At 70.2% G+C, this 57,671-nt stretch carries 43 protein-coding genes, 1 tRNA gene and 1 pseudogene (1 of these 45 running past the window's edge); 17 read left to right on the top strand and 28 right to left on the bottom strand.

From position 1 onward, the window contains the following. The 3 genes and pseudogenes from AB0M70_RS05725 to AB0M70_RS05735 form a co-directional block, all read left to right on the top strand. On the top strand, nucleotides 1–368 hold the 3' portion of the coding sequence (locus AB0M70_RS05725; RefSeq protein WP_365816722.1) for a response regulator transcription factor. It extends 322 nt beyond the left edge of the window; only the last 368 of its 690 coding nucleotides appear in the window; the start codon falls outside the window, past its left edge; it ends in the stop codon at nucleotides 366–368. Next, nucleotides 365–1,753 carry a HAMP domain-containing sensor histidine kinase gene (locus AB0M70_RS05730; RefSeq protein ID WP_365816724.1) on the top strand — a complete coding sequence of 463 codons (1,389 nt, stop codon included), beginning with the start codon at nucleotides 365–367 and terminating at the stop codon, nucleotides 1,751–1,753. The genes AB0M70_RS05725 and AB0M70_RS05730 overlap by 4 nt, the downstream gene beginning before the upstream one ends. 481 nt (nucleotides 1,754–2,234) lie before the next feature. Next, nucleotides 2,235–3,131 (top strand): annotated as a pseudogene (locus AB0M70_RS05735) (chitinase); the annotation flags it as partial. Nucleotides 3,132–3,246: 115 nt separating this feature from the next. Here the strand turns inward: AB0M70_RS05735 and AB0M70_RS05740 are convergent. From AB0M70_RS05740 to AB0M70_RS05770, 7 genes are all read right to left on the bottom strand, one after another. Then, nucleotides 3,247–4,896 carry a bifunctional aspartate transaminase/aspartate 4-decarboxylase gene (locus tag AB0M70_RS05740; RefSeq protein WP_365816726.1) on the bottom strand — a complete coding sequence of 550 codons (1,650 nt, stop codon included), beginning with the start codon at nucleotides 4,894–4,896 and terminating at the stop codon, nucleotides 3,247–3,249. A 30-nt stretch (nucleotides 4,897–4,926) separates the two neighbouring features. After that, nucleotides 4,927–6,630 carry an aspartate-alanine antiporter gene (gene aspT, locus AB0M70_RS05745; protein WP_365816728.1) on the bottom strand — a complete coding sequence of 568 codons (1,704 nt, stop codon included), beginning with the start codon at nucleotides 6,628–6,630 and terminating at the stop codon, nucleotides 4,927–4,929. Nucleotides 6,631–6,653: 23 nt separating this feature from the next. Next, nucleotides 6,654–8,333 (bottom strand): aspartate-alanine antiporter, encoded by a 1,680-nt coding sequence (aspT, locus tag AB0M70_RS05750; RefSeq protein ID WP_365816730.1) that lies wholly within the window; start codon nucleotides 8,331–8,333, stop codon nucleotides 6,654–6,656. Between the two features lie 136 nt (nucleotides 8,334–8,469). Next, the gene (locus AB0M70_RS05755; RefSeq protein WP_365816732.1) at nucleotides 8,470–9,891 is read right to left on the bottom strand and encodes a GH1 family beta-glucosidase; all 1,422 of its coding nucleotides are present in this window, start codon (nucleotides 9,889–9,891) and stop codon (nucleotides 8,470–8,472) included. Nucleotides 9,892–10,027: 136 nt separating this feature from the next. Continuing rightward, on the bottom strand, nucleotides 10,028–10,840 hold the full coding sequence (locus AB0M70_RS05760) for a carbohydrate ABC transporter permease (RefSeq protein ID WP_363211562.1): 813 nt from the start codon (nucleotides 10,838–10,840) through the stop codon (nucleotides 10,028–10,030). Between the two features lie 131 nt (nucleotides 10,841–10,971). Then, nucleotides 10,972–11,976, bottom strand: a complete 1,005-nt coding sequence (locus AB0M70_RS05765) for a sugar ABC transporter permease (protein ID WP_365816734.1) — start codon at nucleotides 11,974–11,976, stop codon at nucleotides 10,972–10,974. A 5-nt stretch (nucleotides 11,977–11,981) separates the two neighbouring features. Next, the gene (locus AB0M70_RS05770) at nucleotides 11,982–13,295 is read right to left on the bottom strand and encodes an extracellular solute-binding protein (RefSeq protein WP_365816736.1); all 1,314 of its coding nucleotides are present in this window, start codon (nucleotides 13,293–13,295) and stop codon (nucleotides 11,982–11,984) included. Between the two features lie 314 nt (nucleotides 13,296–13,609). Here AB0M70_RS05770 and AB0M70_RS05775 point away from each other — a divergent pair, with 314 nt between their 5' ends. Continuing rightward, nucleotides 13,610–14,665, top strand: a complete 1,056-nt coding sequence (locus AB0M70_RS05775) for a LacI family DNA-binding transcriptional regulator (protein WP_365816738.1) — start codon at nucleotides 13,610–13,612, stop codon at nucleotides 14,663–14,665. A 71-nt stretch (nucleotides 14,666–14,736) separates the two neighbouring features. On the opposite strand, the gene AB0M70_RS05780 is transcribed toward AB0M70_RS05775, so the two are convergent. The 4 genes from AB0M70_RS05780 to AB0M70_RS05795 all read right to left on the bottom strand — a co-directional run bounded on the left by AB0M70_RS05780 (nucleotide 14,737) and on the right by AB0M70_RS05795 (nucleotide 17,507). After that, nucleotides 14,737–14,809, bottom strand: a tRNA-His gene (locus AB0M70_RS05780). Between the two features lie 111 nt (nucleotides 14,810–14,920). Beyond that, nucleotides 14,921–15,523, bottom strand: a complete 603-nt coding sequence (orn, locus tag AB0M70_RS05785; RefSeq protein ID WP_365816740.1) for an oligoribonuclease — start codon at nucleotides 15,521–15,523, stop codon at nucleotides 14,921–14,923. Nucleotides 15,524–15,533: 10 nt separating this feature from the next. Further along, a complete protein-coding gene (locus AB0M70_RS05790) occupies nucleotides 15,534–16,772 on the bottom strand; it encodes a helix-turn-helix domain-containing protein (RefSeq protein WP_365816743.1) in 1,239 nt (412 codons plus the stop codon). A 438-nt stretch (nucleotides 16,773–17,210) separates the two neighbouring features. Then, nucleotides 17,211–17,507 carry a hypothetical protein gene (locus AB0M70_RS05795; RefSeq protein ID WP_365817562.1) on the bottom strand — a complete coding sequence of 99 codons (297 nt, stop codon included), beginning with the start codon at nucleotides 17,505–17,507 and terminating at the stop codon, nucleotides 17,211–17,213. A gap of 564 nt (nucleotides 17,508–18,071) precedes the next feature. Between AB0M70_RS05795 and AB0M70_RS05800 the strand changes: the two genes are divergently transcribed. Next, entirely contained in the window at nucleotides 18,072–18,596 is a 525-nt protein-coding gene (locus AB0M70_RS05800; protein WP_365817564.1) for a universal stress protein, read from the top strand. 274 nt (nucleotides 18,597–18,870) lie between these two features. On the opposite strand, the gene glmS is transcribed toward AB0M70_RS05800, so the two are convergent. The 3 genes from glmS to AB0M70_RS05815 all read right to left on the bottom strand — a co-directional run bounded on the left by glmS (nucleotide 18,871) and on the right by AB0M70_RS05815 (nucleotide 21,930). Then, entirely contained in the window at nucleotides 18,871–20,688 is a 1,818-nt protein-coding gene (gene glmS / locus AB0M70_RS05805) for a glutamine--fructose-6-phosphate transaminase (isomerizing) (RefSeq protein ID WP_365816746.1), read from the bottom strand. Between the two features lie 10 nt (nucleotides 20,689–20,698). Continuing rightward, nucleotides 20,699–20,956 carry a hypothetical protein gene (locus AB0M70_RS05810; protein WP_363211334.1) on the bottom strand — a complete coding sequence of 86 codons (258 nt, stop codon included), beginning with the start codon at nucleotides 20,954–20,956 and terminating at the stop codon, nucleotides 20,699–20,701. Between the two features lie 86 nt (nucleotides 20,957–21,042). Next, nucleotides 21,043–21,930, bottom strand: coding sequence for a DUF4429 domain-containing protein (locus AB0M70_RS05815; protein ID WP_365816748.1), 888 nt, complete (start codon nucleotides 21,928–21,930; stop codon nucleotides 21,043–21,045). A gap of 129 nt (nucleotides 21,931–22,059) precedes the next feature. Here AB0M70_RS05815 and AB0M70_RS05820 point away from each other — a divergent pair, with 129 nt between their 5' ends. Beyond that, entirely contained in the window at nucleotides 22,060–23,682 is a 1,623-nt protein-coding gene (locus tag AB0M70_RS05820) for a beta-N-acetylhexosaminidase (RefSeq protein WP_365816750.1), read from the top strand. 69 nt (nucleotides 23,683–23,751) lie between these two features. Here the strand turns inward: AB0M70_RS05820 and AB0M70_RS05825 are convergent, their stop codons facing one another. The 9 genes from AB0M70_RS05825 to AB0M70_RS05865 form a co-directional block, all read right to left on the bottom strand. Further along, the gene (locus AB0M70_RS05825; protein ID WP_365816752.1) at nucleotides 23,752–25,518 is read right to left on the bottom strand and encodes an IucA/IucC family siderophore biosynthesis protein; all 1,767 of its coding nucleotides are present in this window, start codon (nucleotides 25,516–25,518) and stop codon (nucleotides 23,752–23,754) included. Beyond that, nucleotides 25,515–26,075 carry a GNAT family N-acetyltransferase gene (locus AB0M70_RS05830; RefSeq protein WP_365816754.1) on the bottom strand — a complete coding sequence of 187 codons (561 nt, stop codon included), beginning with the start codon at nucleotides 26,073–26,075 and terminating at the stop codon, nucleotides 25,515–25,517. The genes AB0M70_RS05825 and AB0M70_RS05830 overlap by 4 nt, the downstream gene beginning before the upstream one ends. After that, nucleotides 26,072–27,307 (bottom strand): SidA/IucD/PvdA family monooxygenase, encoded by a 1,236-nt coding sequence (locus AB0M70_RS05835; RefSeq protein ID WP_365817566.1) that lies wholly within the window; start codon nucleotides 27,305–27,307, stop codon nucleotides 26,072–26,074. The genes AB0M70_RS05830 and AB0M70_RS05835 overlap by 4 nt, the downstream gene beginning before the upstream one ends. Before the next feature lie 40 nt (nucleotides 27,308–27,347). Continuing rightward, the gene (locus AB0M70_RS05840) at nucleotides 27,348–28,796 is read right to left on the bottom strand and encodes an aspartate aminotransferase family protein (protein ID WP_365816756.1); all 1,449 of its coding nucleotides are present in this window, start codon (nucleotides 28,794–28,796) and stop codon (nucleotides 27,348–27,350) included. Between the two features lie 162 nt (nucleotides 28,797–28,958). Next, entirely contained in the window at nucleotides 28,959–29,996 is a 1,038-nt protein-coding gene (locus tag AB0M70_RS05845; RefSeq protein ID WP_365816758.1) for an ABC transporter substrate-binding protein, read from the bottom strand. Between the two features lie 126 nt (nucleotides 29,997–30,122). Further along, complete coding sequence (locus AB0M70_RS05850) at nucleotides 30,123–31,277, bottom strand: acyl-CoA dehydrogenase family protein (RefSeq protein WP_365816760.1); 1,155 nt, start codon at nucleotides 31,275–31,277, stop codon at nucleotides 30,123–30,125. A 6-nt stretch (nucleotides 31,278–31,283) separates the two neighbouring features. Further along, complete coding sequence (locus AB0M70_RS05855; RefSeq protein ID WP_365816761.1) at nucleotides 31,284–32,258, bottom strand: hydroxymethylglutaryl-CoA lyase; 975 nt, start codon at nucleotides 32,256–32,258, stop codon at nucleotides 31,284–31,286. Then, the gene (locus tag AB0M70_RS05860; RefSeq protein WP_365817568.1) at nucleotides 32,255–34,201 is read right to left on the bottom strand and encodes an acetyl/propionyl/methylcrotonyl-CoA carboxylase subunit alpha; all 1,947 of its coding nucleotides are present in this window, start codon (nucleotides 34,199–34,201) and stop codon (nucleotides 32,255–32,257) included. The genes AB0M70_RS05855 and AB0M70_RS05860 overlap by 4 nt, the downstream gene beginning before the upstream one ends. Nucleotides 34,202–34,253: 52 nt before the next feature. After that, nucleotides 34,254–35,870 (bottom strand): carboxyl transferase domain-containing protein, encoded by a 1,617-nt coding sequence (locus tag AB0M70_RS05865; protein ID WP_365816763.1) that lies wholly within the window; start codon nucleotides 35,868–35,870, stop codon nucleotides 34,254–34,256. 87 nt (nucleotides 35,871–35,957) lie between these two features. On the opposite strand from AB0M70_RS05865, the gene AB0M70_RS05870 reads away from it, so the two are divergent. The 4 genes from AB0M70_RS05870 to AB0M70_RS05885 all read left to right on the top strand — a co-directional run bounded on the left by AB0M70_RS05870 (nucleotide 35,958) and on the right by AB0M70_RS05885 (nucleotide 39,724). Then, entirely contained in the window at nucleotides 35,958–36,548 is a 591-nt protein-coding gene (locus AB0M70_RS05870) for a TetR/AcrR family transcriptional regulator (RefSeq protein WP_365816765.1), read from the top strand. A gap of 126 nt (nucleotides 36,549–36,674) precedes the next feature. Next, a complete protein-coding gene (locus tag AB0M70_RS05875; protein ID WP_365816767.1) occupies nucleotides 36,675–37,832 on the top strand; it encodes an acyl-CoA dehydrogenase family protein in 1,158 nt (385 codons plus the stop codon). Between the two features lie 24 nt (nucleotides 37,833–37,856). After that, entirely contained in the window at nucleotides 37,857–38,726 is an 870-nt protein-coding gene (locus AB0M70_RS05880; protein WP_365816770.1) for an acyl-CoA thioesterase II, read from the top strand. Nucleotides 38,727–38,746: 20 nt separating this feature from the next. Beyond that, nucleotides 38,747–39,724, top strand: coding sequence for a cation diffusion facilitator family transporter (locus AB0M70_RS05885; protein ID WP_365816772.1), 978 nt, complete (start codon nucleotides 38,747–38,749; stop codon nucleotides 39,722–39,724). 1 nt (nucleotide 39,725) lies between these two features. On the opposite strand, the gene AB0M70_RS05890 is transcribed toward AB0M70_RS05885, so the two are convergent. Further along, on the bottom strand, nucleotides 39,726–40,523 hold the full coding sequence (locus AB0M70_RS05890; protein WP_365816774.1) for a phosphatase: 798 nt from the start codon (nucleotides 40,521–40,523) through the stop codon (nucleotides 39,726–39,728). 77 nt (nucleotides 40,524–40,600) lie between these two features. After that, nucleotides 40,601–42,130 carry a PucR family transcriptional regulator gene (locus tag AB0M70_RS05895; RefSeq protein ID WP_365817570.1) on the bottom strand — a complete coding sequence of 510 codons (1,530 nt, stop codon included), beginning with the start codon at nucleotides 42,128–42,130 and terminating at the stop codon, nucleotides 40,601–40,603. 177 nt (nucleotides 42,131–42,307) lie between these two features. On the opposite strand from AB0M70_RS05895, the gene AB0M70_RS05900 reads away from it, so the two are divergent. From AB0M70_RS05900 to AB0M70_RS05930, 7 genes are all read left to right on the top strand, one after another. Then, on the top strand, nucleotides 42,308–43,777 hold the full coding sequence (locus tag AB0M70_RS05900; protein ID WP_365816776.1) for a sodium:solute symporter: 1,470 nt from the start codon (nucleotides 42,308–42,310) through the stop codon (nucleotides 43,775–43,777). Nucleotides 43,778–43,875: 98 nt separating this feature from the next. After that, nucleotides 43,876–44,874 carry an agmatinase gene (speB, locus tag AB0M70_RS05905; protein ID WP_365816778.1) on the top strand — a complete coding sequence of 333 codons (999 nt, stop codon included), beginning with the start codon at nucleotides 43,876–43,878 and terminating at the stop codon, nucleotides 44,872–44,874. Beyond that, complete coding sequence (locus AB0M70_RS05910; RefSeq protein ID WP_365816780.1) at nucleotides 44,871–46,556, top strand: thiamine pyrophosphate-binding protein; 1,686 nt, start codon at nucleotides 44,871–44,873, stop codon at nucleotides 46,554–46,556. The genes speB and AB0M70_RS05910 overlap by 4 nt, the downstream gene beginning before the upstream one ends. A 177-nt stretch (nucleotides 46,557–46,733) precedes the next feature. Further along, complete coding sequence (locus tag AB0M70_RS05915) at nucleotides 46,734–47,672, top strand: serine hydrolase (RefSeq protein ID WP_365816782.1); 939 nt, start codon at nucleotides 46,734–46,736, stop codon at nucleotides 47,670–47,672. Between the two features lie 101 nt (nucleotides 47,673–47,773). After that, nucleotides 47,774–51,535: an ABC transporter ATP-binding protein gene (locus tag AB0M70_RS05920; RefSeq protein ID WP_365816784.1), complete on the top strand. Its 3,762-nt coding sequence runs from the start codon at nucleotides 47,774–47,776 to the stop codon at nucleotides 51,533–51,535. A gap of 96 nt (nucleotides 51,536–51,631) precedes the next feature. Then, nucleotides 51,632–52,027 carry a hypothetical protein gene (locus AB0M70_RS05925; RefSeq protein ID WP_365816786.1) on the top strand — a complete coding sequence of 132 codons (396 nt, stop codon included), beginning with the start codon at nucleotides 51,632–51,634 and terminating at the stop codon, nucleotides 52,025–52,027. A 139-nt stretch (nucleotides 52,028–52,166) separates the two neighbouring features. Continuing rightward, on the top strand, nucleotides 52,167–53,585 hold the full coding sequence (locus AB0M70_RS05930) for a S28 family serine protease (protein ID WP_365816788.1): 1,419 nt from the start codon (nucleotides 52,167–52,169) through the stop codon (nucleotides 53,583–53,585). 180 nt (nucleotides 53,586–53,765) lie between these two features. On the opposite strand, the gene AB0M70_RS05935 is transcribed toward AB0M70_RS05930, so the two are convergent. The 3 genes from AB0M70_RS05935 to AB0M70_RS05945 all read right to left on the bottom strand — a co-directional run bounded on the left by AB0M70_RS05935 (nucleotide 53,766) and on the right by AB0M70_RS05945 (nucleotide 57,654). Continuing rightward, nucleotides 53,766–54,380 carry a hypothetical protein gene (locus tag AB0M70_RS05935; RefSeq protein ID WP_365817572.1) on the bottom strand — a complete coding sequence of 205 codons (615 nt, stop codon included), beginning with the start codon at nucleotides 54,378–54,380 and terminating at the stop codon, nucleotides 53,766–53,768. A 130-nt stretch (nucleotides 54,381–54,510) separates the two neighbouring features. Next, nucleotides 54,511–56,349: a glycoside hydrolase family 3 protein gene (locus AB0M70_RS05940; protein ID WP_365816790.1), complete on the bottom strand. Its 1,839-nt coding sequence runs from the start codon at nucleotides 56,347–56,349 to the stop codon at nucleotides 54,511–54,513. A 363-nt stretch (nucleotides 56,350–56,712) separates the two neighbouring features. After that, the gene (locus AB0M70_RS05945; protein WP_365816792.1) at nucleotides 56,713–57,654 is read right to left on the bottom strand and encodes a LysR family transcriptional regulator; all 942 of its coding nucleotides are present in this window, start codon (nucleotides 57,652–57,654) and stop codon (nucleotides 56,713–56,715) included. Between the last annotated feature and the right edge of the window lie 17 nt (nucleotides 57,655–57,671).

The following is a 57,671-nucleotide window of genomic DNA, read 5'->3' on the forward strand; positions in this document are numbered from 1 at the left end:
TCTCGGCGCGGATGGCCGCCGTGCTGCGCCGCTCGCGCGTCCCGGCGGGCGAGGTCCCGCCGAGCCGGGAGATACGCGTCGGCGGGCTCGCCATAGACCCGCTGCGGCGCCAGGCCGAGCTGGACGGGGCGCGGCTCGACCTGACTCGCCGCGAGTTCGACCTGCTGGCCTTCCTCGCCGGGCGGCCCGGTGTCGTCGTACCCCGTAAAGAGCTGCTCGCCGAGGTGTGGCAGCAGAGTTACGGGGACGACCAGACCATCGACGTACATCTGTCGTGGCTGCGCAGGAAGCTGGGCGAAACGGCCGCGCGGCCGCGTTATCTGCACACGCTGCGGGGTGTCGGCGTCAAGCTGGAGCCACCGCTGTGAGGTGGGCGCTCGTCAAGGTGTGCCTGGCCGTCACGACGATGGTCGTGGTCGCCTTCGCGGTGCCGCTCGGCCTGGTCATCCAGGAGATGGCGCGGGACAGGGCCTTCTCGAACGCGGAGCGGCACGCGGCCGGCATGGGCCCCACGCTCTCCATCACCACCGACAAGGATCAGCTGACGCGGGCCGTCGCCACGTCCGAGGCGGGCGGTGAGGGGCGGATGGCCGTGTACGTACCGGCCGTCGGCGACGCGCCCGCCCTGGAGATCGGCGACCGGCGGGCGGACGCGCACGCGGTGGAGACCACGCGCAAGGAGGGCCGGGCCCGGACGACGACGGTCGAGGGTGGCTTCGCGCTGCTCCAGCCGACGGCCCTGAGCTCCACCCAGATCGCCGTGGTCGAGATCTTCGTGCCCGAGGGCGACGTCAGCAACGGTGTGACCACGGCCTGGCTGGTGCTCGCGGGCGTCGGCGTCGCGCTGATCATCGGGTCCGTGGCGGTGGCCGACCGGCTCGGCGTACGCATGGTGCAGCCCGCCAAGCGGCTCGTGGGCGCCACGCAGTCCCTCGGTGAGGGAAAGCTGGGGGCGAGGGTCCCTGAGGAGGGGCCGAAGGAACTTCGCCTGGCCGCCGTGGCGTTCAACTCGATGGCCGATCAGGTGGTCCAACTTCTCGCCAACGAACGTGAGTTGGCGGCGGACCTGTCGCACCGCCTGCGTACTCCGCTGACCGTGCTCCGACTCAACGCGGCCTCGCTGGGGGACGGCCCCGCGGCCGAGCAGACCCGTATCGCGGTGGAGAAGCTGGAGCGCGAGGTCGACACGATCATCCGCACCGCACGCGACGCCAAGCCGCAGACCGCCGCGGTCGGGCCCGGCGCGGGCTGTGACGCGTCCGAGGTGATCCGGGAGCGCATGGCCTTCTGGTCGGCGCTCGCGGAGGACGAGGGGCGCGAGGTGCGGGTCGCGGGGGTGGAGCGGCCGGTGTGGATCCCGGTGGCGCGCCCCGAACTGGTCGCCTCCCTGGACGCGTTGCTCGGCAACGTCTTCCGGCACACGCGGGAGGGGGCGGCGTTCGCGGTGGACGTGCACAGTGGCGAGGACGCGGTGATCGTCCTGGTGTCGGACGCGGGGGCGGGGATCGCCGATCCCGAGGCCGCGTTGGCGCGGGGCGCGGGGTCGGGGGCCGATGGGTCCACTGGCCTGGGGCTGGACATCGTGCGGCAGTTGGCGGAGTCCACGGGGGGAGATGTCCGTATCGGGCGGTCCGTGCTTGGTGGGACCGAGGTGCGGATTTGGATTCAGCTGGACGGGCGTCGTCCCGTGGCCGGGGGGCGGGGGCACGGGGGTTCTGTACGTCGGCGTAAGCGTGCCCCCAGCGTGCGCTAGCCCCCTGAACCGCCGCTTCGCGGCGGATTTTCCCCGCCCACCCACCCGTTTACCCCGCATCCGACTGTGAACGGAGCGCAGGTAGTTCCCGTCCAAGGGCTGACTCCGGGTGCCGGGTGGGTGGGCGGGACAAATCCGCGCGAAGCGCGGGAAGGCCTCCACGGCTCGCACCCGGGAGCACCCCGGAGCCCACCATTAACCGCCCCCCATCGCTCCCTTAAGCGCACCCTAAGATCCAGTGCAGAGCCCCAATTGCCCGCTATGTCGCGCCCCCGCGAGGCTAAGTTGCTGCACGCACCCCCACCCCCCGCACAGCTAAGGCAGGCACGCGATGAGCAGTACGCATCGGCGCACGGTGAGCACCAGGTCCAAGGTCATAGGCGGGCTCGTGGCCGCCGGCCTCGTCGGCGGCGGCGCTTTCCTCTTCTCCGGGACGGCCCTCGCGACCAAGGCTCCCGCGGAGAAGACCCCCGCCAAGGCCGCCGCCCAGGCCAAGTTCGCTCCCTTCGTGGACACGTCGCTCGCTCCCGCGTACGACCTCGTCGACACCGCGGAGAAGACCGGCGTCAAGGAGTTCACCCTCGCCTTCATCACCTCCGGCGGCAGCTGCGAGCCCCTCTGGGGCGGCACCACCGGGCTCGACGACGACAAGGTCGCCTCGCAGATCGAAGCCCTGCGGGCCAAGGGCGGCGACGTACGCGTGTCCTTCGGTGGCGCCGCGGGCTCCGAGCTGGGCCTCAAGTGCGACAGCGCCGACGCGCTGGCCAAGGCGTACGGCAAGGTCATCGACACGTACAAGCTGACCAAGGTCGATTTCGACATCGAGGGCGCGGCCCTCCCCGAGACCGCCGCCAACACCCGCCGCGCCCAGGCCATCGCGCAGCTGCAGAAGGACCACGAGGGCCTGGACGTCTCGTTCACGCTGCCCGTCATGCCCGAGGGCCTGACCCAGCCGGGCGTCGACCTCGTCGCCGACGCCAAGAAGAACGGCGTGAAGGTCTCCGCCGTCAACATCATGGCGATGGACTACGGGCCGTCCTACAGCGGCGACATGGGCCAGTACGCCATCGACGCGGCGACCGCCACGCAGAAGCAGATCAAGGGCGCCCTGGACCTGTCCGACGAGGCGGCGTGGAAGACCGTCGCGGTCACCCCGATGATCGGCGTCAACGACGTCACCACCGAGATCTTCAAGGTCGACGACGCCACGCAACTGGTGAAGTTCGCCGAGGAGAAGGGCCTCGGCTGGCTTGCGATGTGGTCCTCGACCCGCGACAAGGCCTGCGAGGGCGGCGCCAACAACGGTGCGCAGCCGACCTGTTCGTCGATCGAGCAGGAGCCGCTCGCCTTCACGAAGGCGTTCGCCGCCTACAAGTAGGCCCGAAGCACCCCAGCCCAATAGCTGCCACCCCCCCCACGGCGCCTCGACCGGCATCCCCCCACCCGGTCGGGGCGCCACTCATGTTCAGGCCTGAGGTCTGAAGCCTCAGAACTCAGCTCTTGCTCGCCTGCCACTCCGCCGCGTAGTCCTGGAAGATCGCCCGCAGGTGGTGGCCGATCTTCAGGTAGTCGAGGTCGTCCAGGTTGGCGAGCGACACCCGTACCGACCACTCGGGGCCCTCGAAACCGCCCCCGTTCAGCAGGACCACGTGGGTCTGCTCGGCGAGGCGGAACAGCGGGTCGACCGGCTCGTAGTTCTTCTCCAGGAAGTCGGCGAAGTCCTTGCCGTGGACGCGTTCCGCCTCGGCGAGCAGATCGAGTTCGATGTAGTAACCGGCCCGGTGCGGATCGTCCGCGATCTTCATCTCGGCGCCCTCAAGCAGGAGTTCGAGCCGCTGCTGCACGATCGCGCGGATGCGCCGCTTGTACGCCTGCCCCTCCTCCAGCATGTCGAAGAGGGAGAACAGGACCATCATCATCTGCTGGGGGAGCGAGAGCCCCGAGGTGTGGTTCAGCGCCACCTGGCGCGAGTCGGCGACGAGCCGGTCGATGAACCTGATCTCCTCCGGGTGCAGCGTCAGCGTCCCGTACCGCTTGGCGAGCCGGTCCTTCTCGGCCTGCGGCAGCGCCGCGACCAGCTCGTCGATGACGTTGTCGTCGTGCAGCCCGATGACGCCGAGCCGCCAGCCGGTGGCGCCGTAGTGCTTGGAGTACGAGTACACGAGCAGCGTGTTGCGCGGCAGGTCGGCGGCGATGGAGCGGAAGCCCTCGACGAACGTCCCGTACACGTCGTCCGTCACGATCAGCAGGTTCGGGTTCGACGTGGCGACGATCTGCTTGATCTGGTCCGCGACCCGCTGACTCAGCGCGAGCGAGGGCGGGTTGGAGGGATTGACCAGGCAGACCATCTTGATGTCGGGGTCGGCGAGCTTCGCCACCTCCTCCTCCGGATAGCGCCACTCCCGCACGCCCTCCTCGGCGAACTTGCCGGCCTCGACGTACGTCACGTCGAACTCGTACGTGTCGAGCTCGGGGATCTCGATGTACGGCGTGAACACCGGCACCATCAGGGCGATCTTGTCGCCCTTGTGCAGGATGCCGTTCTTCATGAGCGAGTCGAAGATGTAGCACATCGCCGCCGTGCCGCCCTCGGTGGCGAAGAGCGACAGGTTGTCCGCGGGCGGCCTCTTGTCGAACATCTCGTCGGCCAGATAGCCGCGCACGATCTGCTCCGCGTGCTTCAGCATCCGGTCCGGCACCGGGTAGTTGTCGCCGACCGAGCTGTCCGTCAGCTCGTGGACGAACTCGTCCTTGTCGAACCCGAACCGCTCGACGGCGTGCTCCACGCACTTCTGGAGCAGGTCGATGCCGGGCAGGTCCGGGTGCTGACGTACGAAGGTGTCGAAGCGGGCGCCGGAGCCCGCCTTCTCCGGCATGCCGCCGAGGTTGTCCGCGGTCCAGACGCGGCGGGACTCGGAGAGGGCGAAATAGCCGAGCGCGTAGAAGGCCTCGCGGGGGCCCGTGGCGATCCAGTTGGGGTTGCCGCGTCCGGCGTTGAGCATCTGGACGCTGGAGGTCTCCTTCTGCCCCGGCTTGTCGGCCTGCACCGCCTGGGCGATCTGGATGAACTTGTCCTTCAGCTCGAACGGGCTGAGCTGGGCGAACGACTGGATTTCCGCGCGGGTGAAGGTGGTCTTGGGCACGGCTCGTTCCTCACGTGGGGGAGCGGGGGGTCAGTGGTGGAGCAGGACGATGACGGCGCCCCAGATGGTCAGGAGCACGTTTCCGACGGCGTACGGGATCGTGTAGCCGAGCGTGGGGATCTGGGACCGCGACGATTCGTTGATCGCGCCGATCGCCGCGGTGGTCGTCTGGCCGCCCGCGAGGACGCCCATCAGGATCGGGAAGCGGATCTTCTGGACGTAGTGGCCGAAGAGGAAGCCGACGATCAGCGGGATCACCGTGGCGACCGCCCCGAACAGGAGCAGCCCCCAGCCCGCCGTCGAAAGGCCGGAGGTGAAGCTGGGCCCGGCGTTGATGCCGACGACGGCGACGAAGAGACAGAGCCCGAGGGTGTCCATGAACCACTGGGCACCGGGCGGGACATTGCCGTACGTCGGGTACTTGCCGCGGATCCACCCGAAGACGAGCCCCATGATCAGCGCGCCGCCGGACGTGGAGAGCGAGATCGGCACCCCGCCCGCGGTGAGCGCCGGGATGCCGATGCAGCCGCCGAGGAAGATGCCGAGCCCCACCCAGATCATGTCGGTGGCGAAGGAGGTCGGCACGGGCTTGCCGAGCTCCTTGCCCGCCGGGTCCACCAGGCGTTTGGGGCCGGTGAGGATCAGGGTGTCGCCACGCTCCAGCTTTGTGGTGAGGCGGTAGGGGAACTCGGCGCCGGAGCGGTACAGCTTGTCGACGTAGACCCCGACCATGAACGGTTCGCGTCGCAACTCGGCGATGGTCTTGCCGAGCTGGCTCTTCTCCGAGGCCACCACGTGCAGCGACTCGGTCTGGTAGCCGAGGAGTTCGACGTCGTCGGTCTCTGCGCCGATGTGCGTACGGGGATCGAACTCGACGAGAGAGCCGCGCAGCGCGCTCAGCGCGACGACGTCACCCTCGCGCAAGGCGGTCCGCTGGTCGTGGTCGAGGATGTTCCCCTCTCTGCGTACGCGGGTGATGTAGACCCGGCGGCCCAGCTCGCGCTGCTGGTTCTCAAAGTCCTCGATGGTGCGTCCCGCGAGGTCGGGGCGCTGGAGGGTGTAGGCGCGCAGGACGACCTCGTAGTAGCCCTCGGCCAGGTCGGGATTGTCGCCGGGCGCGTCCAACTCGCGGGCCAGGGCCGCCGATTCGGCCGCGAGGTCGCGCCGGTAGAGCTTGGGCAGCACGTTGGCGAGCAGCATCGCGCAGAGGATCGTGCCGAGCGGATAGGTCACGGCGTACCCGATGGCGACCAGGTTCGCCTCGCTCTTGGCCTGCGCGGAGCTGAGCCCCGGCAGATTGGAGATCGCGTCGCCCGCGACACCGATGACGGCGGACTGCGTGAGCGCCCCGCCGAGCAGCCCCGCCGAGAGCCCGGGGCCATAGCCGAGCATCGCGGCGAAGGCCCAGCAGACGAGGAGGCCGGTCACACAGACGACGACCGCGTTGAAGACCTGCGGGAGGCCGTCCTTCTTCAGGCCGCGGAAGAACTGCGGGCCGACCTTGTAGCCGAGGGCGAAGAGGAACATCGTGAAGAAGAGGTTCTTCACCGTCCCGTCGATCTCCACCTTGAACTGCGCCCCGAGCAGAAGCCCCGCGATGAGACAGCCGGTGACGGCGCCGAGTCCGATGGCCTTGTAGCGCAGCTTCCCGAAGAGGAAGCCGATGGCCACGGTGATGAAGACGAGCAGCTCGGGGTGGGGCTGGAAGATGTTCCGGTTGAGAAAGTCGATCATTTTCTACCCTCCGGTGCGCCGGGTCAGGCGCCGAGAACGCCGACGAGGATCGGTCCGGTCAGGGGGAGCAGGAAGTTCGAGAGGGCGTAGGTGATCGTGTAGCCGAGCAGCGGGACCGAGCTCTGGGCCACTTGGGTGACGGAGGTGATCGCCGGGGTCGAGCACTGCTGGCCCGCGATGGCGCCGATCAGGAGCGGTTTCTCGATCTTCAGGAGCTTGCGGCCCACGATCAGCGAGATCGTCGCGGGCACCAGGACCATCGCGATCCCGGCGAACGGAAGCAGCGCCCCGTACTGCTTGAGCAGCGGCCAGGCCTGCGGCCCCGAGACGAGCCCCGTACAGGCGATGAAGATGGCCAGGCCCATGTCCTTGAGGGTGTTCGCGGCCTGCGGAGGGAACGCCCCGAAGGTCTGCTTGCGGGAGCGGAACCAGCCGAAGAGCAGCCCGGAGATCAGACAGCCGCCGCCGGTGCCGAGCGACATGGGTACGTCGCCGAAGTGCACGACGACCTGCCCGAGCAGGGAGCCCGCCGCGATGCCGAGACCCAGATAGATGAAGTCGGTGGCGTCGTTCTTGACGACCGCGCCGATCCTGGCGACCAGCTTGTTCAGGCCCGAGCGCGCGCCCACCAGGGTGAGCACGTCACCGCGGCGCACGGTGGTGCCGCCGGCCGCGGGCAGGTGCTGATCGCCGCGCAGTACGTCGGTGACGTAGACCCCGTCCTTGATGAACTCGGGATGCGCGCGCTGCAACTCGTCCACGCTCATGCCGTCCGACGCCTTCTCGGTGACGGCGACCTGCGCGGTGGCCAGCGGGGTGTCGACGCCCGGGATGCCGGGGGTCTCGGGGCCGATGAGGTGCCCGGACTCGATGACGTTGGCGCGGCGGCCGACCACCAGGACCAGGTCGGAGAGGGTGAGCGCCAGGCCGGGCGCGGGCGTGAGCTGCTTGCTGCCGCGCTTGACCGCCTCGACGGTGACCCGTCCGTCGAGCTCCGCCTCCAGGTCGCCGACGGTCCTGCCGTCGCCCGTGGTCACCAGATAGGTGCGGCCGACCATGCCCGGCAGCGCCTGGCGCTCGTCGGACTCCAGGCCGCCGCCCGAGCCGCGCATCTTCTCCCACAGCTCGCGCGAGGCGTCCCGCAGGTTGATCCGCAGCATCATCGGCATGATCTGGCTGGTGTAGAGCACGATGGTGATCAGGCCGAAGAGGTAGCAGACCGTGTACGCGGTGGCCACGTGCCCCTGGTACTGGGTGATCTGGTCCGGGGTGAGGCCGTCCAGCTTGCCGATGGCCTCGGTCGCCGTGCCGACGACGGCCGACTCGGTGGCCGCGCCCGCCAGGATGCCCGCGGCCGTGCCGACGTCCAGGTCGAAGGCCTTGGCCAGGCCGAGCGCGATGCCCAGGACGCAGACGAGCTCGATGCCGCAGAGCGCGAAGAAGCGCAGGCTCTCGCGGTTGAGGTTGGAGAAGAACTGCGGGCCCGCGAGATAGCCGAGGGCGAAGATGAAGAGCGCGAAGAAGATCGTCTTGACGTCGTCGGAGACGACGACCTTGGCCCAGGCACCGAGCAGCAGCGAGACGATCAAGGTGCCGCAGATGCCGCCCAGGGTGATGGGACCGACGCGTACCTTGCCCACGAGGTAGCCCAGGGCGAGGCAGACGAACAGCGCCAGCTCGGGGTGGTCACGGAGTACGCCCATCGGCGCTCACCGTGCCTGTTCTCTTGCGTTATGTGGCATATCGGCAACCTAAGGAGCCGAGTGGCGCGGTGCCACTCGACCCCTCGGGCTGCCGACCCCTCGGGCCGCCGACCCCTTGGGCCGCCCACCCCGCGGGTCAGCCCGCGACGTGCTCCCGCGGCAGCTCACCGCTGGACGCGATGCCCGCGTACCAGTGGGCGCTGGACTTGGGGGTGCGGGCCTGCGTCTCGTAGTCGACGTACACCGCGCCGAAGCGCTTGCTGTAGCCGTAGGACCATTCGAAGTTGTCCAGCAGGGACCACAGGTAGTAGCCGCGGACATCGGCGCCGTCCGTGATGGCCCGGCGCACGGCGGCCAAGTGCCCGTGCAGATAGGCGATGCGCTCGGGGTCGTGGACGCGGCCCTCCGGGTCGGGCTTGTCGTCGTAGGCCGCGCCGTTCTCCGTGACGTACAGCGGCAGGCCAGGAGCCTCCCGGGAGTAGCGCATGATCAGGTCGTGCAGGCCCGTCGGGTCGATGGTCCAGCCCATCTCGGTGCGGTCGCCCGGCGTCTGGTGGAAGGCCACGTCGTCGGATCCCGGCCACGGCGAGTGATCGCTGGCACCGTGTCCGTCGTTGCGCGCGTTCGCCGGGTCGTTCTGAGCGGCCGAGACCAGCGCGGGCGTGTAGTAGTTCAGGCCGAGCGCGTCCAGCGGCTGGTGCGCGGCGGCCAGGTCGCCGTCCTGCACGAAGGACCAGTCGGTGATCCGGGCGGTGTCCGTGAGGAGATCCGCCGGGTAGGCGCCGTGCAGCATCGGGCCGTGGAAGACGCCGTTGGCGAGGTTGTCGATGCGGCGGCGGGCGTCCTGGTCCTCCGGGCTGTCCGAAACCGCCCTGACCACCGAGGAGTTGAGGCTCACCGCGACCTGGGCGCGCGCCGGGAGCGCGGCCCGCAACGCCTGGGTGCCCAGGCCGTGCGCGAGGTTGAGGTGGTGCGCGGCCTGCAGTGCGGCCGCCGGGTCGGTGCGGCCGGGCGCGTGCACGCCGGAGCCGTAGCCGAGGAAGGCGCTGCACCACGGCTCGTTGAGCGTGATCCAGGACTCGACGCGGTCACCGAGCGCCTCGGCCACGAAGCCCGCGTACTCGGCGAACCGGTACGCGGTCTCGCGTGCGGGCCAGCCGCCCGCGTCCTCCAGCTCCTGGGGCAGATCCCAGTGGTAGAGGGTCAGGGCGGGCTTGATGCCCTTGGCGAGCAGCTCGTCGACGAGCCGCCGGTAGAAGTCGAGGCCGCGCTGGACGGCGGGGCCGCGTCCGGTGGGCTGCACCCGCGACCACGAGACGGAGAAGCGGTAGGCGTTCAGGCCGAGGTCCGCCATGAGCGCCACGTCGTCGCGGTAGCGGTGGTAGTGCTCGACGGCCACATCACCGGTGTCGCCGCCGGCCGTCCTGCCGGGCGTGTGGCTGAAGGTGTCCCAGATGGATGGGGTGCGGCCGTCTTCACGTACGGCGCCCTCGATCTGGTACGCGGACGTGGCGGCGCCCCAGAGGAAGTCGGCCGGAAAGGCAAGGGATTCAGGCATGGAAGCGCTCCCATGGAAAGGGGGAAACGGGAAAAGGACAAGGGGGAAGAGGGGTGGGGCGGTTGGGCGGATGACCAGGGCCGAGGTGGCGGCGGCTCGGCCCTGGCGAAGGGAGGATTCGGCGGGCGGCCGGGCCTCAGCCCTTGACGGCGCCCTGCATGATGCCGCTCACGATCTGCTTGCCGAAGAGGATGAACGCCAGGAGCAGCGGCAAGGTGCCGAGCAGGGCACCCGCCATGATCACCGCCCGGTCCGGGATGTAGCCCGTACCAAGGGAGTTGAGCGCCACCTGCACGGTGGGGTTCGACTGGTTCAGCGCGATGATCGGCCACAGGAAGTCGTTCCAGGCCATCACGAACGTCAGCAGGCCGAGCACCGCCATCGCGGGCCGTGCCGCCGGGAACACCACGTGCCAGATGATCCGCAGGCTGCTCGCCCCGTCCATCCGCGCCGCCTCGATGAGCTCGCTCGGCAGCGCCTGCAGCAGGTACTGCCGCATGAAGAACACCCCGAAGGCGCTCACGAACGTCGGCAGGATCACCGCCTGGAGCTGATTGGTCCACTGCAGGTCGGCGACCCACAAATAGAGCGGTACGACACTCAGCTGCGGCGGCACCATCATCGTGCCGATCGTGAGCAGCAGGAGCAAGCCGCTGAACTTGAACTTCAGCTTGGCGAAGGCGAATCCGGCGATCGTTGAGAACAGGACGGTGCCGATGGTGATGCTGCCCGCCACGATCGTGGTGTTCAGCATCGCGTCACCCAGGCTCGCCTCCTCCCAGGCCCGCTCCAGGTTCTTGAAGAGGTTCCCGCCGAACCACAGGGGCGGCGGTGTCTGGGCGAGCCGCCCGCTCGTACGGGACGCCGCGATCGCCGTCCAGATCAGCGGGGCCAGCGACACGGCCGTGAACAGCGCGAGCACGAGGTAGGTCCACGGACCCGCGTGCATCGTGCGCCCGGCCTTGAGCCCCAGCGGGCGGCCCGACTTCGGGCGCGGCGCGGGAGCGGCCTTCGGGCTGGTGATCACGTCGGTCGGCGGGTCCGACGCGACGTCCGTCGTCGGGCCCGAGGTGCGGGACTTCATTGGGCCTTCCTCAGACGTCGGGCGATCAGCAGATTGACCGCGGCGATGAGCAGCAGGATCACGAGCATCAGCCAGGCCACAGCCGAGGCCCGGCCGAGATGGCCGTTGATCCAGCCCTGGTCGTACAGATAGAGGCCAAGGGTCTGGAACTGGTGGTCCGCGCCGCCCTTGGAACCGGCGGTGCCGCCGAACAGCAGCGGCTCACCGAAGAGCTGGGTCGCCCCGATGGTCGACACGACCACCGTGAACAGGATCGTCGGCCGCAGCATCGGGATGGTGACGTGCCGGAACTGCTGCCAGCGCGAGGCACCGTCCAGGGACGCCGACTCGTACAGGTCGTGCGGCACGGCCTGCATCGCCGCCAGATAGATCAGCGCGTTGTAACCGGTCCACCGCCAGATGACGATCGACGACACCGCGAACTGCGAACCCCACGAGGACTCACGCCAGTTGATCGGGTCCACGCCGATCGACCCGATGATCCAGTTGACCATGCCGCCGTCCCACGCGAAGAGCAGCGTGAAGACCAGCGAGGCACTGGCCACCGACGTGGCGTACGGGGCGAGCATCGCCACGCGCCACAGGGTGGAGCCGCGCAACTTGTAGTTGAGCAGGTGCGCGATGCCGAGCGCGACGCAGAGCTGCGGGACGGTGGAGATGACGCCGATGGTGAAGGTGTTGCCGAGCGCGTTCCAGAAGTACTCGCTCTGCAGCAGGTTGGTGTAGTTCTCCAGGCCGATCCACGTGCTGTCGTCGAGATTGGTCAGCGACAGGCGGTGCATCGACGCCCAGCCCGTGTAGAGCAGCGGGAAGAGCCCGAAGGCACCGAAGAAGAGGAAGAACGGGGCGACGAAGACGTACGGCGACGCCTTTATGTCCCAGCGGTACAGGCGGCTGCGCCACGTGGACGTGGGGGAGGACGTGCGCCTCCCGGACGCGGCCGGGGCCGCGCCCCCCTCTTCGGGGGACGCGGTCTCGGCGTACTCAGCGGTCTCGGACATGCGCGTCACTGTCCCAGAACATCCTTGATCTCCTTCTGCGCGGCTTCCCAGCCCTGCGCGGGAGACTTGCCCTGTTGCTCCACCTGGAGCACGCCGATGTCCGTGATGGACTGGCCGATCTGGGCGTCCTTCAGGCCGTAGATGGCCGAGGGGGTGTTCTTCGCGATGTCGGCGAAGATCTCCGTGATGGGCGCGTCATTGAAGTACGCCTTGGTCGCCGGGGACGGCTTCAGCGTGTCGTACGCCGACGGGGTGGAGGGGAAGCTGGCCTGCTTGGCGAAGACCTTGGCGAGCTGCTCGGGCTGCGTCAGCCAGACGGCGAGCTCGGTCGCCTCCTTCTTGTGCTTGCCCGCGCTCGGCACGCCGAGGAAGGTGCCGCCCCAGTTGCCGTCGGTGGGCGCCTTGGCCATGTCCCACTGGCCCTTGCCCTCCGGGCCCGTCTTCTCCTGGATGTAGCCGGCCATCCACGCGGGGCAGGCCACCGTGGCGAACTTGGCGTTGGCGAAGCCCTGGTCCCACGTCGGGTCGAACTGCTTGAGCTTGGACGACATGTCGCCCTGCGCGACCTTCATCGCCGCGTCCCAGGCGTCCTTGCGGCCCTGGCTCTTCTCGTAGATCTCCTTGCCGCTCTTGTCGTAGTACCGCTCGGTGGCACCGGCGAAGACCGCGTTATACACGCTGGACGCGGAGTCGACGAACTTGGTGTCCTTCGGCGCCTTCTTCATGTACTTCTCGCCGAGCGCGACGTACTTGTCCCAGTCGCCGGACCACTCCTTGGCGAGTTCCTCGCGATCGGTGGGCAGACCGGCCTTCTTGAAGAGGTCCTTGCGGTAACAGAGCGCCGTCGGGCCGATGTCGACGCCGAGGCCGATCGTCTTGCCGTCCTCGGTCGTGGCCTGCTTCCACTTCCAGTCGAGGTAGGTGGACTTGTCCACGCCCTCGGCCTTGCTCAGGTCCTCGAACTTGGCACCCTGGGTCTGCACGACCTCGGTGATGTTGCTGACCTCGATGGCGGCGACGTCATTGACACCCGCGCCGGACTGCAGCTGGGTGAGGAGCTTCGGATAGTAGGCGTCGTTCCGCTCGATGACGTTCTCTTTGATCTTGATGTTCGGGTGCGACTTCTCGTACTCGGCGTAGAGACCGGCCTGCTTCAGACCAAGCACACCGAACGTGCCCACATTGAGCGTGACCTTGCCGTCGCCGCCCTCCGAGCTGCTGTCGTCATCGCTGGAACAACCGGCCAGCAGGCTGCCGGCCAGCGCGGTCACGGCCGCGAAGGCCACCAGCCGACCGGGTCGGCGGGAACTCGTGCGCATTACGTCCTCCTGTTGCCTGACGTGCCGACCCCCCGGCCAACTGCACTTCTTGCCCCGTTGCTTGACTCTTCGGCTCGGGCGGGGAACGTGCGGGATGTGTACGTGTCAGGTACTGTGGGAGCGCTCCCACAAGTGATGAGTTGAAGAGTCGTGGCTCGGAGCGGGGGTGTCAAGGGACCGGACATAGAGATATGTCTTCAGTTATCGGGCTGTTACGAGAAGGCCCGCACGAGCAGCCGATCCGATCGGCGAAGATCAGGCTGTTACATTCCTCTACATTCCTCGCCCGGGGGAAGTGCGACGGGAGGCGGACAATGCCAGCTCACGGACCGCGCGGCCGCAGCGGCGGACGACCGACCCTCGAGGAGGTCGCCGCGAGGGCGGGAGTGGGCCGCGGGACGGTCTCCCGGGTGATCAACGGCTCGCCGCGGGTGAGCGAGGCGACCCGGACGGCCGTCGAGGCCGCCGTCGCCGAGCTCGGTTACGTCCCGAACACGGCGGCCCGCGCCCTGGCCGCCAACCGCACCGACGCCATCGCCCTGGTCGTGCCCGAGCCCGAGACCCGCTTCTTCGCCGAGCCGTACTTCTCCGACGTCCTGCGCGGGGTCGGCGCGGAGCTCAGCGAGACGGAGATGCAGCTCCTGCTGATCTTCGCCGGGAACGACCGCAGGCGCCAGCGCCTGGCCCAGTACCTCGCGGCCCACCGCGTCGACGGAGTCCTGCTCGTCTCGGTGCACGCCGACGACCCGCTGCCGGACCTCCTTGCCCAGCTGGAGATCCCCGCGGTGATCAGCGGCCGCCGCTCGGCGGACGAGCAGCTGCCCTCGGTCGACTCCGACAACTTCGCCGGGGCGCACTCCGCGGTCGAACACCTCCTGTCGCGCGGCCGCACGCGGATAGCCACCATCACGGGCCGCCTGGACGTCTACGGCGCCCAGCGCCGCCTCGACGGCTACCGCGCGGCGCTGTCGGACGCGGGCCGGCCCGTGGACGAGCGGCTGATCGCGCCGGGCGATTTCACGGAGGAGGGCGGCCGCAGGGCGATGACGGAGCTGCTCGCGGCCTTCCCGGACGTGGACGCGGTCTTCGCGGGCTCCGACGTGATGGCGGCCGGCGCCCGCCAGGTCCTGCGCGAGGCCGGGCGCCGCATACCCGACGACGTGGCGCTGGTCGGCTTCGACGACTCGGCGATCGCCCGCCACATGGACCCGCCCCTGACGAGCGTGCGCCAGCCGATCGAGGAGATGGGCCGCGCGATGATCGATCTGCTGCTCGCCGAGATCGCCGACGACCGCCCGGCATCGGCCCGCCGCCTGGATCACCGCCAGCTGGTCCTGCCCACGGAACTGGTGCAGCGGGCGTCGTCCTGAGCGCCCGCGGGTGAGACCGAGACACGAAGAAGGCCCGGTCCGCTTGCGCGGACCGGGCCTTGATCATTCAGGGTGAGTGACGGGACTTGAACCCGCGGCCACCTGGACCACAACCAGGTGCTCTACCAACTGAGCTACACCCACCATGTCCGGTCGTCCTGCGTTCTTCTGACCGGCCGAGAAAAAGTGTACAGGGTCCGAAGGGGTGCTCGCGCACGCGTATTCCGGACCCCGTACGAGGGGCGGTCGCGGGGGCTACTCCGCGGGCAGCACGTACTTCGCCGCGATCGTCTTCGCGGTTTCCGAGTCCGGTCCAGGCTGCGGCACGAAGATCGCCTCGCGGTAGTAACGCAGCTCGGCGATGGACTCGCGGATGTCCGCGAGTGCCCGGTGGTTGCCGTTCTTGTCCGGGCTGTTGAAGTAGGCCCGGGGGTACCACCGCCGGGCGAGCTCCTTGATGGAGGACACGTCGACGATGCGGTAGTGGAGGAACTCCTCCAGCGTCCCCATGTCGCGCAGCAGGAAGCCGCGGTCGGTGCCGACCGAGTTGCCGCAGAGCGGCGCCTTCCGCGGCTCCTTGACGTGCTCACGTACGTACGCCAGGACCTGCTCCTCGGCGTCCGCCAGCGTCGTGCCCGCTGCCAGCTCGTCGAGGAGCCCCGAGGTGGTGTGCATTTTGCGCACCACCTCGGGCATGGTCTCCAGCGCCGCGTCCGGCGGGCGGATCACGATGTCCACACCTTCGCCGAGCACGTTCAGTTCCGAGTCGGTGACCAGTGCGGCCACCTCGATAAGTGCGTCATCCGTCAGCGAGAGCCCGGTCATCTCGCAGTCGATCCACACCATGCGATCGTTCATGCGTCTTACCCTACGGCGCACTCCTCTGGCCGGGCAGTGGCGGACGTCCTGGCGCGTACACATCCGAGTTCGGCTTCCCCGGCTCCGCGGTCAGCGAGGCCGACGGGCCGATGGCACTCGCCGCCGCCGTACGCCGGGTCTGCGAGGGCACGGGTCCCGTGCTCTCCGCGTTCACCGTCGCCGTGGCGGGCACGGGCGGCGCCGATTCAAGGAGTGCCCGCTCACCCCCCTGCGGCCTGCGGGCGCGGTAAGCGGCCCGGTAGGCGGCGGGCGACGAGCCCAGCTGGCGCCGGAAGTGGCCGCGCAGGGCCACGGGCGAGCGGAAGCCGCAGCGGCCCGCGACCTCGTCGACGGAGTAGTCGGAGGTCTCGAGCAGCCGCTGTGCCTGCAGCACGCGCTGCGTGATCAGCCACTGCAGGGGAGCGCTCCCGGTGAGCGAGCGGAACCTGCGGTCGAAGGTGCGCCTGCTCATGTACGCGCGCGCGGCCAGGGTCTCCACGTCGAACTGCTCGTGGAGATGCTCCAGGGCCCAGGCGACGACCTCGGCGAGCGGGTCGGCGCCGATCTCCTCAGGTAAAGACCTGTCGAGATAGCGCTCCTGGCCGCCGGCCCGGCGCGGAGGCACGACGAGCCTGCGGGCGAGCGCGCCCGCCGCCTCGTTGCCATGATCCGTGCGCACGATGTGCAGGCACAGATCAATTCCGGCCGCGGTCCCCGCGCTCGTGAGCACGTCCCCGTCGTCGACGAAGAGCTCACGTGGGTCCACGTGGACGGACGGATATCGCTTGGCCAGCGTCGGTGCGTACATCCAGTGCGTGGTCGCCGGACGGCCGTCGAGCAGACCGGCCGCGGCGAGCACGAACGCCCCGGTGCACAGGCCCACGATGCGGGCGCCCTCTTCGTGCGCGCGGCGCAGCGCGTCCAGGGCCTCCGGCGGCGGCGGTGAGGTGATCGACCGCCAGGCCGGCACCACGACGGTGCCCGCACGCCCTATCGCCTCCAGGCCATGTGGCGCGGTGAGTTCGAGCCCCCCGGTCGTACGCAGCGGTCCCTCTTCACCGGCGCAGACAAGCAGCCGGTAGCGGGGGACCCCGGCGTCCTGCCGGTCGATCCCGAACACGGAGAGCGGTATGGAACTCTCGAAGATGGGGCCACCGCTGAACAGCAGCACCGCGACAATCTCCCTGCGGCGGCGTCCGGAGAGTTTCCGCGACGCGGCTTCTTGCACGGCAGTGGAGTCGTGGCTCATGGTGCTAAGCCCCCCTCGGTCGTCGCGGCTCCCTGTTCTTGGCGTGCTCTGTCTCTGCGTGTCCTGCGTTCTCGGCGCTCTTGGCGTTCCTGTCGGACCTGTCGCTCCTGCACGTTTCCCCTCGGTCCTCCACCAGTCCCCCGCCGTAATACAGTCATGATCGAATCTACTGCGTCCCGTGCTGCCGGGGTGACCAGTTAAGGACCCGGCACTATGTCGACATGGCAACTTGGCGTGAAGCAGTCGATCACGAAGCGTTGCACTCACGGGCGTTGCTGGGAAGTGCGCCTCAGCTCCGTGGCCGGTCCCCGTAGGGTTCAGGCGCCCTCCGCATGCCTTTCAGCCCTGGTGGGACCGGGGTTGAGTGCCCCTTCGGCCAAGGAATGCATGGCCATAGGAAGTTGGCTGAAAAGTTACGGGTAGGTGCGCGCGAATCGGTCAGTCCACCGGCGCTGACCCACCAGCATGCCGACCGCCCCTGCGCGCCCCCGGAGCCGTCCGTCCGTGCCGCCCGCGACGCTCGTCCGCCGGCTCGTCGCGCCGCTCGTCGGCCAGCCGCGCCGCGCCCCGCTCGGACTGCCGCAGAAGCAGCCGGCAGACCCCTGTCACGGCGAGCAGGCCGAGGGCCGAGCCCGCGGCTCCCGCCAGCGAGGTCCCGTACCCCACGAGGACGACGGGAACCAGGACACAGCTGAATGCCGCCCAGCGCACGACGTCGCTCGCGGAGTCCTGCAAGGGGGTGGGCGGCGTCTGATCGGCGCGCGGCGCCGGGACGCCCCCGCGCGGGCGCTCACGCGCCCCCTCGGGTGGGCGCCGGTGGCCCTGCGCCGTGACGCGTGGGGGCGTCGTGGCTCGTGAGGTCGTCGTGACGCGTGAGGACACTGGCGGCGGTCCAGGCACGGCGGGCTCCCTGTGGCGGTGGCGTACCGAGGTTCAACGCGTGGTCGCGCGGCCGGTCACTGGCGTGATCCTTGTGGCCGACGACAGCCCCCCGCGTGGGTGCCCAAACCGCCTGTACAAGGCAGCAACCATTGCCATACGGGCGCCGCTCATGCATGCTCCGGTGAACGCCGTGAGGCTCCCGCAGGGCCGGTAGCGAGCTCTGGGCAGGAGAGGAGTGTCGCCGTACCCTTGGGGGTATGGGTTGGGGAAGATGATTCCCGGACACAGCTCCGGTGGTCGCCGCCCCTCCTCGTCCCTGCCCGATCTTGTCCGCACTTGTCCGATCCGCTCCACACCGCGTCGCACGACCCGAACAGAGCCGACCCTCCCACAGAGGACTCCTTCGCCGAGACACCCATGGCCGGTCACGAATTCTCCGAACCAGCGGACCGCAAGCGGCAGGTCGCCGATTCCACGGCGACCCCCCAGGCGGCGGAACAACCACGTCATTCCTGCGATCCGGCCTTCCGGCACGGGGTCGTCGTCGGATTCGACGGCTCGACCTCCAGTGAACGCGCTCTCTCGTACGCGATCGGGATGGCCCATCGCTCGGGCTCGGGCCTGATCATCGTGCATGTCGCCAACCGGCTCCCCACCACGGTGTGGGCGGGCTGCGAGCCCCCGGTCTTCGTCGACGTGCCGGATCACCGCACCGAAGTGCTCGGTCTGGAGCTGGCCTGTGCGGACTACCTGGCCGAGGTGCCGTGGATCCTGGTCGAGCGCGGCGGCGACATCTGCCACGAGCTCGAAGAGGTCGGCCGGGAGTACTCCGCGGACGCCATCGTCGTCGGATCGACGCACGGGATCGTGGGGCGCATCTTCGGCTCGGTCGCGGGCCGGCTCGCGCGCCGTGCGCAACGCCCCGTCGTGGTCATCCCGTAACGGCTCTGCGTCCCAGGTGGGATGAGGGTGGCGAGGCGTCAACTCCCTTGCTATGTAGATAAATCTACTCGCGCGTAGAGGTGCTTTGCGTCCCTGTGAAGGGTACGTACAGGGGCACGACCCCCTGCCGACCGGGGAGTGACGGCTACCGGCTTGGGCAGGCGTGGGTCGGGGGAATGGGCGCCCCTGGCCCCTGAAGAACGACCCCTCGCACGCTTGGTGGCACGCGCGAGGGGTCGTTCATGTGCGGGTGTGCGATGGCCCCGCGGCGGGACTACTCGACGGTGACCGACTTGGCCAGGTTGCGCGGCTTGTCGATGTCGCGGCCCAGGGCCAACGCCGTGTGATAGGCGAGGAGTTGGAGCGGGATGCCCATCAGGATCGGGTCAAGCTCGTCCTCGTTCTTCGGGACGAGGATCGTCTGGTCGGCCTTCTCCTGCTCCTGGTGCGCGACCGCGAGGATCTTGCCGCTGCGGGCCTTGATCTCCTCCAGGGCGGCGCGGTTCTTCTCCAGGAGGTCGTCGTTCGGGACGATCGCGACCGTGGGGAGCGCGGGCTCGATGAGCGCGAGGGGGCCGTGCTTGAGCTCGGAGGCGGGGTAGGCCTCGGCGTGGATGTACGAGACCTCCTTGAGCTTGAGGGAGGCCTCGCGGGCGACGGGGTAGCCGCGTACGCGCCCGATGAAGAGCATCGAACGGGCGTCCGCGTACTGCTTGGCGATCTTCTTGATCTCGTCCTCCTGCTTGAGGATCTCCGAGATCTGGCCGGGCAGCTTGCGCAGGCCCTCGATGATCCGCTTGCCGTCGGAGACCGACAGGTCACGGATGCGGCCCAGGTGCAGGGCGAGCAGGCCGAAGGCGACCGTGGTGTTCGTGAAGCACTTGGTGGAGACCACGCAGACCTCCGGGCCAGCGTGGACGTAGACGCCCGCGTCGGCCTCACGGGCGATCGCCGAGCCGACGACGTTCACGACGCCGAGGACGCGGGCGCCCTTGCGCTTCAGCTCCTGGACGGCGGCAAGCACGTCGTACGTCTCGCCGGACTGGGAGACCGCGATGTAGAGGGTGTCGGGGTCCACGACCGCGTTGCGGTAGCGGAACTCGGACGCGGGCTCCGCGTCGGCGGGGATGCGGGCCAGCTCCTCGATCATCTGGGCGCCGATCATGCCCGCGTGGTACGAGGTGCCGCAGCCGAGGATCTTGACGCGGCGCACCTTGCGGGCGTCGTGCGCGTCCAGGTTCAGGCCGCCGAGGTGCACGGTGGAGAAGCGGTCGTCGATGCGGCCGCGCAGGACGCGGTCCACGGCGTCGGGCTGCTCGAAGATCTCCTTGTGCATGTACGTGTCGTGGCCGCCCATGTCGTACGACTCGGCCTCCCACTCCACGGTGGTCGGCGAGGCGGTCGTGCGGGAGCCCTCGGTGGTGTACGTGCGGTAGTCGTCGGCCTTGATGGTGGCCATCTCGCCGTCGTCGAGGGTGACGACCTGGCGGGTGTGCGAGACGAGCGCGGCGACGTCCGAGGCGACGAACATCTCCTTCTCGCCGATGCCGAGGACCACGGGGGAGCCGTTGCGGGCGACGACGATGCGGTCGTTGAAGTCGGCGTGCAGGACGGCGATGCCGTACGTGCCCTCGACGTGGCGCAGGGCCTCGCGGACCTTGTCCTCCAGCTTGTCCGCCTGGGCGCGGGCGATGAGGTGGGTGAGGACCTCGGTGTCCGTCTCGGAGAGGAACTCGACTCCGTCGGCGGTGAGCTTGGCGCGCAGCTCGGAGGCGTTGTCGATGATGCCGTTGTGGACGACGGCGACCTTGTTGTCGCCCGACATGTGCGGGTGGGCGTTCTCGTCGGACGGGGCGCCGTGGGTGGCCCAGCGGGTGTGGGCGATGCCGGTGGTGCCCTTGAAGCGGGCGGGCACCTTCGCCTCGAGGTCACGGACGCGGCCCTTGGCCTTGACCATCTTCAGGCCGGTGGCCTTGGGGCTGGTGATGACGACGCCCGCGGAGTCGTAGCCGCGGTACTCCAGGCGCTGGAGGCCTTCGAGGAGGAGGGGGGCCACGTCACGCTTGCCGATATAACCGACGATTCCGCACATAGAGGGTGTCCTAGCCGTAGATGATGCGACGCAGCTGCCGGAGGGTGAGCTCGGGCGGCGCGACCGCGCGGTATGTGAGATCCGCCGAGATCTGTTCGAAGATCGCCGCGTTCAGCAGGCCCTGACCTTGCAGTTCGCGGTGGCGGCGACGGACGAAGTCTTCGGTCGTCTCGTCGAAGTAGGCGAGCACGTCCTGGATGACCCGCAGTGCTTCGCCCCGCTGGAGCGGGGTGCTGCGGGTCAGGTGATCCACCAGGTCGTCGTGCATTCGTTGATCCTGAAGGAAGAGCCCTGCGCGTGCAACAATCCTGCCCGATTCCGGGCAGGGGCGCGTCGAAAACTGGCCCCGACGGCTCACATGCGTTTCAGGATCGCCTGCTTGGCGAGGGAGAACTCCTCGTCCGTGAGTATCCCGGCCTGGTGAAGCTCTCCCAGCTCACGGAGCCGCCGCAGCAACGCGTCGTGATCGTCCTCCGCCGGGGCGGCCGAGGGCACGGCAGGCGCAGCCAGGGCAGGAGGAGCCTCCGAGGGCTCTGCCGAAGCCGCCGGATGAGGCAACCGCACCTGCACGGCGGCGGCGACCAGCGCCATCAGCGGGTCCTTCTTGAAGCCCCACAGCTCGACCGAGTTCGGGTCGTACTTCGGCGGGGCCTTGGTCGGCGCGTGCCGGACGGTGAAGCGGAGGTAGCCGTTCTCCAGGCCCACCGCGGGCTGCCACTCCACCCCCGCGACCTCGGAGAGGGACAGCGTGCGCGTACCGGACGCCGACTTCGCCTCCTCCGTCTTCCAGTTCCACTCCAGGCGGATGGTCTCGCCGTCGAAGCTCGCCGTGCCGTCCCCCGCCGACACCGACAGCGGCACCGGGGGGCCCGGCAGCAGATAGCTGTCGCAGGGCACGGTCGGCACCTGCTCGAGCAGCAGCGCGTTGCGGACCTCGTCCACGACGTACTCCGCGACCCCGTACCGGTCCGAGTCCACCGCGAGCTGGTACGGGTCGGCGGCGTCCCCGAGTTTGCCCCCCGCAGCCTGCAGCAACGGGTCCGCGCCGTCCCGCAGCCGCAGCCTCAGCCGCCCCGACTTCTTGCCCTGTTCGAAGGCGATGCCCGCCAACGCGCCCAGCGGCACGGCCAGTTCTCCCAGCGTCTTGCGCAGCAGAGACACGTTCTTGTCGCGCCCCGGCACCAGGCGCAGCGTCTCTCCGTCGAAGGTCCAGGTCCCGTCGCGCTGGATGATTTCCGCCATGGGAGGATTCTTCCATTGGCGGGCGGCCGAAGTGGTCTACACCCTTGACCCACCCCGGGGCGCAAGGTACCCATGGTGACCGTTCGATTGCGATGCACCACAGTGATGGCCCGTCGAAGGGACCCGCTCGTGAGACAGCACCAAAGATCGACCCGTCTGTTCGGCTCGTTGCTGCTCGTCGCCGCGGCCGGCCTCTCCTCCGTGGCCGCCGCGCCCGTAGGTGACAGCGCGGCGCGGGAGGCGGCCGCCGCCGGCACGCCGACCCCGCTCGGCCAGGTGATCCCGGCCCCCGCGTCCGCCGACCCGGGCGGATCCCCGTACGAGATCACCGCGAAGACCCGCATCCGGGTCGACGACTCACGTGACGCGCGCGCGGTCGGCGGCCAACTGGCGGACGCCCTGCGCCCCGCCACCGGTTACCCCCTCAAGGTCACCGACGACGAGGGCCGCGACGGCATCCGGCTCCGGCTGAGCTCCAAGGACAAGTCCCTGGGCAACGAGGGCTACCGGCTCGAGTCCAAGAGGGGCTCGCTCACCATCACGGCCCGCAAGCCCGCCGGGCTCTTCTACGGCGTGCAGACGCTGCGGCAGCAACTGCCGGCGGCCGCCGAGAAGAAGACGAAGCAGAAGGGCCCCTGGCTGGTCGCGGGCGGCACCATCAAGGACGCGCCCCGCTATGCGCACCGCAGCGCGATGCTCGACGTGTCGCGGCACTTCTTCTCGGTCGACAAGGTCAAGCGCTACATCGACCAGATGTCGCTCTACAAGGTCAACAAGCTGCACCTGCACCTGAGCGACGATCAGGGCTGGCGCATCGCCATCGACTCCTGGCCCAGGCTCGCGACGTACGGCGGCTCCACGCAGGTCGGCGGCGGCAAGGGCGGCTACTACACGAAGGCCCAGTACAAGGACATCGTCCGGTACGCGGCGTCGCGGCAGCTCGAGGTGGTCCCCGAGATCGACATGCCGGGCCACACGAACGCGGCCCTCGCCTCGTACGCCGAGCTGAACTGCGACGGCGTCGCGCCCCCGCTCTACACCGGCACCGAGGTCGGCTTCAGCTCGCTGTGCGCCAAGAAGGCCGTCACGTACGACTTCGTGGACGACGTCATCCGCGAGATCGCCGCGCTGACCCCCGGCAAGTACATCCACATCGGCGGCGACGAGGCGCACTCCACGAGCCACGAGGACTACGTGGAGTTCATGAACAAGGTGCAGCCGGTGGTCGCCAAGTACGGCAAGACCGTCATGGGCTGGCATCAGCTGACCGGCGCGACGCCCGCCAAGGGCGCCGTCGCGCAGTACTGGGGTTATGACGCCACCGGCGCCGCCGAGCGCGAGCAGGTCGTGAACGCCGCGAAGAACGGCACCAAGCTGCTCCTCTCGCCGGCCGACCGCTCCTACCTCGACATGAAGTACAACAAGGACACCCCGCTCGGCCTCTCCTGGGCGGGCCTGGTCTCGGTGCAGCGCAGCTACGACTGGGACCCGGCGACGTACCTGAAGGGCGCGCCCGCCGACTCGATCCTGGGCGTCGAGGCGCCGCTGTGGTCGGAGACGCTCTCGACCTCGCAGCACATCGAGTTCATGGCGTTCCCGCGCCTGCCCGGCATCGCCGAGCTCGGCTGGTCGCCCGCCTCGACGCACGACTGGGACACGTACAAGGTGCGGCTCGCCCGGCAGGGGCCGCGCTGGGACGCGATGGGCATGGACTACTACAAGGCCCCCGAGGTGCCCTGGCCCGGCAAGTGATCACGTAGGCCGATGAGAGCGGGCTCCTGGGGACCGTCCCGGGAGCCCACTCGGCTTATGAGGGTGTGTCTACGCGATCGGGTTCTTCAGCGTCCCGACCAACTGGAGCGCGCCCGCCGGGTCGGCGAGGTCCACCATCTGTTCGTTGTCCCGCAGCTGGAGCCGGTTCAGGCAGGAGCGCGCGAACTCCGGGGCGAACATGTCGTACTGCTTGAACTTGTCGGCCAGCTGGGGTGTGGCCTCCTGGTACGTCGTCACGCACTCGGCGACGGCGCCCCAGAACGTCTCCTCGTCGACCAGGCCCTCGGTGACGAGGTTCGCCGACAGGAAGCGCAGGAAGCAGTCGAAGACGTCCGTGAAGATCGACAGGAGTTTCTGGTCGTCGGGGACCTCGACCCGCAGCCGCTCGACCGCGGGCGGAAGGACCGCGTCCGGGTCCATGACCGCGATCTCCTCGGCGATGTCCTTGAAGATCGCCCGCTGTACGACGCCGTCCTTGAGGACCAGGATGACGTTCTCGCCGTGCGGCATGTAGACGAGGTCGTACATGTAGAAGCTGTGCAGGAGCGGCGTCAGGTAGGCGTGCAGGTAGCCGCGCAGCCACTCGGCGGGGGTGAGCCCGGAGCGCTCGATGAGGGCGCCCGCGAAGGACGCGCCCTCCAGGTCGGTGTGGAGCAGCGAGGCCATCGTGGCCAGTTGCTCGCCCTCCGCGAGGGACGGCACGGGGCTCTCGCGCCACAGGGCCGCGAGCATCTTGCGGTACGGGGAGTAGCGGTCGGTGGCGGCCTCGTACTCCAGGTGGCGATAGCCGACGGCCGCGCGCTCGCGGATGATCGTCAGGCCGGTCGACTTCAGGGTCTCGTCGGTGTCGATGAGGTTCGCGAGCCAGTCGTTGATCGCCGGGGTCGCCTCCATGTACGCGGCCGAGAGCCCGCGCATGAAGCCCATGTTGATGACCGAGAGGGCCGTTTTGACGTAGTGCTTGGCCGGGTCGCTCTGGTTGAAGAACGTACGGATCGACTGCTGGGCCAGGTACTCGTCGTCGCCCTCGCCCAGGCACACCAGGTGCCGCTGCGCGACCTCCGCCGCGAAGGTCACCGACAGCTTGTTCCACCACTGCCAGGGGTGCGCCGGGATCAACAGGTAGTCGTCCGGGCCAAGGCCCTGCTCACGCAGTTTGCGGTCGAAGCGGTCCAGGGTCTCCTGGCCCAGCTCGGCCCGCAGGAACGACTCGTACTCGATACCGGCGCCCGCCGTGAACGCGGCCCGCTCCTTGCTCGCGGCCAGCCACACGAGCCGTACGGGGCTCGCGGTCTCGGGGGCGTACGAGAGGTACTCGTGGACGCCGAAGCCGAGCCGGCCGTTGTTGGCGACGAAGCAGGGGTGGCCCTCGGTCATGCCCGTCTCGATCTCCTGGAAGCCGGAGCGGGAGAGCTCGGCGGCCGGGATCGCGGGCTTGGTGAGCTTGTAGCAGGTGCCGGAGAGGGTGGAGGAGATCTCCTCCAGGTAGACCGGCAGGATCTCGTCGCTCAGGCCGAGCGCCGTACGCAGCTCGATGAAGAAGTCGAGTGCGTTCAGCGGGAGTTCGGTGCCGTCGCGGTGCCGGGAGATCGAGTCGGCGTCGACCTGCCAGTGGTCCAGGCGCAGCCGCTTGGCGGTGAAGCGGTAGCGGGTCAGGGCGTCGTCGCTGCGGATGACGTATTTGTCCTCGCCCAGTGGCTCCGGGGTGAAGAGCCGCTCGTGGGAGAACTCGGCGATGGCTTTGCGGATGAGGAGGCGGTTGGCCTGCTCCCAGCGCTCGGGGGAGAGGTGCGCCGTTGCGTCGGACAGGGTCATATCGCCGTTTCCCTTTCGCGTACTGCTGTGTCGAACTGTTCCCGGGTGCAGAAGCTCAGCAGGGCCTTCTTCTCCGGCTTCTGGATGACCTCGGCCGGCCGGAACCCGACGGCTTCGTTGAGGGCGTGCACGGCCTTGTTGTCGACGTCGGGCTCGACCACGACGCGCTCGGTCGCCGGGTCCTCGAAGAGCGTCGCCATGACCTTGGTGATCACGTCCCGGGTGAAGCCGGGGATGCGGACGTCGGAGGGCGCGGTCAGGAAGTGCATGCCCACGTCGCCGGGCTGCGGCTCGTAGAGGCCGACGAGCTCGACGTACCGGGGGTCGTAGCGCTCCATCAGGAAGGCGGGGACGCCTTTGTGCAGGCCGATGAACGCGTCGTGGTGCTCGTGGGCGGCGATGGCCATGTACTCGCGCTCGACGTCCGGCAGCGTCGCGTCCTGCATCATCCAGAACGAGGCCTTGGGGTGGGTGACCCAGCCGTGCAGGAGCTCGGCGTCCTTCAGGGGGTCGAGGGGGCGCAGGGTGAGGTCTGGATTCGTGCTCGGGTTGTTCATACGGCGAACTCCTGGAACGCGATGGACTTCTCGACGGGGTAGTACTCGGCGCCGAGCAGCTCACCGATGATGTACGCGTTGCGGTACGGGCCCATGCCCAGGTCGGGGCTGGTCAGCGAGTGGGTGTGCACGGCGCCGTTCTGCAGGAAGATGCCGCGGCCCGTGGTGTCGATGGAGTAGTTGCGGGCGACGTCGAAGCGGCCGCGGCCGTCCCAGCGGATGCGGTCGCGCACGGGCTCCAGGAAGTCGGGCGTGACGTACTGGTAGCCGGTGGCCAGGATCAGGCCCTCGGACTCCAGCTCGAAGTCCTTGCCCTGCTCGTCCTGGTGCAGGCCGAGGGTGTACGTGCCGTTCTCGTGGCGCGCGCTCAGCAGCGAGGAGTTGGTGAGCAGCCGCGTCGGCACCGGGCCGCCGAGGTTCTTCTGGTAGAGCAGGTCGAATATCTCGTTGATCAGGTCGCCGTCGATGCCCTTGAAGAGCGTCTTCTGCTGTTCCTGGAGGCGGTAGCGGGTCGCTTCCGGCAGCGCGTGGAAGTAGTCCACGTACTCCGGGGAGGTCATCTCCAGGGTCAGCTTGGTGTACTCCAGGGGGAAGAAGCGCGGGGAGCGCGTGACCCAGTTGAGCTGGTAGCCGTGGACGTCGATCTCGCTCAGGAGGTCGTGGTAGATCTCGGCGGCGGACTGGCCGCTGCCGACGAGCGTGATCGACTTCTTCTTCTGGAGCTCCTGCTTGGACTGCAGATAGCGGGAGTTGTGGATGAAGTCGCCGCCGAGGCCCGCGCACGACTCGGGGATGTGCGGCGGGGTGCCGGTCCCGAGGACGAGGTGGCGGGCGCGGAAGGTGTCGCCGGTCGTGGTGTGGACGACGTACAGGTCGTCCTCGTACGTCACCTCGGTCACCGTCGTGCTGAAGCGGACGGACGAGAGTTTCGCGGCGGCCCAGCGGCAGTAGTCGTTGTACTCGGTGCGCAGCGGATAGAAGTTCTCGCGGATGTAGAAGGAGTACAACCGCCCCGCTTCCTTGAGGTAGTTGAGGAAGGAGTAGGGGGACGTGGGGTCCGCGAGGGTGACGAGGTCCGACATGAACGGGGTCTGGAGATGAGCGCCCTCCAGGAACATGCCCGAGTGCCACTCGAAGTCCGGCTTGGACTCCAGGAAGAGGCCGCTGAGCTCGTCGATGGGTTCGGTCAGGCAGGCGAGGCCGAGGTTGAAGGGGCCAAGACCGATGCCGATGAAGTCCAGTGGTTCCGTCGGTTCCAGTGGCTGTCGGTGATCAGGAAGCGCGGTCAAGGGTCTCTCCCAGGTACTGCTCGGCGTGGCCGGCGATCAGATCGAGGACGGCCGTGATGTCGGCGACCGTGGTCTCGGGATTGAGCAGGGTGAACTTGAGGTACTGGCGTTCGCCGACCTTGGTGCCCGCGACGACGGCGTCACCGGAGGCGAACAGCGCCTTGCGGGCGTACAGGTTGGCGCGGTCGATGGCGGACGGGTCGCAGATCGAGGCGGGGATGTAGCGGAAGACGAGCGTGGAGAGCTGGGGCTCCACGACGACGTCGTAGCGGGGGTCGGCGGCGAGCAGCTGCCAGCCCTCGTCCGCCATGTCGCAGACGGAGTCGAAGAGCTCGCCGATGGCGTCGGCGCCCATCACGCGCAGCGTCATCCACAGCTTGAGGGCGTCGAAGCGGCGTGTGGTCTGCAGGGACTTGTCGACCTGGTTGGGGATGCGCTCCTGCACCATGCGGCGCGGGTTGAGGTACTCCGCGTGGTACGTCGCGTGGCTCAGCGTCGTGCGGTCCCGGACCAGGACGGCGGAGGAACTCACCGGCTGGAAGAAGGACTTGTGGTAGTCGACGGTCACGGAGTCGGCGCGGTCGATGCCGTCGATGAGGTGACGGTTCTTGCGCGAGGCGAGCAGACCGCAGCCGTACGCCGCGTCGACGTGCATCCAGGTGCCGTACTGCTCGCAGATCTCGGCGATCTCGGGGAGCGGGTCGATGGAGCCGAAGTCGGTGGTGCCGGCGGTGGCGACGACCGCCATGGGGGTGAGGCCGTTCTCGCGGCAGCGTTCCAGCTCGCGGGCGAGCGCCACGGTCTGCATGCGCTTGTTGTGATCGGTGGGGACGACGATCACGGCGTCCTCGCCGAGGCCGAGCAGCGTCGCGGCTTTCTGGATGCTGAAGTGGCCGACCTCGGAGGCGAAGATGCGCAGGTCGGCGGCGGGCTTTCCGGCCTTGGCGGCTTCCTCGCGGGCGAGCAGCATGGCCTGGAGGTTGGACTGCGAGCCGCCGCTGGTGAACACGCCGTCGGCGGCCGGGCCGAGCCCGATGCGTTCGGCTGTCCAGTCGATGAGACGGCGCTCGATCAGTGTGCCGCCTGCGGACTGATCCCACGTGTCGAGGGAAGAGTTGACCGCGGAGAGCACCGCCTCGCCGAGCACGGCCGGGATGACGACCGGGCAGTTGAGGTGCGCGAGGTAGCGGGGATGGTGGAAGTACACGGCGTCGCGCAGGTAGAGCTCGTCGAGCTCGTCCAGGGCGGCGATGGTGTCGTGCAGGGGTTCGTCCAGGTCGACGGCCTCGATGCGGGGCGCGAGGTCGTCGACGGAGACGCCGGTAAAGGGGCGTGAGGTGGTGGCGATTCTGGCCGCCACCCGCTCGACTCCTTCGGTCACGGAGCTGCGGTAACGCTCCGCGGTGGTGTCGTTGAGCAGGTGCGAGCGCATGAACTTCCTCTGGGTGAGGGGACTTGGGGGAAGTGAGGTAAGCCTAACCTAACTACCCCTGTGGTTAAACCCAGGGGGTCCCTGCGGTCACAAGGAGCCAGAAAAACGGAACAGCCCTCTCCGGAATGCGGAGAGGGCTGTGGTGTTGCGCGGCGTCCGGGGTCAGCTGACCTTCTTCGCCTTCTCGATCGCGTCGGCGAGGTCCTCGAGGATCGGGGCGCACTTGTCGTACGAGTAAATGGGCTCGGTGACGCGGGGAATGACCTGTCCGGCCTTGACCGCGGGCAGCTTGGCCCAGGTCGGCTTCTCGATGTCGGCGGGCTGGATGGTGGCCGTGCGGTTGTCCATCATGATGATGTCCGCGTCGTGCTTGTTGACGTTCTCCCAGCTCAGGTTCTCGAACCAGCCGCCGCTCGCCTTCTTGGCGGCCACGGACGGCTCGACGAAGTTCACGCCGAGGGACTTGAAGTACTCCAGGTCCGCGGAGAGGTTCGTCCCGGAGACGTAGAAGATGTCCTGGCTCGCCGAGCCGACGAGGACCTTGATGTCCTTGTTCGCCTTGGCGACCTTGCGCAGCCGCTCGGCCGCGGCCTCGAAGCGCTTCTTCGCCTTGACGACCTTCTCGGCCTTCACGTCCGCGCCGAGCGACTCGGCGAGGGCGAGCAGGCGCTGGAGGGGCTCGGTCATCTTGCGGTCGTAGACGCTGATGCCGACGCTCGGGGCGAGCTTGAGGATCTTGTCCTTGCTCTCCTCGGGGACGGACCAGAGGGTGCCCGCGTCGTCGAACATCGTGGAGACGAGAAGGTCGGGGGCGAGGCCCGCGTACTTCTCGATGTTGAACTTGCCCCATTCGTTGCCGAGGATCGTCACCTTGCTGACGTCCATGTCGCCGGCCTGGACGTCGGCCTTGCCGTCCGTGGTCTTCGTCGGGCCGAAGACGCCCTTGACCTCGATGCCGTAGTCGAAGAGGGCTGCGGCGACGCCGGTGAAGGCGACGATGTTCTTCGGGGTGCCCTTGGCCTTGGCGGTCGTGCCGCGGTCGTCCTTGAAGCTCCAGGGGCCGGAGTCGCCGGAGTCCGCAGCGCCCGAGTTGTCCTTCTTCTCGTCTCCGCAGGCTGCCAGCAGGGCCGTCAGGCCGAGGGCTCCGCCGGCGGCGAGGATGCCGCGACGGGAGGGCTGGGGGAGGCGGGAGTGGGGCATGAGGGTCTCTGCTTTCGTGAGGACGGCGGCACGGTGGGGCCACTGGCCGGAACTAGCGCTTAGGTTAACCTAACCTAAGGTGCTGTCCAGTGGCCCCCGCGGGCGCCTTCCCCGACGCGGGGGTGGTTATCCCGCGAATCCCAGCTCCCTGGCGATCAGCATGCGCTGCACCTCGCTGGTGCCCTCGCCGATCTCCAGGATCTTGGAGTCCCGCCACATGCGGGCCACCGGATACTCGTTCATGAAGCCGTACCCCCCGTGGATCTGGGTGGCCTCGCGTGCGTTGTCGACGGCGACCGTGGAGGAGTAGAGCTTCGCGATCGCCGCCTCCTTCTTGAAGGACTCGCCGCCGACGAGCCGGGAGGCCGCGTCCCGCCAGCCGACGCGGGCCATGTGCGCCCGCATCTCCATGTCGGCGATCTTGAACTGGATCGCTTGGTTCGCCCCGATCGGCTTGCCGAAGGCGTGCCGCTCCTTGGCGTACTTCACGGACTCGTCCACGCAGCCCTGGGCGAGGCCCGTCGCGAGCGCGGAGATCGCGACCCGGCCCTCGTCGAGGATGCGGAGGAACTGGGCGTACCCGCGGCCCTCTGCGCCGAGGAGGTTCGCCGCGGGTACGCGGACGTCCGCGAAGGACAACTCGCGGGTGTCCGAGGCGTTCCAGCCGACCTTCGAGTACGGAGCGGCGACCGTGAACCCGGGCGTCCCGGACGGCACGATGATCGAGGAGATGAGCGGACGGCCGTCCGGCTTGCGGCCGGTGACGGCGGTGACCGTGACCAGACCCGTGATGTCCGTGCCGGAGTTGGTGATGAAGCACTTGGAGCCGTTGATCACCCACTCGTCGCCGTCGAGGACCGCGGTCGTGCGGGTGCCGCCCGCGTCCGAGCCGCCGTCCGGCTCGGTCAGGCCGAAGGCGCCCAGGAGTTCACCGGAGCAGAGCCGCGGCAGCCACTCCTGCTTCTGCTCGTCCGTGCCGAAGAGGTGGATCGGCATGGCGCCGAGCGAGACACCCGCCTCCAGGGTGATCGCCACCGAGGAGTCGACCCGCGCCAGCTCTTCGAGCGCGATGCCGAGGGCGAGATAGTCGCCGCCCATGCCGCCGTACTCCTCGGGGAAGGGCAGGCCGAACAGGCCCATGCGGCCCATCTCACGGACGATCTCGTACGGAAACTCGTGCCGCTCGTACAGGTCGCCGATCTTCGGGGCGACCACCTCGTGCGCGAACTCCTCGACGGTGCGGCGGAGCTCCTCGTGCTCGGGGGACAGACGGTGGTCCATCGTTCTTCACTGCTCCTGGTGGGAGGTGCCCGTCAGGGCACGGACGGTGCGGGAGGGGCTGGGTCGGCCCAGTTGTTCGGCCATCCACGCGCTGGTGGCGGTGAGCTTGCCGAGATCGACGCCGGTCTCGATGCCGAGGCCGTCGAGCATCCATACGAGGTCTTCGGTGGCGAGATTGCCGGTGGCGCTCTTCGCGTACGGACAGCCGCCGAGGCCGCCCGCCGAGGAGTCGACCGTGCGCACGCCGTGCTGCAGGGCGACCAGAGTGTTCGAGAGCGCCTGGCCGTACGTGTCGTGGAAGTGCACGCCGATGCGGTCGGTCGGCACACCCACCGCGTTCAACTCGGCGAGGAGGGCCAGGACATGGCCGGGGGTGGCCACGCCGATGGTGTCGCCGAGGCTCAGCTCGTCGCAGCCCATGTCGATCAGGGCCTTCGCGGTGCGGGCGACCTGGGCGACGGGCACCGGGCCCTCCCACGGGTCGCCGAAGCACATGGAGAGATAGCCGCGCACCCGCACCCCCTGCTCGCGGGCGCGGGCCACGACCGGCTCCGACATGGCGAGCGCCTCGGCCATCGTGCGGTTCAGATTGGCCTTGGCGAAGGACTCCGTGGCGCTGACGAAGACGGCGATGCCGCGGACGCCGAGGGCCAGCGCGCGGTCGAGTCCCCGGTCGTTCGGCACCAGGACCGGGAGCTGTGCCACCCCGTCCCGTTCGAGGTCGCCCACCAGGGGGAACAGCTGCTCGGAGTCGGCCAGTTGGGGCACCCATCTGGGGTGCACGAAGCTGGTCGCCTCGACCGTCGTGAGGCCCGCCGCGGCGAGGCGGCGGATGAACTCCGCCTTGATCTCGGTGGGGACGACCGCTTTCTCGTTCTGCAGGCCGTCCCGCGCGCCCACCTCGTAGATACGGACACTGGGCGGCAGGGCGTGGGCGGGGACGGTCATGGGGAGGCCGCCCGGCCGTGCGTCGGTGGTCATTCCGTGTCTCCCTCGGCCTCGTCGGGGATCACCACGGCCAGGATCTGGTCCATGGCGACGGTCGAGCCCGGTGTGACGTCGAGCTCGCTGACGGTGCCCGCGTGCGGGGCGGAGATGACGTGCTCCATCTTCATCGCCTCCACCACCAGGAGGCTCTGCCCCTGGGTCACGTGATCGCCGGTGGACACCTTGACGACCGTGACCGTGCCGGGCATGGGGGCGGTGAGGGCGTCGGCCCCGCTGTGGGCGGCGCCGGTGAGGCTGGCCGCCACGGGGTCGTGGTCCTGGACGTGCCAGGCGTCGCCGTCCCTGCCGAGCCAGTCGGCGGCGCGGTGGAAGGTGTGGGCGACGCCGTCCACATGGACCGTGACGCGGCCGGGCTCCACGGTGCGCGGGCCCTCGCCCGCGCCGTGCGCCACGGGCTCGTGTCCCGGCACGCGCAGATGGTGCGTCAGCGGGGCGGGAGTGCCGCCGAGGCGCCAGCTGGTCGGGGCCGAGAAGGGGTCCCGCCAGCCGTCACCGGTCGGTTCGAGGGCGGCGGTGCGGACGGCTGCCGCAGCCTCGTACACCTCGTCGGGCACCCCTTCGGGGACGAGGCCGTCCGCCTCGCGCTCCACGAGGCCGGTGTCCAGCTCTCCGGACACCACCGCCGGGTGTGCGAGGAGGCGCCGCAGGAACCCCGCGTTGGTCGGGACGCCCAGGGTGACCGTCTCCGCGAGCGCGGCCCGCAGCTTGCGCAGGGCGGTGGAGCGGTCGGGGCCGTACGCGATGACCTTCGACAGCATCGGGTCGTACAGACTCCCGACCTCCGTGCCCTCGCTCAGGCCGGAGTCGGTCCGCACCCCGTCACCCTGCGGCTCGTGCAGCGCGAGGACGGTCCCGCCGGACGGCAGGAACCCGCGCGAGGGGTCTTCCGCGCAGACGCGGGCCTCGATCGCGTGGCCCGTCAGCGTGATGTCCTGCTGACCGAACGGGAGTTCCTCGCCGGCGGCGACCCGCAGCTGCCACTCCACCAGGTCGAGGCCGGTGATCAGCTCCGTCACCGGGTGCTCCACCTGGAGGCGGGTGTTCATCTCCATGAAGTAGTACGACGCCGGGTCCTTGCCCGGGACGATGAACTCCACCGTGCCCGCGCCCGCGTAGCCGCAGGAGCGTGCCGCCTGGACCGCCGCCTCGCCCATCGACGCGCGCGTGGCCTCGTCGAGCAGGACGCTGGGGGCCTCCTCGATGATCTTCTGATGGCGGCGCTGGAGCGAGCACTCGCGCTCGCCGAGGTGGATCACGTTCCCGTGGCCGTCCGCGAGGACCTGGATCTCGATGTGCCGGGGGCGGTCGATCCAGCGCTCCACGAGCAGCGTGTCGTCACCGAAGGAGGACCGCGCCTCGCGCCGCGCGGCGGCGATCTCGTCCGCGAGCAGCGAGGCGTCCCGCACGAGCCGCATGCCCTTGCCGCCGCCGCCCGCCGACGGCTTGAGCAGCACCGGCATGCCGATCTCGCGCGCGGCGTCCGCCAGTTGGGCGTCGGTCAGGCCGCTCCCCGAGGAGCCGGGGACCACCGGGACCCCGGCCGCCTTGACCGTCTCCTTGGCGCGGATCTTGTCGCCCATCAGGTCGATCGCCGATGCGGGCGGACCGATGAAGACGAGGCCCGCGTCCGTGCAGGCCCGCGCGAACTGCGCGTTCTCGGCGAGGAAGCCGTACCCCGGGTGGACGGCCTGGGCGCCGCTGCGGGACGCCGCATCCAGGAGCCGCTCGGCCGAGAGATAACTCTCGGAGGCCGGAGCCGGGCCCAGGCGCACCGCCGTGTCCGCCTCCCGCACATGCCGGGCGTCCGTGTCCGCGTCGCTGAAGACGGCGACGGAGCGCACGCCGAGGGCGCGCAGCGTCCGGATGACGCGGACCGCGATCTCGCCCCTGTTGGCGACCAGAACCGTGTCGAACATCGTCCCTCTCCCCGGGATGGTCCCTTGCTGGATGTCGCTCATCGTCCGCCCCTCACATCCGGAAGACGCCGAAGCCGGGCTCGCCCAGCGGCGCCTCGGCGCAGGCGGTCAGGGCGAGGCCGAGGACCTGCCGGGTCTCCATGGGGTCGATCACGCCGTCGTCCCACAGCCGTGCCGTGGCGTAATAGGCGCTGCCCTGTTCCTCGTACTGAGCGCGGACCGGGGCCTTGAAGGCCTCCTCGTCCTGCGCCGACCACTCCTCGCCCCGCGCCTCCAACTGGTCGCGCTTGACGGTCGCGAGGACCGACGCGGCCTGCTCGCCGCCCATCACGGAGATCTTGGCGTTCGGCCACATCCACAGGAAGCGGGGGGAGTAGGCCCGGCCGCACATCGAGTAGTTCCCCGCGCCGTACGAACCGCCGATGACGACCGTCAGCTTCGGCACGCGCGTGCAGGCCACCGCCGTCACCATCTTGGCGCCGTGCTTGGCGATGCCGCCCGCCTCATAGTCCCGGCCGACCATGAAGCCGGAGATGTTCTGCAGGAAGACGAGGGGGATGCCGCGCTGGTCGCACAGCTCGATGAAGTGGGCGCCCTTCTGGGCGGACTCGGAGAACAGGATGCCGTTGTTCGCGATGATGCCGACCGGGTGGCCGTGCACGTGGGCGAAGCCGGTGACGAGCGTCTGGCCGTACTCCGCCTTGAACTCGGCGAAGCGCGAGCCGTCGACCACGCGCGCGATGACCTCGCGGACGTCATAGGGGGTGCGGGAGTCCGTCGGCACCGCCCCGTAGAGCCCGAGGGGGTCGACCTTCGGCTCCTCGACCGGCCGGACCGACCACGGGAGTTCGCCGCGCTCGGGGAGCGTGGAGACGATCGTGCGCACGATCCGCAGCGCGTGCGCGTCGTCCTCGGCGAGGTGGTCCGTCACGCCGGAGACCCGGGAGTGGACCTCGCCGCCGCCCAGCTCCTCGGCCGTCACGACCTCGCCGGTCGCGGCCTTCACCAGGGGCGGCCCGCCGAGGAAGATCGTCCCCTGATTGCGGACGATCACCGCTTCGTCGCTCATCGCGGGGACGTACGCCCCGCCCGCCGTGCACGAGCCGAGGACGGCCGCGATCTGCGGGACGCCCGCCCCGGACATCCGCGCCTGGTTGTAGAAGATCCGCCCGAAGTGCTCGCGGTCCGGGAAGACGTCGTCCTGCATGGGCAGGAAGGCGCCGCCCGAGTCCACCAGATACAGACAGGGCAGGCGGTTCTCCAGCGCGACCTCCTGGGCGCGCAGGTGCTTCTTCACCGTCATGGGGTAATACGTGCCGCCCTTGACGGTGGCGTCGTTGGCGACGATCACGCAGGTGCGCCCGGAGACCCGTCCGATGCCGGCGATGACCCCGGCGGCCGGCGCGTCCCCGCCGTACAGCCCGTCGGCCGCGAGCGGGGCCAGCTCCAGGAAGGGCGAGCCGGGGTCGAGCAGGGCGTCCACGCGGTCGCGGGGCAGCAGCTTGCCGCGCGCGACATGGCGGGCACGGGCCCGCTCGCCGCCGCCGAGCCGTGCCGCCGCGAGCTTGGCCCGCAGGTCGTCGACGAGGGCGGTGTGCGCCGCCTCGTTCGTCCGCCATGCCTCGGACGCGGGATCAGCCGCGCTCGTCAGCACCGGTGCCTGCAGCATCAGTCGAGCCCCCTTGCTCGGTTAATGAGCGTTAACGCGTTTCCATTAGGTTAACGACCGCTAACCGCCCTGTCTAGAATTGATTCCATGGCCACCAGAACCGACGCCCCCACCCGTCGCGAGCAGATCCTCAGGGAAGCCGCCAGGCTCTTCGCCGAGCGCGGCTTCCACGGAGTCGGAGTGGACGAGATAGGGGCTGCCGTCGGCATCAGCGGGCCCGGTCTCTACCGCCACTTCGCGGGCAAGGACGCGATGCTCGCCGAGCTGCTCGTCGGCATCAGCGGACAGCTCCTGACCGGCGGCAAGCGGTGTGTCGCCGACACGGAAGGACCGCCGGAGCGGGTGCTCGACGCGCTCATCGAGGGGCACATCGACTTCGCCCTCGACGACCGCTCCCTGATCACGCTGCACGACCGCGAGCTCGACCGCCTGCGGGACACCGACCGCAAGCTGGTCCGCCAGCTCCAGCGGCAGTACGTGGAGATCTGGGTCGACGTCGTGCGCAAGGTCTATCCGGACCTCGCGGAGAACGCCGCGCGCGTCTGCGTGCACGCGGTCTTCGGGCTGCTCAACTCCACGCCGCACCTGAGCCGCCGCGACGCGCTGCCGAGCCGCAGCGCCATGGCCCAGCTGCTGCACGGCCTCGCGCGGGGAGCCTTCGCGGCGGCGGTGGCGTGACGGGAGCGACAGGGCTTCTCTCTGGACGGTCCGGTGACCGGCGGGTAACGTTGTTCTGAGCAAGCGCTTAGTCCGTGCTTGGACCACAGTGAGCCGCTGGGGCCGTCGTAGCAGAGGGAGTTTTCCGTGCGCCGTACCGTTTTCAATGAGGACCACGAGGCGTTCCGGGAGACCCTGCGCGCCTTCATCGAGGCCGAGGTCGTCCCGGTCCACGAGGAGTGGTTCGCCGCGGGTCAGGTGCCGCGCGAGTTCTACTACAAGCTGGCCGAGCTCGGCCTGTTCGGCATCAACGTCCCCGAGGAGTTCGGCGGCGCGGGCCTGGACACCCACAAGTTCGAGGCCATCCAGTACGAGGAGACCGCCCGCGCGGGCGTCACCTTCGGCGGCTCCGGCGTCCACGTTCTGCTCGCCCTGCCCTACATCAAGGCGCTCGCCACCGACGAGCAGAAGAAGCGCTACCTGGAGAAGTTCGTCTCCGCCGAGGAGATGTGGGCCCTCGCGATGACCGAGCCGGGCACCGGCTCCGACCTCGCGGGCATGAAGAGCACGGCCAAGCTCTCCGAGGACGGCACGCACTACGTCCTGAACGGCTCCAAGACCTTCATCACCGGCGGCGTGCACGCCGACCGCGTGATCGTCTGCGCCCGTACGTCGGCGCCCACCGCCGAGGACCGCCGCTACGGCATCTCCCTCTTCGCCGTGGACACCAAGTCCGAGGGCTACTCCATCGGCCGCAAGCTCGACAAGCTCGGCCTGAAGACCTCCGACACCGCCGAGCTCGCGTTCGTCGACGTCAAGGTCCCCGTCGAGGACCTCCTCGGCGAGGAGAACAAGGGCTTCTACTACCTCGGAAGCAACCTCCCCTCAGAGCGCTGGGGCATCGCCTACGGCGCGTACGCGCAGGCCAAGGCCGCCGTCCGGTTCGCCAAGGAGTACGTCAAGGACCGCACGGTCTTCGGCAAGACGGTCGCCTCCTTCCAGAACACGAAGTTCGAGCTGGCCGCCTGCCAGGCCGAGGTGGACGCCGCCGAGGCCGTCGCCGACCGCGCCCTGGAGGCCCTGGATGCGGGTGAGCTGACCGCCGCCGAGGCCGCGTCCGCGAAGCTCTTCAACACCGAGGTCGCGCACCGCGTCATCGACAAGTGCCTCCAGCTGCACGGTGGCTACGGCTTCATGAACGAGTACCCCATCGCCCGCCTGTACGCGGACAACCGCGTCAACCGCATCTACGGCGGCACCAGCGAGGTCATGAAGATGATCATCGCCAAGAACATGGGCCTGTAAAGAACGCCCTGTAGAACTTCAACCATGAACAAGGCACTTGAGTCCCTCCTCGATCTGCTCGACCTGGAGCAGATCGAGGAGGACATATTCCGGGGCGTGAGCCGCTCGGCGCTCGTCCCGCGCGTCTTCGGCGGCCAGGTGGCCGCCCAGGCGCTGGTGGCGGCAGGACGCACGGTCCCCGCCGACCGCCCCGCCCACTCCCTGCACGCGTACTTCCTACGCGCGGGGGACCCCGGCGCGCCGATCGTCTACACCGTCGACCGCATCCGCGACGGCCGCTCCTTCACCACGCGCCGCGTCGTCGCCGTCCAGCACGGGCAGCCGATATTCCACCTCTCCGCGTCCTTCCAGACGGACGAGGAAGGCCTGGAGCACCAGACGGGCATGCCGCCGGCCCCGGACCCGGAGACCCTCCCCACCGCCGCGAAGATGCTGCCGCGCCACCTGCCGTCGCACGTCGCCGAGCGCCTGATCGAGGCCCGCGCGGCCGTCGACCTGCGCTACGTGGACGCGCCGCCCTGGGCCACGGTCGGGCAGCCGCGCGAGCCGCGCTCCCAGGTGTGGTTCCGCACGAACGGCAAGCTCGACAGCGCTGTCGACGCGTCCTTGCTGCACGTCTGCCTCGCCACGTACGTCTCCGACATGACGCTGCTCGACTCGGTGCTGCTCGCGCACGGCCGTGGCGGCTGGGCGGTCGGCGACGTCGTCGGCGCCTCGCTCGACCACGCGATGTGGTTCCACCGCCCCTTCAGGGCCGACGAATGGCTCCTGTACGACCAGGAGTCGCCCTCGGCGTCCGGCGGGCGCGGACTCGGCCAGGCGCGAATCTGGACCCAGGACGGGCAGCTCGCGGTGACGGTGATTCAGGAAGGCGTCGTTCGCGTTCCCCGCTGATCGGACATACCGTCCGATACATGACTGAGCTACCGTCAGAGGGCGGGGACGAGAACGGCGAAAGCACCTTCACCGTCATCGTCGCCGCCGTCGCCAACCTCGGGATCGCCGTCGCCAAGGCCGTCGCCGGTGTCATCAGCGGATCGAGCGCGATGCTCTCCGAGGCGGCGCACTCGCTGGCCGACACCGTCACCGAGGTGCTGCTCCTCACCGCCCTGAAGCGGAGCGAGAAGCCCGCCGACGAGGACCACCCGCTGGGGTACGGCCCCGAGCGCTACATCTGGGCGATGCTCGCGGCCGTCGCCACCTTCGTCGGCGGCGCCGTCTTCTCGATCTACGACGGCATCCACACCCTGGTGGCGGGCGAGGAACTCGGCGACCCGCTCATCTCGTACATCGTGCTCGCCGTCGCCTTCCTCCTGGAGGGCTACTCGCTGCGCACCGGCGTCAAGCAGGCCCGCGGTGAGGCGGCACGCTTCGGGGCGTCCTTCGGGCGCTACCTGCGCCACACGCCCGACACCGCCGTGAAGGCCGTCGTCCTGGAGGACTCCGCCGCCCTGGCCGGGCTCGTGCTCGCCGCGGGCGGACTGCTCGGCGGGCAGCTCACCGGGTCCGGGGTGTGGGACGGCGTGGCCTCGCTCTGCATCGGCGCGCTGCTCCTGTACGTCGCCTGGGTGCTCGGACGCAGCAACGCCCAGCTCCTCATCGGGCGGCCGCTGCCGAAGCCGATGCGCGAGGAGATCCGCGAGGTGCTGCTCGCCTCCGAGCACATCGAGGCCGTGCTCGAGCTGACGACCCTGCTCCAGGGGCCGCGCGAGGCGCTGGTCGCCGCCAAGGTCGACTTCCGGGACGCCTCCACGGCGGCACAGATCGAGTGGGCCTGCGAACAGGCCGAACGACGGCTGCGTGAGCGCTTTCCCGGCGTACGACGGGTCTATCTCGACCCCACGCCGGGGTTCGCCCAGCGGCGCACGGAGGGGCTCAACCCGTGGCCGTGACTCAGGCTGTCGGGGTGAGGCCGGCGGCATCCAGCAGGTAGGCCGTCATGGGGTCGTAGAAACGCGGGCTCGTGACGTGGTCGTCCAGCGGGACCGTCACCTGGACGGTGCCCTCGGCCTCGCCGATGAACAGCGCCGGGTCGTTGCAGTCCGCGTACCCGACGGAGTCGACGCCGCGCTGGCCCGCGCGTCCGGCCCACCCGTGGTCGGCGACGACCAGGTCGGGCAGCGGGCGCCCCTCGCGCTCCAGGCCGTCCAGGATCGCGTTCATCGGCTCGGGGGAGTGCGTGTGCCAGAGGGTCGCGCCACGCTCCAGCATCGCCACGTCCGCGAACTGGAAGACCATGCCCTCGTCGGCGGTGAGGCCCTCCGGGATGACCACGATCTCGCAGCCCGCCGCGCGCAGGGCCGCCGCTGTCGCGCGGTGCACGTCGAGCAGGCCCCCGGGGTGGCCGGTGGCGAAAAGGACCCTCTCCTTGCCGGCCGCGGCCTTACGGAGGCGCGCCGCCATCCGCTCCAGGGCGTCGACGGTCAGCTCGGGGTCGATGGTGTCCTGCCCGTGCCGGTACTCGGCGTCGTCGATCACACCGCACCGCTCGGCCATCACCGCGAGGACGTCCTGCTCGTCGGTCCAGCGGTCACCGAGCTCCAGGCCGAGCCAGTAGTGACGGTCGCCGTTCGCGAGCTTCCTGTAGTGGCTGAGGTTGTTCTCGCGTGGCGTGGCGACATCGCCCGCGATGCGGGAGCGTACGAGGTGATCGACGAGCGCGGGACGGCTGGGTATCGGCATGGGGCCCATTCTGCCGTCGGCAACCGGATGGTGGCGGGCAGTCCCGAAGCCTGGACCTGTGAGTTGCACCCCTCCGGAGGCCTGCGTCACCTCTCGCGGCCCAGCGCGAACCAAAGTTCCATGCGGACATCAGGGTCGTCCAGGTCCGCCCCCAGGAGCGTCCCGCACCGCGTGATCCGCTGTCTGACCGTGTTGCGGTGGACGCCCAGGGCCGTGGCCGTGCGGTCCCAACTGCCATGCAGGGAGAGCCAGGTGCGCAGGGTCTCCGTGAGCGCCTCGCCGGCGCCGAGCGGGGCGAGCAGCACGCGCGCGTGGGCCGCGGCCTCGGCGGGCGACACCAGTGCCGCGATGCCGCCTTCCCGGTGCCGGACGAGCGGCGTACGGGTGGCCTCGGCGCGGCGCAGGGCGCGGTCCGCCTGGGCGTCGGCGGCGGCCAGGTTCCCGGGGGTGGCGGGGGCGGAGGCGCCCAGGGTCCAGCCCGGCTCGGCGGCGAGCGCACGGCCGGCGGGGAGCAGCAGCCGTACGAGGCCCTGCCCGGCGTCCGCGTCCACCAGGCCGCTGCCCAGCGCGGCGGCCAGCGCGGAGGCGGCGACGGCGTGCGCCACCGGGTCGTCGCCGACGTCCCCGCGCGCGTGCACCACGGTCCACGCGTCGGCGCCCAGGAGAGGCGCGACATCGTCCACCGCCGAGCCGAGCAGCAGCCGTACGAGAGCCGCCGACCGCACGGAGTCGGCGGCGCCCTGGTGCTTGCCGGTCAGGAGCGAGAGGAGGACGACCGCGACCCCGGTGATCGTGTGGTCCCCCGGCTCGCGCTGCTCGGCGGCGACCCCGAGCGCGAACCCCTGGCCCCCGCCCAGCGCGTACGCGGCGAGGTGGGCCCCGCCCACGGAGTCGGTGGCGGAGGCGGGCGCGGGGCCGGGCCGCCCCGAGGGACGTACGACTTCGGAGAGGTCGCGCACCGCCTGCCGCGCCCCTGCTCCCGGCGCTGTGCCCGCCGTATGGAGCACCGTGCCGTCCGGGGCGTAGAGCGCCGCCCAGCCGCCCAGGCGCACCGCGAGCTGGCGCAGGACCGCGGGCACCGGGTCCGGGCGCGCAGCGGCCGTGGCGAGGCCCTGCTGTGCCTCCGTCACGCGGCGCAGCTCGGCGTGCCTGGCCTCCGCCACGAGGCGCCACACCGCGCGGGCGACGCCGCTGAACGTCGTGCGCGGCGGTACTTCGAGGAGCGGCAGGCCGTAGCGGTCGCACGCCGTCACCAGGGCCCGCGGCACCGTGTCGTGCACGGGCGCGACGCCGAAGCCGAGGGCCGCGCCACCCGCCTCGACGATCCGCGCCACGTAGTCGTCGAGGTACACGCCCGCGCCCACCGGGTCGGTGATGTGGACGCCCGCCGTCAACAGAAGCTCGCCGCCCAGGAGGTACGGATACGGGTCCGCCATCTCCGAGGTGTGCACCCACTGGACGGCCGCCCCGCTCTCCCCGGCGTCGGGGCCCGCGATCTGGCGCAGGCCCAGATCCTCCCGGGCCAGGAGCGCCGTCAGGGGGACGGGCGGGGTCGGGGGAGCCGGGGAGGGGGCTGAAGGGGCGAGCGGGTCCGGCACGGTGGATGTTCCATCCAGTTCGATCACGGGGAGTGGATGAAACGTACACTTCAGCGTTGCTTTCCGGCCACCTAAGGTCGTGCCGACCCCAGGCCGCGGGTACGGGCGGATGTCCCCGCGGCTGGTTGCCACCCCCCCATCTGGCATCACCCCCATCTGCACGACACGCCACCGAGGTGCGCGAAGGAGGGCCCTATGGCCGTCGACTACACAGTGATCGTCGTCTATCTCGCCGGCATGCTCGCCATGGGCTGGTGGGGCATGCGCCGCGCCAAGTCCAAGAGCGAGTTCCTGGTCGCGGGACGCCGCCTCGGACCGTGGATGTACTCCGGGACCATGGCCGCCATCGTCCTCGGCGGCGCGTCCACCATCGGCGGCGTCGGCCTCGGCTACCAGTACGGGCTCTCCGGCGCCTGGATGGTCTTCACGATCGGCCTCGGGCTGCTCGCGCTGAGCGTCTTCTTCTCGGCGCGCATCGCCCGCCTGAAGGTCTACACCGTCTCCGAGATGCTCGACCTGCGCTACGGCGGGCGCGCGGGCGTCATCTCCGGGGTCGTCATGTGGGCGTACACGCTGATGCTCGCGGTCACCTCGACCATCGCGTACGCCACGATCTTCGACGTCCTGTTCGACATGAACCGCACGATCGCGATCATCCTCGGCGGCTCGATCGTCGTCGCGTACTCGACGCTCGGCGGCATGTGGTCCATCACGCTCACCGACATGGTGCAGTTCGTGGTGAAGACCATCGGCGTGCTGCTCCTGCTCCTTCCCATCGCGGTCGTCAAGGCCGGCGGCTTCAGTGAGATGAAGGCCAAGCTGCCCACCGAGTACTTCGACCCGCTGGGCATCGGCGGCGAGACGATCTTCACGTACGTCCTGATCTACACGTTCGGCATGCTCATCGGGCAGGACATCTGGCAGCGCGTGTTCACCGCGCGCAGCGACAAGGTCGCCCGCTACGGCGGCACCGTCGCCGGTACGTACTGCCTCGTCTACGCCATCGCGGGCGCCGTCATCGGCACGGCGGCCAAGGTCATGTACCCGAAGCTGCCGAGCGCGGACGCGGCCTTCGCGACCATCGTCAAGGACGAACTGCCCATGGGCGTACGGGGTCTCGTGCTCGCCGCGGCGCTCGCCGCCGTGATGTCCACGTCCTCCGGGGCGCTGATCGCCTGCGCGACCGTGGCCAACAACGACATCTGGTCGCGGCTGCGGGGCGCCGTGAAGCCCGGCGGAGAGGGCGAGGAGCCGCACGACGAGGTGAAGGGCAACCGCCTCTTCATCCTGATCATGGGCATCGCCGTCGTCTGTATCGCCATCGCCCTCAACGACGTCGTCCAGGCGCTCACCGTCGCCTACAACCTGCTCGTCGCCGGTCTGCTCGTGCCGATCCTCGGCGGGCTGCTGTGGAAGCGCGGCACCGCGCCCGGCGCCCTCGCGGCCGTCGCCGCCGGTGGGCTCTCGGTGATCGGGCTCATGTGGGGGTACGGAATCCTCGCCAACGAGCCGGTCTACTACGGCCTGTTGATCTCCCTGGCCGTGTACGTCGTCGTCTCCCTCGCCACGAAGCCGACCGACGCGGCCGTGCTCGCCGCCTGGCGCGAGCGGCTCGCGGGCCGGGGGTCCGAAGAAGCGGAACCGGAGACGCCGGTAACCGTCTAGTCCTGCGCGCGGCCCACTGCCGACGTCACTGTCAGTGGGCCGCGCGACACTTGTCCCAGCAGCAACGCAGTACTCGTACCAGCAGGAGGAAACCGACCATGAGCAGCGCCGAGACCCCGACCCCCCGCGGCCCGGTCGATTCCTCCCGCGTGCCGCGGTACGCGGGCCCGGCGACCTACGCCCGGCTGCCCCGCCTCGACGAGGTGGGCGGCAAGACCGACATCGCCGTGGTCGGCGTGCCCTTCGACACCGGTGTCTCGTACCGCCCCGGCGCCCGCTTCGGCGGCAACGCGATCCGCGAGGCCTCGCGCCTCCTGCGTCCGTACAACCCCGCGCAGGACGCCTCGCCCTTCGCGCTCGCGCAGGTCGCGGACGCGGGCGACATAGCCGCGAACCCGTTCAACATCAACGAGGCGGTCGAGACGATCGAGGCCGCCGCGGACGACCTGCTCGGCTCGGGCGCCCGCATGATGACGCTCGGCGGCGACCACACCATCGCCCTGCCGCTGCTCCGTTCGGTCGCCAAGAAGCACGGCCCGGTCGCCCTGCTTCACTTCGACGCGCACCTGGACACCTGGGACACCTACTTCGGCGCCGAGTACACCCACGGCACGCCGTTCCGCCGGGCCGTCGAGGAGGGCATCCTCGACACCGAGGCGCTCTCCCACGTCGGCACGCGCGGCCCGCTCTACGGCAAGCAGGACCTCACGGACGACGAGAAGATGGGCTTCGGCATCGTCACCTCGGCGGACATCTACCGCCGCGGCGCCGACGAGGTCGCCGACCAGCTGCGCCAGCGCATCGGCGACCGCCCGCTGTACATCTCCATCGACATCGACTGCCTGGACCCGGCCCACGCGCCCGGCACGGGCACCCCGGAGGCGGGTGGCATGACGTCGCGCGAGCTCCTGGAGATCCTGCGGGGCCTGTCCTCCTGCAACCTCGTCTCCGCGGACGTCGTCGAGGTCGCCCCCGCCTACGACCACGCGGAGATCACGGCCGTCGCCGCCTCGCACACCGCGTACGAGCTGACGACGATCATGTCCCGCCAGATCGCGGAGGCCCGCCGGTCCACCGAGGGGAGCGCGGCCAAGTGACGCACGACCACGACGTAGTCCTGCGGCCCACCGAGGCCCAGACGGAGGCGGCCCTGAATCCGCCTGCGGGGCGCAACGGCGGCGACCTCGTCGTGGAGACCCTCCAGGGCCTCGGCGCGACGACGGTCTTCGGCCTGCCCGGCCAGCACGCGCTCGGCATGTTCGACGCCCTGCGGCGCTCCTCCCTGTCGTACGTCGGCCTGCGCGTGGAGAACAACACGGGCTTCGCCGCCGACGCGTACGGCCGGATCACCGGTGAGGTGGCCCCGCTGCTGCTCTCCACCGGGCCCGGCGCGCTCACCTCGCTCGCCGCGCTCCAGGAGGCGGCGGCCGGGTCCTCGCCCGTGCTCGCAATCGGCAGCCAGATCCCGGTGGCGGGGCTCGGCGGCGGCCGGCACGGCTACCTCCACGAGCTGCGCGACCAGCAGGCCTCGTTCCGCGACATCGTGAAGTCCGTCCACACGGTCCGCACGGCCTCGCAGATCCCCTCCGCGATCGCGGCGGCCTGGGAGTCGGCGCTGACCGCCCCGCACGGCCCGGTGTGGGTGGAGATCCCGCAGGACGTCCTGCTCGCGGAGACGACGCTGCCCGTCGTCACGGCCATGGACGCGACCCCGGACGAGGTCGTCCCGCGCCCCGAGCTGACCGCGGTCGCGGCCGACCTGCTTTCGCGGGCCGAGCGCCCCGCGATCATCGCGGGCGGCGGAGTCGTGCGCTCGGACGCCTCCAAGAAGCTCCTCGCGCTGGCCGAGCTGGTGAACGCGCCCGTCGTCACGACCTTCGGCGGCAAGGGCGCCTTCCCCTGGGAGCACCCGCTGTCACTCCAGTCCTGGCTGGAGGACCGGTACACCACGGACTTCCTGGAGGACGCGGACGTCCTCCTGGTGGTTGGCTCGGGCCTGGGCGAGCTCTCCTCGAACTACCACACGTTCAAGCCGCGCGGCCGGGTCATCCAGATCGAGGCCGACGCGGGGAAGCTGGAGTCCAACCACCCGGCGCTCGGCATCCACGCGGACGCGCGGCTCGCGCTGTCGGCGCTCCTGGAGACGATCGACGCTCCGAGGGAGGACTCCGAGGCCCCGGAGCGGGTCCGGACGGTCCTGGCCAAGGTCAAGGACCGGATCGCCGCCCAGGAGCTCACCCTGGAGCAGCAGGTGCTCGCGTCGGTGCGGGAAGCCCTGCCGGACGCCTCGCCGTCCTTCTGGGACATGACGATCCTCGCCTACTGGGCCTGGTCCGCCTTCGACGCGCGGCGCCCGAACACGATGCACTCGGCGCAGGGCGCGGGCGGCCTCGGGTACGGCTTCCCGGCAGCCCTCGGAGCGGCGGCCGCCGACCCCTCGACGCCGGTGCTCGCCGTGTCGGGCGACGGCGGCGCGATGTACTCCATCGCGGAACTGGCCTCCGCCAAGCAGCACGGCCTGCCGGTCACCTGGCTGATCGTGGACGACGGGGGCTACGGAATCCTCCGGGAGTACATGGCGGACGCGTTCGGCGAGCCCACGGCCACGGAGCTCTCCCGCCCCGACTTCGTCGCCCTCGCGCAGTCCTTCGGGGTGCCGGGTGTCCGGTCGACCCCGGAGACCCTGCGCGACGACCTGACGAAGGCGCTCGCGGAGCCGGGGCCCTCGGTGGTCGTGCTGCCGGCGGTGCTGCGGATGTTCGAGCCGACGCACCTCTGAGATCCGTCCGCGAGCGGCGGGCGCCATGACACGGACTGGTTACAGATAGGTCATCTGTTCCCAAACTCGTGCATCCATGTACGGGTACCGGTGAGTCATCTGGGGTGAGTGCGCCGGGGGGCGCGCTTGTACGGGCCCCGAGGGTCTTGTACGGACCCAAGGGGATGGGGAAACTCCATGACTCACCCGGTATCCGGGACGACCAGGCGTGCCCGCGTGCTCGCGGCGGGCCTCGCCGCCGGCGTACTCGTGCCGCTCGGTACAGCCGCGACCGCCACGCCTGCCGCCGCCGCGACGCCGCCGAAGGTCACCTGCACCTCCGCGCAGGCCGGCCTGGCCGCCAAGCTCACGAAGGACATCACGGCGGCCCTGAAGAACCGCAAGGGCACCATCGCGGTCGGTCTCCACGACCGCTCCACGGGCACCACCTGCACCCTGCGCTCCACCACCTCGTTCGACTCGGCGAGCGTCGTCAAGACGACCGTCCTCGCGGCGCTGCTGTGGGACGCGAAGAAGACCGACCGCAAGCTCTCGGCCCGTGAGTCGGACCTCGCGTACGCCATGATCACCAAGTCGGACAACGCGGCGACGAGCAAGCTCTGGCGTCAGCTCGGCACGGGGAAGATCAACGGCTTCCTCAGGGCCGCCAAGATGACGAAGACCGTGCCGGGGTCCGGCGGCTACTGGGGCCTGACCCGGATCAACGCGGCCGACGAGCAGAAGCTCCTCGCGCTGATCACCGCCAAGAACGCCGTCCTGAGCGACAACGCGCGCGCCTACATCCTCAAGCTGATGAACAAGGTCGTCGCCTCGCAGCGCTGGGGCACCCCGGCGGGCGCGCCGTCCGGCGTCAAGATCCACGTCAAGAACGGCTGGCTGCAGCGGTCGACCCACGGCTGGCGGGTGCACAGCATCGGCGCGTTCAAGGGCGGCGGCCACGACTACACGATGTCCGTGCTCACCCACGGCAACAGCAGCATGAACTACGGCGTCGCCACCATCCAGGGCGTGGCCAAGGCCATCCACAAGGACCTGGCGCCCAGGGCCTCCGCGGCCGGGCGTTACGCCCCCACGGCCACCCCGCGCGAGGCGTTCGTGGCGGTCCCCGGCAACTGACGGGGTCCTAGGACCTCAGACCCCTCTTTGTTGCGGCGGGATGAAATCCGCATCCCGCCGCGTTGGGCCTCTCGGCAGGTCAGGTCGACGGGAGGCAGCACGTGACGGAGCAACGGGGCGGGGTCGAGCCGGAGAAATCCGGGGGTGCCGAGGCGGAGACATCCGGATGGGCGAAACGGCTCACCGGGTACGCGTGGCGGTACCCCAAGGACGTCCTGCTCGCGCTCGGCTCCTCGCTCGCCGGCATGGCCGTCATGGCGCTCGTCCCGCTGATCACCAAGGTGATCATCGACGACGTCATCGGGGACAAGTCCCGCGACATGGGCCCCTGGGTCGGCGCTCTCCTCGGCGCCGCCGTCCTCGTCTACGTCTTCACCTACATCCGCCGCTACTACGGCGGCCGTCTCGCCCTCGACGTCCAGCACGACCTGCGGACCGAGATGTACAGGACGATCACCGGGCTCGACGGGCGGCGGCAGGACGAGCTGTCCACCGGGCAGGTCGTCGGGCGCGCGACCAGCGACCTCCAGCTCATCCAGGGCCTGCTCTTCATGCTGCCGATGACCATCGGCAACATCCTGCTCTTCGTGATCTCCCTCGTGATCATGGCGTGGCTCTCCCTGCCCCTGACCGCCGTCGCGCTCGCCGTGGCCCCCACCCTCTGGTTCATCGCCAAGCGCAGTCGGGGCCGCCTGCACCCCTCCACCTGGTACGCGCAGGCCCAGGCCGCCGCCGTCGCCGGGGTCGTGGACGGCTCCGTCTCCGGCGTACGCGTCGTGAAGGGCTTCGGCCAGGAGGACCAGGAGACCGGGAAGCTCCGGGAGGTCGGCCGCAAGCTCTTCGCGGGCCGCCTGCGCACCATCCGCCTCAACTCCAAGTACACGCCCGCCCTGCAGGCGGTGCCCGCGCTCGGGCAGGTCGCGATGCTCGCGCTCGGCGGCTGGCTCGCGGTGCGCGGACAGATCACGCTCGGCACGTTCGTCGCCTTCTCCAGCTATCTCGCCCAGCTCGTCGGACCCGTGCGGATGCTCGCCATGGTCCTCACCGTCGGCCAGCAGGCCCGCGCGGGCGCCGAGCGCGTCCTCGAGCTCATCGACACCGAGCCGACGCTGACGGACGGCACGAAGGAACTGCCCGCCGACGCCCCGGCCACCGTCGAGTTCGACGACGTCTCCTTCGCCTACGAGGACAGCCGCCCCGTCCTCGACGGCCTCTCCTTCGAGATCCGGCCCGGCGAGACCCTCGCCGTGGTCGGCACCTCCGGCAGCGGCAAGTCCACCGTCTCGCTGCTGCTGCCCCGCTTCTACGACGTGACGCACGGCGCCGTCCTCATCGGCGGCCACGACGTGCGCGAGCTGACCACCGATTCGCTGCGGGCCGCGATCGGCCTCGTGCCCGAGGACTCCTTCCTCTTCTCCGACACCATCCGCGCCAACATCGCGTACGGAAAGCCGGACGCCACCCAGGAGGAGATCGAGACCGCGGCCCGCGCCGCCCAGGCCGACCGCTTCATAGCCGAGCTGCCCGACGGGTACGACACCACGGTCGGCGAGCACGGCCTGACGCTCTCCGGCGGCCAGCGCCAGCGCGTCGCCCTCGCCCGCGCCATCCTCACCGACCCCCGCCTGCTCGTCCTCGACGACGCGACGTCCGCGGTGGACGCACGGGTCGAGCACGAGATCCACGAGGCGCTGCGCGGCGTCATGGCGGGCCGCACCACCCTCCTCATCGCCCACCGCCGCTCCACCCTGAACCTCGCCGACCGCATCGCCGTCCTGGACGGCGGACGCCTCGCGGCCATCGGCACGCACGAGGAGCTGACCGAGCGATCGGCGCTCTACCGGCGCCTGTTGACCGACCCGGACGAGCTCGGCGGCGTCTCGCCGGGCCGCACGGTCCCGGTCGAGATCCCCGAGGACACCTCCGTACGCGACGAACTCGACGCCGAGTTCGACGCCGAGCGCGGCATCACCCCGCAGCTATGGGTGGGCGACCGGGAGCCGAAGGACACCGCGATGGCCGGGATGCCCGCCACGCCGGAGCTCCTCGCCCAGGTCGACGCGCTGCCCCCGGCCACCGACACCCCCCGCATCGACGAGGCACGCGCGGTCACCCCGGAGGAGTCGTACGGCCTGCGCCGCCTGCTCGCCGGATTCGGGAAGCCGCTGCTCCTGGCCCTGCTGCTGGTCGCGATCGACGCGGGCATGGGCCTGCTGCTTCCGGTGCTGATCCGGCACGGCATCGACGAGGGCGTCTCGCAGCTCGCGCTCGGCGCCGTCTGGGTGGCCGCCGGGCTTGCGCTGCTCGCCGTGCTCGCCCAGTGGGTGGCCCAGATCGGCGAGACGCGGATGACGGGGCGGACGGGCGAGCGCGTCCTCTACGCCCTGCGCCTGAAGATCTTCGCCCAGCTCCAGCGGCTCGGACTCGACTACTACGAGCGGGAGTTGACCGGGCGCATCATGACCCGGATGACCACGGACGTGGACGCCCTGTCCACCTTCCTGCAGACCGGACTCGTCACCGCCTTCGTCTCCGTCGTCACCTTCTTCGGCATCATGGTCGCGCTCGTCGTCATCGACGTGGAGCTCGCGCTCGTCGTCTTCGCGACGCTGCCGCCGCTGATCATCGGCACGGTCTTCTTCCGCCGCTCCAGCGTCAAGGCGTACGAGCTGGCGCGTGAGCGCGTCTCGGTGGTCAACGCCGACCTCCAGGAGTCCGTCGCCGGGCTGCGCATCGTGCAGGCCTTCCGGCGCGAGCGCTCCGGCGGCGAGAAGTTCGAGCGGGCCAGCGCCGACTACCGCAGCGCCCGTATCCGCGGGCAGTGGCTGATCTCGGTCTACTTCCCGTTCGTGCAGTTGCTCTCGGCGGTCGCTGCCGCCGCGGTCCTGATGGTCGGCGCGGGGCGCGTGGAGGCGGGCACGCTGACGACCGGCGCCCTGGTCGCCTACCTCCTCTACATCGACCTGTTCTTCGCCCCCGTCCAGCAGCTCTCCCAGGTCTTCGACGGCTACCAGCAGGCCACCGTCTCGCTCGGCCGCATCCAGGAGCTGCTCCGCGAGCCGACCTCCACCGAGTCCGCGGACGAGCCGCTCGACGTGCTCTCCCTGCGCGGCGAGATCGCCTTCGAGGGCGTCGACTTCGCGTACGGGTCCGCCGACGAACCGGAGGAGGCGCTGAGCGACGTACGCCTGCACATCCCCGCGGGCCAGACCGTCGCCTTCGTGGGCGAGACCGGCGCGGGCAAGTCGACGCTCGTCAAGCTCGTCGCCCGGTTCTACGACCCGACCGGCGGCCGGGTGACGGTGGACGGCACGGACCTGAGGTCCCTGGACCTGACCTCGTACCGCCACCGGCTCGGCGTCGTCCCGCAGGAGGCCTACCTCTTCGCGGGTACGGTGCGCGACGCGATCGCCTACGGGCGGCCCGACGCCACCGACGCCGAGGTGGAGGCCGCGGCCCGCGCGGTCGGCGCGCACGACATGATCGCCACCCTGGACGGCGGGTACCTGCACGAGGTCTCCGAGCGTGGCCGCAACCTCTCGGCAGGGCAGCGCCAGCTGATCGCCCTGGCCCGCGCCGAGCTCGTCGACCCGGACATCCTGCTCCTCGACGAGGCGACCGCGGCCCTCGACCTCGCCACGGAAGCGCAGGTCAACCAGGCCACCGACCGCATCGCGGGCAAGCGCACCACCCTGGTCGTCGCCCACCGCCTCACCACGGCGGCCCGCGCGGACCGCGTGATCCTGATGGACCACGGCCGGGTCGCGGAGGACGGCACGCACGAGGAGCTGCTGGCGCTCGACGGGCGGTACGCGACGCTGTGGCGGACGTTCGTGGGCGAGGCGGAGCCGACGGCCGCCTGACCCGGAGAACAAATGGACCGTGGGGCGCAACCGGGCGCCCCACGGTCCGCGTCCGTACATCAGTACGCTGATGCGGAAGTGTCGGGAGGGAAACTGGTGAGCAGTGGTCGAATACGGCGGAGCCTCGCGCTCGGCGCCGTCGTCCTTGCGGCTGCCGTCCTGCTCGGTGTCGCGGGCGCGGGTGCCGCGCAGGCGCAGGCGTCGGCCGGACGCTGCGCCGGGCACAAGGTGCGCACCCTCTCCTTCAGCACCGGCAAGGTCGTCGTCTACAAGAGCCGTGGCTACATCTGCGCCGTCACGGTCGCCAAGCGCCCCGGCGCCCGCAAGACCATGTCTGTCAGCGTCCAGGCGCGCGGCAACCGCCCGGCCAGGGACAAGGGCCGCTACACGCATCACGCGGGGCCGGTGACGGTGCACGCGGGGCAGCGCTGTGTGTGGGTGAAGGGCAGGGTCGGCGGGGGGAGCACCAGCTCGGGCTGGATCCTGTGCTGACGGCTCACTGATCGCATGGTGCACGTTGTGCGCCAATTTGTGTCGTACTGCGTCCTGACGTGACGCAAGAGCCCCTAGTGGTGAGCGAGTTGCTCCGATAAGTTCCGGCGGACGCAATCGCGAACTTAGGGGAGAGTGCATGCGCAAGGCGCTCAGATGGCTGCTGTCGCTCGTGGTGCTGATAGGCATCGGCACCGCGGGCACAGTGAGTGCGGCAGGGGCGGCCACCGCCGCGAAGCCGCAGGCCACCGACATCAAGGACCGGCTCCTGGCGATACCGGGCATGAGCCTGGTCGAGGAGAAGCCGTACACCGGCTACCGCTACTTCGTCCTCAACTACACCCAGCCGATCGACCACCGGCACCCCTCCAAGGGCACCTTCAAGCAGCGCCTGACGGTCCTGCACAAGGACACCGCCCGGCCCACGGCCTTCTTCACCAGCGGCTACAACGTCTCGACGAACCCCAGCCGCAGCGAGCCGACGCGGATCATCGACGGCAACCAGGTCTCCATGGAGTACCGCTTCTTCACGCCGTCCCGCCCCGAACCGGCAGACTGGTCCAAGCTCGACATCTGGCAGGCCGCGAGCGACCAGCACCGCATCTTCAAGGCCCTGAAGCCGATCTACGACAAGAAGTGGGTGGCGACCGGCGGCTCGAAGGGCGGCATGACCGCCACGTACTACGAGCGCTTCTACCCGCGTGACATGGACGGCGTCGTCGCGTACGTCGCCCCGAACGACGTGGTGAACAAGGAGGACTCGCGCTACGACGAGTTCTTCGAGACGGTCGGCACCAAGGAGTGCCGCGCCGCGCTGGAGGGCGTGCAGCGTGAGGCGCTCGTGCGCCGCGAGCCGCTGGAGAAGAAGTACGCGGAGTTCGCCGAGGCCGGCAACTACACCTTCAAGACCGTCGGCAACCTGGACAAGGCCTACGAGGCCGTCGTCCTCGACATGGTGTGGGGCTTCTGGCAGTACCAGCCGGAGTCCGCGTGCGCCGATGTCCCCGACGCCAAGTCCGCGTCGGACCAGGTGCTCTTCGACTACATCGACCAGGTGGGCGGCTGGACCTCCTACACGGACCAGGGCCTGACCCCGTACACGCCGTACTACTACCAGGCCGGCACGCAGCTGGGCTCGCCCGACATCAAGCAGCCCTGGCTCGGTGACCTGAGCCGCTACGGCTACCAGCCGCCGCGGAACTTCGTGCCGCGCGAGATCCCGATGAAGTTCCAGTCGGGTGCCATGAAGGACGTGGACCGCTGGGTGCGTCACAACGCGCAGCGGATGATGTACGTCTACGGCGAGAACGACCCGTGGGGTGCCGAGCCGTTCCGTCCCGCCAGGGGCGCGAAGCACGACTCCCACGTCTTCACCGCGCCGGGCGCCAACCATGGGGCGAACGTGGCCGGGCTCGTCGCGGCGGACAAGGCGAAGGCGACGGAACGAATCCAGGCCTGGGCCGGGGTGTCCACTACGGCTTCCCCGAAGCCGCTGGCTCCTTACGACGCGAAGCTTGACCGCAAGGACGCGGACCGGAAGCAGAGTCTGCGGCCGTAGGGGCATTCCCTGCGGGGCATTCCCCAATCCCACCCCTTCCCGAACTGGGGCTCCGCCCCAGACCCCGTACAAGATGTCCTCAAACGCCGGACGGGCTGAATCTTTCAGCCGTCCGGCGTTTGAGGACGCCCCGGCGCAGCCGGTTTTCGGGAAGGGGCGGGGTTGGGGATAATTCACCGCTCATACCCGCACCGCACACCCCACCGGCTTCCCGCCCTCCAGCGACACGTACAGCTGAGTCGCGGCGGGACACGCGTCACGTGACGGGACCGCCGAAGTCACCCGGTACTCAGGGGCCCTCGCGCCAGACCCGTCGCACGCCGTCTCCCGCACCTCCCCCTCGCCCGCCCCGTACACACAGTCCCCGACAACCGTCCGAGGACCACCCCCGCCCCCGGGATCCCCGGGATGCGGCAGCTCCAGGTTCCGCATGCAGGCGTAACCCCGCGGCACCTCGCCGTTCCCGTCCTCGTCCACCGTGGGGCGGTTCTCGCTGATGTGGAGCACGAAGTCCGTGCGGGCGGGGCACGCAGGGCCATCGGCGACCGAGGCGTCGTGACGGGCGATGACCCGCGCCGCCGCACGCTCACTCGTGCACGACACCTCGGTGAACGTCTCGCGCCCCCGCGAACTGCACTCGTCCACCGCGAGGAAGACCGCTCCGTGCCCGGAAGGCGCCGCCGAGGACGACCGCCGGCCGGACGCGTCCGATCCCGGGTCCGAGGAGTCCTGGCAGCCGGCCACACCGACGCACGCGACCAGAAGCAGCACCCCCGCACACCGCCGCCCAAGCATGACAAGCACGACAAGCATGGCGAACCCCCGATATGTGGACCCAGCGTGGCCCGCGGGGGCGGGCGCACGCCAGGTGCGCGGGGTGCTTTGGGCCAGGTGGAGGTGGCGCGCCGCCGCCCCGGCGTACGGATCAGTACGTCAGGCCGTGCCCGACCGGGTACAGCACCTGCGCCGGATCATCCGCACGCTGCACCGGCACGGGCAGCTTCCCGCTCGGCTCGGCGCGCCCCGCGATCACCCGTACCGCGGCGCGCAGTTCGACGTCCGTCCAGCAGTACGCGGCAAGGGACGCGCCCACGCCTTGCAGCCGCGCCACGTCGTACGGATTGCGGATCGCGAGGGCGACCACCGGGACGCCGGTCGCCACCAGCGCCTCCACCAGGGCGATCTGAGCGCTTCCCGCCCCCACGTTGTACGTGCCCACGAGCACCGCGTCCTTGCCCGCGGCCGCCGCGACCGCCTCGGCGATCTTGGCGGCGGAGGGGGCCGTGCCCGTCGGCAGCACCGTCGGCGTGAAGCCGAGGTCCGTCAGCTCGCGCCCGATGACGGTCGTCGGCGGCCCCGTCGTCCCCGACGGCGACGCCGGATCGGCGCCCACGACGAGCACGTCACGCTGCGTGCGCCGGGAGAGCGGAAGCAGCCCGTCCGCGTTGATCAGCAGCGTCGTCGTCTCCTCCGCGATCCGGTCGGCGGCGGCGAGATGCGCGCGCGTGCCGACGGCCCTGTCGACGCCGCGCGACGTGACATACGGGTCGGAGAAGAGGTCGAGCTTCGCCTTGAGGCGCAGGATCCGCAGGATCGATTCGTCGAGCCGGGCCTCCGTCAGCTCACCGTCCCGCACGGCCTGGAGCACCGCGTTCCAGGCGACCTCCGGCTTCGGCGGGTTCAGGAGCTGGTCGACGCCCGCCTTCAGCGCGAGCACCGGCACGCGGTCGTCGCCGTACTTCGTGCGCACGCCCTGCATGCCGAGCGAGTCCGTCACCACGACCCCGTCGTAGCCGAGTTCCTCGCGCAGGATGCCGGTGAGGATGGGGCGGGAGAGCGTGGCCGGGTCCTCCGCCGGGTCGAGGGCCGGGACCACGATGTGCGCGGTCATGATCGAGTCGATGTCCGCGGCCACCGCCGCCCGGAACGGCGGGGCGTCCAGGGTCTCCCACTGCTCACGCGTGTGGTGGATGTACGGCAGCTTGGAGTGACTGTCGTCCTTGGTGTCGCCGTGCCCGGGGAAGTGCTTGGACGTCGAGGCGATGTCCGCTCCCTGGTAGCCCTTGACCTGCGCGGCGACCAGATCGGCGACCGCTTCGGGGTCCGAGCCGAAGGACCGTACGCCGATGACGGGGTTGGCGGGGTTGACGTTCACGTCGGCGACCGGGGCGTAGTTCTGCCGGATGCCGAGCGCGCGCAGTTCGGTGCCCGCGATGCGGGCCGCCTTGCGCGCCAGGGACTGCGAGCCCGCGGCGCCCAGGGCCATCGCGCCGGGCAGGAGCGTGGCGGGGACGCCGACGCGCGCGACGGCCCCGTGCTCCTGGTCGGTGGAGATGAGCAGCGGGATGCGGGCGGTGGGGGACTGCTCCGGGGCGTCCGGGGTGAGGGCGGCGCGCTGGATGCCGTTCGAGAGGCCGGCGATCTGCTGCGGGGCGCGGGTGTTGTGGGCCCAGCCGAAGTAGATGATGCCGCCGAGGTGGTACTTGGCGACCGCCTCCGCGGCGGTGCGCACGCCGAGCTCCTTGAGGTTGGCGTCGATGTCGGCCTGGTCGGGCTCGGTGGCGGAGTGGCCGTACACATGCATCACGAAGAGCTGGCCGACCTTCTCCTCGAGGCTCATGCGGGAGATGAGCCCTCGCAGCTTCCGGTCGCGGCCGCGGTCGCCGCTGCCGGCCGCGTGGGCGGCGGAGGGCGCGGCCAGGGCCGTCGCCGCGACGGCCGTGGCGGTGAGCAGGGTGCGTCTGGAGGCGTTGCGGTGGGTCATGTGCGCTCCTTCGGGGACGTCCTCGGGGACGGATGCCGGACCGGAGCCGGACTGGGGGAACCGGCTGAAGGAAACTTTCCGAGTGCCACGGATATCCCGAAGATTTCTGCCGGTCAAGGGAATCGGCAGCCACTGTGGAGGAGAGGGGCCGTCACCGGCGCTGGTGGAGGGGGCGCACCGGTGACGGCATGCTGCCGGCCACGGGCGGCAGAGAGGGTGGTCAGCGTTCGCAGCCAGCAGCGATGCCGACACCGCCTCGCGGAGACTCACCCGGCAGCACGGCGGTTTGACGGGGGGCGGTCCGAGCGGGTTCCCCCGCGGCGGGCGTTTTCCGGAAAGTGGTGCGCAGGGGGATTCTGGTGCTCAGGAGTCTGAGGCGCGGGAGACCTTCGCCTTCCTTCCGGGCGCCGCCTCCGCCCAGTGGCTCTGCAGCGTCCGTACCGTCTCCGCGATCGCGGGCCGGCGCGACGCGCCGGTCCGCCACAGCGCGTACAGCCTTCGCACCGGCAGCGGATCGAGCCGCACGGTGACCGCGCCGTCCGGGACGGGGCCGCGGCCGAGGCGCGGGATGAGCGCGATGCCGAGCCCTGCCGCGACCAGGGCGACCAGGGTGGGGTTCTCCTCCGCCGTGTGCGCGATGTCCGGCTCGCAGCCCGCCTCGCGCAGGGTGCGGACCAGCCACTCGTGGCAGACGAGCCCCGGCGGCTGGGTGATCCACCGCTCGCCCTTGAGGTCCTCGCGGCGTACGGAGACCTGCCCCGCGAGCGGGTGCGCCGCGGGCACCACGAGATCGCAGAAGTCGTCCCCGATGACGGCCTGTTCGACGCCGGGAGGCGTCGGCAGCGGCGCGATGTCCCAGTCGTGCACGACCGCCATGTCCACCGCGCCCTTGGCCACCAGGTCGATGGAGAGATGCGGGTCGATCTCCGACATCCGGGCGTCGAGCGCGGGGTGCCGCCGCGCCAGGTCCGCGAGGACGCCGGGCAGCAGGCCGCGCGCCGCGGAGGCGAACGCGGCGACGGTCAGCCGTCCCGCGGGCAGCCCGCGCCGCTCCTCCAGCTCCGTCTCGGCGCGTTCCACGATGGCCATCAACTCCTGTGCGGTGGAGGCGAGATGGCGTGCCTCCTCGGTGAGGGCCACGCCCCTGCCCTGCCGTTCGAGGAGGGTCGTGCGGGTCTCGCGCTCCAGCTTGGCGATCTGCTGGGACACGGCGGAGGGGGTGTAGCCGAGTGCGGTGGCGGCGGCGCCGACCGTGCCGTGCACGGAGACGGCGTGCAGGGCGCGGAGCCGGGCGAGATCGAGCACGGGAGGCCCTTCCCATG

It is taken from the genome of Streptomyces sp. NPDC051214 (assembly GCF_040682375.1).
Classification (GTDB): Bacteria; Actinomycetota; Actinomycetes; order Streptomycetales; family Streptomycetaceae; genus Streptomyces.

Coding starts and splice junctions, on each gene's coding strand:
- AB0M70_RS05825 (WP_365816752.1), bottom strand. CDS start 25,518: ATGACCCTGTCCGACGCAACGGCGCACCTCTCCCCCGAGCGCTGGGAG.
- AB0M70_RS05870 (WP_365816765.1), top strand. CDS start 35,958: ATGGCCACCAGAACCGACGCCCCCACCCGTCGCGAGCAGATCCTCAGG.
- AB0M70_RS05855 (WP_365816761.1), bottom strand. CDS start 32,258: ATGACCACCGACGCACGGCCGGGCGGCCTCCCCATGACCGTCCCCGCC.
- orn (WP_365816740.1), bottom strand. CDS start 15,523: ATGAACGATCGCATGGTGTGGATCGACTGCGAGATGACCGGGCTCTCG.
- AB0M70_RS05845 (WP_365816758.1), bottom strand. CDS start 29,996: ATGCCCCACTCCCGCCTCCCCCAGCCCTCCCGTCGCGGCATCCTCGCC.
- AB0M70_RS05850 (WP_365816760.1), bottom strand. CDS start 31,277: ATGGACCACCGTCTGTCCCCCGAGCACGAGGAGCTCCGCCGCACCGTC.
- AB0M70_RS05860 (WP_365817568.1), bottom strand. CDS start 34,201: ATGTTCGACACGGTTCTGGTCGCCAACAGGGGCGAGATCGCGGTCCGC.
- AB0M70_RS05890 (WP_365816774.1), bottom strand. CDS start 40,523: ATGGGCCCCATGCCGATACCCAGCCGTCCCGCGCTCGTCGATCACCTC.
- AB0M70_RS05775 (WP_365816738.1), top strand. CDS start 13,610: ATGCCAGCTCACGGACCGCGCGGCCGCAGCGGCGGACGACCGACCCTC.
- glmS (WP_365816746.1), bottom strand. CDS start 20,688: ATGTGCGGAATCGTCGGTTATATCGGCAAGCGTGACGTGGCCCCCCTC.
- speB (WP_365816778.1), top strand. CDS start 43,876: ATGAGCAGCGCCGAGACCCCGACCCCCCGCGGCCCGGTCGATTCCTCC.
- AB0M70_RS05830 (WP_365816754.1), bottom strand. CDS start 26,075: ATGAACAACCCGAGCACGAATCCAGACCTCACCCTGCGCCCCCTCGAC.
- AB0M70_RS05935 (WP_365817572.1), bottom strand. CDS start 54,380: ATGCTTGGGCGGCGGTGTGCGGGGGTGCTGCTTCTGGTCGCGTGCGTC.
- AB0M70_RS05880 (WP_365816770.1), top strand. CDS start 37,857: ATGAACAAGGCACTTGAGTCCCTCCTCGATCTGCTCGACCTGGAGCAG.
- AB0M70_RS05930 (WP_365816788.1), top strand. CDS start 52,167: ATGCGCAAGGCGCTCAGATGGCTGCTGTCGCTCGTGGTGCTGATAGGC.
- AB0M70_RS05885 (WP_365816772.1), top strand. CDS start 38,747: ATGACTGAGCTACCGTCAGAGGGCGGGGACGAGAACGGCGAAAGCACC.
- aspT (WP_365816728.1), bottom strand. CDS start 6,630: ATGATCGACTTTCTCAACCGGAACATCTTCCAGCCCCACCCCGAGCTG.
- AB0M70_RS05765 (WP_365816734.1), bottom strand. CDS start 11,976: ATGTCCGAGACCGCTGAGTACGCCGAGACCGCGTCCCCCGAAGAGGGG.
- AB0M70_RS05865 (WP_365816763.1), bottom strand. CDS start 35,870: ATGCTGCAGGCACCGGTGCTGACGAGCGCGGCTGATCCCGCGTCCGAG.
- AB0M70_RS05900 (WP_365816776.1), top strand. CDS start 42,308: ATGGCCGTCGACTACACAGTGATCGTCGTCTATCTCGCCGGCATGCTC.
- AB0M70_RS05790 (WP_365816743.1), bottom strand. CDS start 16,772: ATGAGCCACGACTCCACTGCCGTGCAAGAAGCCGCGTCGCGGAAACTC.
- AB0M70_RS05915 (WP_365816782.1), top strand. CDS start 46,734: ATGACTCACCCGGTATCCGGGACGACCAGGCGTGCCCGCGTGCTCGCG.
- AB0M70_RS05770 (WP_365816736.1), bottom strand. CDS start 13,295: ATGCGCACGAGTTCCCGCCGACCCGGTCGGCTGGTGGCCTTCGCGGCC.
- AB0M70_RS05815 (WP_365816748.1), bottom strand. CDS start 21,930: ATGGCGGAAATCATCCAGCGCGACGGGACCTGGACCTTCGACGGAGAG.
- AB0M70_RS05760 (WP_363211562.1), bottom strand. CDS start 10,840: ATGCACGCGGGTCCGTGGACCTACCTCGTGCTCGCGCTGTTCACGGCC.
- AB0M70_RS05940 (WP_365816790.1), bottom strand. CDS start 56,349: ATGACCCACCGCAACGCCTCCAGACGCACCCTGCTCACCGCCACGGCC.
- aspT (WP_365816730.1), bottom strand. CDS start 8,333: ATGGGCGTACTCCGTGACCACCCCGAGCTGGCGCTGTTCGTCTGCCTC.
- AB0M70_RS05755 (WP_365816732.1), bottom strand. CDS start 9,891: ATGCCTGAATCCCTTGCCTTTCCGGCCGACTTCCTCTGGGGCGCCGCC.
- AB0M70_RS05840 (WP_365816756.1), bottom strand. CDS start 28,796: ATGCGCTCGCACCTGCTCAACGACACCACCGCGGAGCGTTACCGCAGC.
- AB0M70_RS05810 (WP_363211334.1), bottom strand. CDS start 20,956: ATGCACGACGACCTGGTGGATCACCTGACCCGCAGCACCCCGCTCCAG.
- AB0M70_RS05800 (WP_365817564.1), top strand. CDS start 18,072: ATGGCCGGTCACGAATTCTCCGAACCAGCGGACCGCAAGCGGCAGGTC.